This window comes from Halobellus sp. (genome assembly GCF_042218505.1).
Classification (GTDB): Archaea; Halobacteriota; Halobacteria; order Halobacteriales; family Haloferacaceae; genus Haloquadratum.
Map to the genome: position 1 here is coordinate 1 of NZ_JBDGQZ010000002.1, position 55,374 is coordinate 55,374.

The 55,374-nt window shown below is 66.5% G+C and carries 60 protein-coding genes and 1 tRNA gene (1 of these 61 only partly in view); 31 read left to right on the top strand and 30 right to left on the bottom strand.

Annotation, left to right across the window (positions count from 1 at the left end; all coding sequences use genetic code 11):
* The 4 genes from ABEI27_RS00120 to ABEI27_RS00135 all read left to right on the top strand — a co-directional run.
* Window positions 1-1,255, top strand: a 1,255-nt coding sequence (locus ABEI27_RS00120) for an ABC transporter substrate-binding protein (RefSeq protein ID WP_375797385.1), incomplete at its 5' end; no start/stop codon positions are given.
* 10 nt (window positions 1,256-1,265) lie between these two features.
* A complete protein-coding gene (locus ABEI27_RS00125) occupies window positions 1,266-2,306 on the top strand; it encodes a carbohydrate ABC transporter permease (RefSeq protein ID WP_375797386.1) in 1,041 nt (346 codons plus the stop codon).
* Window positions 2,303-3,247: a carbohydrate ABC transporter permease gene (locus ABEI27_RS00130; RefSeq protein ID WP_375797387.1), complete on the top strand. Its 945-nt coding sequence runs from the start codon at window positions 2,303-2,305 to the stop codon at window positions 3,245-3,247. The genes ABEI27_RS00125 and ABEI27_RS00130 overlap by 4 nt, the downstream gene beginning before the upstream one ends.
* Before the next feature lie 93 nt (window positions 3,248-3,340).
* Window positions 3,341-4,489, top strand: coding sequence for an ABC transporter ATP-binding protein (locus tag ABEI27_RS00135; protein ID WP_375797388.1), 1,149 nt, complete (start codon window positions 3,341-3,343; stop codon window positions 4,487-4,489).
* A 12-nt stretch (window positions 4,490-4,501) separates the two neighbouring features.
* Here ABEI27_RS00135 and ABEI27_RS00140 read toward each other — a convergent pair whose 3' ends face one another.
* From ABEI27_RS00140 to ABEI27_RS00150, 3 genes are all read right to left on the bottom strand, one after another.
* The gene (locus ABEI27_RS00140) at window positions 4,502-5,188 is read right to left on the bottom strand and encodes a DUF4013 domain-containing protein (protein WP_375797389.1); all 687 of its coding nucleotides are present in this window, start codon (window positions 5,186-5,188) and stop codon (window positions 4,502-4,504) included.
* 142 nt (window positions 5,189-5,330) lie between these two features.
* On the bottom strand, window positions 5,331-6,314 hold the full coding sequence (locus ABEI27_RS00145) for an aldo/keto reductase (RefSeq protein WP_375797390.1): 984 nt from the start codon (window positions 6,312-6,314) through the stop codon (window positions 5,331-5,333).
* 78 nt (window positions 6,315-6,392) lie between these two features.
* Entirely contained in the window at window positions 6,393-7,370 is a 978-nt protein-coding gene (locus ABEI27_RS00150; protein ID WP_375797391.1) for a Gfo/Idh/MocA family protein, read from the bottom strand.
* A 218-nt stretch (window positions 7,371-7,588) separates the two neighbouring features.
* Between ABEI27_RS00150 and ABEI27_RS00155 the strand changes: the two genes are divergently transcribed.
* The 12 genes from ABEI27_RS00155 to ABEI27_RS00210 all read left to right on the top strand — a co-directional run bounded on the left by ABEI27_RS00155 (window position 7,589) and on the right by ABEI27_RS00210 (window position 20,352).
* Window positions 7,589-9,943 carry a type II/IV secretion system ATPase subunit gene (locus ABEI27_RS00155; RefSeq protein WP_375797392.1) on the top strand — a complete coding sequence of 785 codons (2,355 nt, stop codon included), beginning with the start codon at window positions 7,589-7,591 and terminating at the stop codon, window positions 9,941-9,943.
* A gap of 98 nt (window positions 9,944-10,041) precedes the next feature.
* Window positions 10,042-11,961, top strand: a complete 1,920-nt coding sequence (locus tag ABEI27_RS00160; RefSeq protein WP_375797456.1) for a type II secretion system F family protein — start codon at window positions 10,042-10,044, stop codon at window positions 11,959-11,961.
* Entirely contained in the window at window positions 11,958-12,707 is a 750-nt protein-coding gene (locus ABEI27_RS00165) for a flagellin-like protein (protein WP_375797393.1), read from the top strand. Before ABEI27_RS00160 ends, ABEI27_RS00165 begins: the two co-directional genes overlap by 4 nt.
* Window positions 12,704-13,270: a hypothetical protein gene (locus ABEI27_RS00170; protein ID WP_375797394.1), complete on the top strand. Its 567-nt coding sequence runs from the start codon at window positions 12,704-12,706 to the stop codon at window positions 13,268-13,270. Before ABEI27_RS00165 ends, ABEI27_RS00170 begins: the two co-directional genes overlap by 4 nt.
* Window positions 13,267-14,004 carry a hypothetical protein gene (locus ABEI27_RS00175; protein WP_375797395.1) on the top strand — a complete coding sequence of 246 codons (738 nt, stop codon included), beginning with the start codon at window positions 13,267-13,269 and terminating at the stop codon, window positions 14,002-14,004. Before ABEI27_RS00170 ends, ABEI27_RS00175 begins: the two co-directional genes overlap by 4 nt.
* Window positions 13,997-14,410 carry a hypothetical protein gene (locus ABEI27_RS00180; protein WP_375797396.1) on the top strand — a complete coding sequence of 138 codons (414 nt, stop codon included), beginning with the start codon at window positions 13,997-13,999 and terminating at the stop codon, window positions 14,408-14,410. Before ABEI27_RS00175 ends, ABEI27_RS00180 begins: the two co-directional genes overlap by 8 nt.
* The gene (locus ABEI27_RS00185; RefSeq protein WP_375797397.1) at window positions 14,407-14,949 is read left to right on the top strand and encodes a hypothetical protein; all 543 of its coding nucleotides are present in this window, start codon (window positions 14,407-14,409) and stop codon (window positions 14,947-14,949) included. Before ABEI27_RS00180 ends, ABEI27_RS00185 begins: the two co-directional genes overlap by 4 nt.
* A gap of 168 nt (window positions 14,950-15,117) precedes the next feature.
* Window positions 15,118-16,860 (top strand): histidine kinase N-terminal 7TM domain-containing protein, encoded by a 1,743-nt coding sequence (locus ABEI27_RS00190; RefSeq protein ID WP_375797398.1) that lies wholly within the window; start codon window positions 15,118-15,120, stop codon window positions 16,858-16,860.
* 63 nt (window positions 16,861-16,923) lie between these two features.
* Complete coding sequence (locus tag ABEI27_RS00195; protein ID WP_375797399.1) at window positions 16,924-17,862, top strand: DUF4129 domain-containing protein; 939 nt, start codon at window positions 16,924-16,926, stop codon at window positions 17,860-17,862.
* A complete protein-coding gene (locus ABEI27_RS00200; RefSeq protein WP_375797400.1) occupies window positions 17,859-18,551 on the top strand; it encodes a hypothetical protein in 693 nt (230 codons plus the stop codon). The genes ABEI27_RS00195 and ABEI27_RS00200 overlap by 4 nt, the downstream gene beginning before the upstream one ends.
* Window positions 18,551-19,822 carry a DUF58 domain-containing protein gene (locus tag ABEI27_RS00205; protein ID WP_375797401.1) on the top strand — a complete coding sequence of 424 codons (1,272 nt, stop codon included), beginning with the start codon at window positions 18,551-18,553 and terminating at the stop codon, window positions 19,820-19,822. Before ABEI27_RS00200 ends, ABEI27_RS00205 begins: the two co-directional genes overlap by 1 nt.
* A complete protein-coding gene (locus ABEI27_RS00210) occupies window positions 19,819-20,352 on the top strand; it encodes a hypothetical protein (protein WP_375797402.1) in 534 nt (177 codons plus the stop codon). The genes ABEI27_RS00205 and ABEI27_RS00210 overlap by 4 nt, the downstream gene beginning before the upstream one ends.
* Before the next feature lie 37 nt (window positions 20,353-20,389).
* On the opposite strand, the gene ABEI27_RS00215 is transcribed toward ABEI27_RS00210, so the two are convergent.
* Window positions 20,390-21,355: an AAA family ATPase gene (locus ABEI27_RS00215; protein ID WP_375797403.1), complete on the bottom strand. Its 966-nt coding sequence runs from the start codon at window positions 21,353-21,355 to the stop codon at window positions 20,390-20,392.
* A 112-nt stretch (window positions 21,356-21,467) separates the two neighbouring features.
* Between ABEI27_RS00215 and ABEI27_RS00220 the strand changes: the two genes are divergently transcribed.
* Window positions 21,468-21,552: transfer RNA gene (locus ABEI27_RS00220), tRNA-Ser, on the top strand.
* A gap of 336 nt (window positions 21,553-21,888) precedes the next feature.
* Window positions 21,889-22,056 carry a hypothetical protein gene (locus tag ABEI27_RS00225; protein WP_375797404.1) on the top strand — a complete coding sequence of 56 codons (168 nt, stop codon included), beginning with the start codon at window positions 21,889-21,891 and terminating at the stop codon, window positions 22,054-22,056.
* Window positions 22,057-22,094: 38 nt separating this feature from the next.
* Here the strand turns inward: ABEI27_RS00225 and ABEI27_RS00230 are convergent, their stop codons facing one another.
* From ABEI27_RS00230 to ABEI27_RS00240, 3 genes are all read right to left on the bottom strand, one after another.
* Window positions 22,095-22,418, bottom strand: coding sequence for a hypothetical protein (locus ABEI27_RS00230; protein WP_375797405.1), 324 nt, complete (start codon window positions 22,416-22,418; stop codon window positions 22,095-22,097).
* A 73-nt stretch (window positions 22,419-22,491) separates the two neighbouring features.
* A complete protein-coding gene (locus tag ABEI27_RS00235) occupies window positions 22,492-24,060 on the bottom strand; it encodes a (R)-citramalate synthase (RefSeq protein WP_375797406.1) in 1,569 nt (522 codons plus the stop codon).
* 79 nt (window positions 24,061-24,139) lie between these two features.
* Window positions 24,140-24,487 (bottom strand): DUF192 domain-containing protein, encoded by a 348-nt coding sequence (locus ABEI27_RS00240; RefSeq protein ID WP_375797407.1) that lies wholly within the window; start codon window positions 24,485-24,487, stop codon window positions 24,140-24,142.
* Between the two features lie 118 nt (window positions 24,488-24,605).
* Between ABEI27_RS00240 and ABEI27_RS00245 the strand changes: the two genes are divergently transcribed.
* The gene (locus ABEI27_RS00245) at window positions 24,606-25,148 is read left to right on the top strand and encodes a hypothetical protein (protein WP_375797408.1); all 543 of its coding nucleotides are present in this window, start codon (window positions 24,606-24,608) and stop codon (window positions 25,146-25,148) included.
* A 64-nt stretch (window positions 25,149-25,212) separates the two neighbouring features.
* On the opposite strand, the gene ABEI27_RS00250 is transcribed toward ABEI27_RS00245, so the two are convergent.
* The gene (locus tag ABEI27_RS00250) at window positions 25,213-25,647 is read right to left on the bottom strand and encodes a universal stress protein (RefSeq protein ID WP_375797409.1); all 435 of its coding nucleotides are present in this window, start codon (window positions 25,645-25,647) and stop codon (window positions 25,213-25,215) included.
* A gap of 196 nt (window positions 25,648-25,843) precedes the next feature.
* Between ABEI27_RS00250 and ABEI27_RS00255 the strand changes: the two genes are divergently transcribed.
* Complete coding sequence (locus tag ABEI27_RS00255; RefSeq protein ID WP_375797410.1) at window positions 25,844-26,392, top strand: GMP synthase subunit A; 549 nt, start codon at window positions 25,844-25,846, stop codon at window positions 26,390-26,392.
* A 37-nt stretch (window positions 26,393-26,429) separates the two neighbouring features.
* Entirely contained in the window at window positions 26,430-28,334 is a 1,905-nt protein-coding gene (locus ABEI27_RS00260; RefSeq protein ID WP_375797411.1) for a DUF2070 family protein, read from the top strand.
* Window positions 28,335-28,370: 36 nt separating this feature from the next.
* Here ABEI27_RS00260 and ABEI27_RS00265 read toward each other — a convergent pair whose 3' ends face one another.
* The 13 genes from ABEI27_RS00265 to ABEI27_RS00325 all read right to left on the bottom strand — a co-directional run bounded on the left by ABEI27_RS00265 (window position 28,371) and on the right by ABEI27_RS00325 (window position 37,462).
* Complete coding sequence (locus tag ABEI27_RS00265; RefSeq protein ID WP_375797412.1) at window positions 28,371-28,616, bottom strand: DUF3194 domain-containing protein; 246 nt, start codon at window positions 28,614-28,616, stop codon at window positions 28,371-28,373.
* A 4-nt stretch (window positions 28,617-28,620) separates the two neighbouring features.
* On the bottom strand, window positions 28,621-29,010 hold the full coding sequence (locus ABEI27_RS00270; protein WP_375797413.1) for a prefoldin subunit beta: 390 nt from the start codon (window positions 29,008-29,010) through the stop codon (window positions 28,621-28,623).
* 123 nt (window positions 29,011-29,133) lie between these two features.
* Complete coding sequence (locus ABEI27_RS00275) at window positions 29,134-29,454, bottom strand: KEOPS complex subunit Pcc1 (protein ID WP_375797414.1); 321 nt, start codon at window positions 29,452-29,454, stop codon at window positions 29,134-29,136.
* Between the two features lie 20 nt (window positions 29,455-29,474).
* Window positions 29,475-29,609 carry a DNA-directed RNA polymerase subunit P gene (locus ABEI27_RS00280; RefSeq protein ID WP_089764242.1) on the bottom strand — a complete coding sequence of 45 codons (135 nt, stop codon included), beginning with the start codon at window positions 29,607-29,609 and terminating at the stop codon, window positions 29,475-29,477.
* Window positions 29,610-29,645: 36 nt separating this feature from the next.
* Window positions 29,646-29,915: a 50S ribosomal protein L37ae gene (locus tag ABEI27_RS00285; RefSeq protein WP_375797415.1), complete on the bottom strand. Its 270-nt coding sequence runs from the start codon at window positions 29,913-29,915 to the stop codon at window positions 29,646-29,648.
* 102 nt (window positions 29,916-30,017) lie between these two features.
* A complete protein-coding gene (locus tag ABEI27_RS00290) occupies window positions 30,018-31,346 on the bottom strand; it encodes a cobyrinate a,c-diamide synthase (RefSeq protein WP_375797416.1) in 1,329 nt (442 codons plus the stop codon).
* Between the two features lie 30 nt (window positions 31,347-31,376).
* A complete protein-coding gene (locus tag ABEI27_RS00295; protein ID WP_375797457.1) occupies window positions 31,377-32,126 on the bottom strand; it encodes an adenosylcobinamide amidohydrolase in 750 nt (249 codons plus the stop codon).
* Between the two features lie 44 nt (window positions 32,127-32,170).
* On the bottom strand, window positions 32,171-33,181 hold the full coding sequence (locus tag ABEI27_RS00300; RefSeq protein WP_375797417.1) for a threonine-phosphate decarboxylase: 1,011 nt from the start codon (window positions 33,179-33,181) through the stop codon (window positions 32,171-32,173).
* On the bottom strand, window positions 33,171-34,313 hold the full coding sequence (locus ABEI27_RS00305; RefSeq protein ID WP_375797418.1) for a nicotinate-nucleotide--dimethylbenzimidazole phosphoribosyltransferase: 1,143 nt from the start codon (window positions 34,311-34,313) through the stop codon (window positions 33,171-33,173). The genes ABEI27_RS00300 and ABEI27_RS00305 overlap by 11 nt, the downstream gene beginning before the upstream one ends.
* A complete protein-coding gene (locus ABEI27_RS00310) occupies window positions 34,310-35,017 on the bottom strand; it encodes an NTP transferase domain-containing protein (protein WP_375797419.1) in 708 nt (235 codons plus the stop codon). The genes ABEI27_RS00305 and ABEI27_RS00310 overlap by 4 nt, the downstream gene beginning before the upstream one ends.
* Window positions 35,002-35,766, bottom strand: a complete 765-nt coding sequence (gene cobS / locus ABEI27_RS00315) for an adenosylcobinamide-GDP ribazoletransferase (RefSeq protein ID WP_375797420.1) — start codon at window positions 35,764-35,766, stop codon at window positions 35,002-35,004. Before cobS ends, ABEI27_RS00310 begins: the two co-directional genes overlap by 16 nt.
* Window positions 35,757-36,812: an adenosylcobinamide-phosphate synthase CbiB gene (gene cbiB, locus ABEI27_RS00320; RefSeq protein WP_375797421.1), complete on the bottom strand. Its 1,056-nt coding sequence runs from the start codon at window positions 36,810-36,812 to the stop codon at window positions 35,757-35,759. The genes cobS and cbiB overlap by 10 nt, the downstream gene beginning before the upstream one ends.
* Window positions 36,803-37,462 carry an HAD family hydrolase gene (locus tag ABEI27_RS00325; protein ID WP_375797422.1) on the bottom strand — a complete coding sequence of 220 codons (660 nt, stop codon included), beginning with the start codon at window positions 37,460-37,462 and terminating at the stop codon, window positions 36,803-36,805. The genes cbiB and ABEI27_RS00325 overlap by 10 nt, the downstream gene beginning before the upstream one ends.
* Window positions 37,463-37,571: 109 nt before the next feature.
* Between ABEI27_RS00325 and ABEI27_RS00330 the strand changes: the two genes are divergently transcribed.
* From ABEI27_RS00330 to ftsZ, 3 genes are all read left to right on the top strand, one after another.
* Entirely contained in the window at window positions 37,572-38,138 is a 567-nt protein-coding gene (locus tag ABEI27_RS00330; protein WP_375797423.1) for a double zinc ribbon domain-containing protein, read from the top strand.
* 210 nt (window positions 38,139-38,348) lie between these two features.
* Complete coding sequence (locus tag ABEI27_RS00335; protein ID WP_089764219.1) at window positions 38,349-38,525, top strand: ribbon-helix-helix domain-containing protein; 177 nt, start codon at window positions 38,349-38,351, stop codon at window positions 38,523-38,525.
* Between the two features lie 3 nt (window positions 38,526-38,528).
* Entirely contained in the window at window positions 38,529-39,731 is a 1,203-nt protein-coding gene (ftsZ, locus tag ABEI27_RS00340) for a cell division protein FtsZ (protein ID WP_375797424.1), read from the top strand.
* Window positions 39,732-39,940: 209 nt separating this feature from the next.
* On the opposite strand, the gene ABEI27_RS00345 is transcribed toward ftsZ, so the two are convergent.
* A complete protein-coding gene (locus ABEI27_RS00345) occupies window positions 39,941-40,906 on the bottom strand; it encodes a tRNA 2-thiolation protein NcsA (RefSeq protein ID WP_375797425.1) in 966 nt (321 codons plus the stop codon).
* Window positions 40,907-41,251: 345 nt separating this feature from the next.
* Here ABEI27_RS00345 and ABEI27_RS00350 point away from each other — a divergent pair, with 345 nt between their 5' ends.
* Entirely contained in the window at window positions 41,252-41,896 is a 645-nt protein-coding gene (locus tag ABEI27_RS00350; RefSeq protein WP_375797426.1) for a hypothetical protein, read from the top strand.
* A gap of 15 nt (window positions 41,897-41,911) precedes the next feature.
* Here the strand turns inward: ABEI27_RS00350 and ABEI27_RS00355 are convergent, their stop codons facing one another.
* The 5 genes from ABEI27_RS00355 to ABEI27_RS00375 form a co-directional block, all read right to left on the bottom strand.
* On the bottom strand, window positions 41,912-42,715 hold the full coding sequence (locus tag ABEI27_RS00355) for a class I SAM-dependent methyltransferase (protein ID WP_375797427.1): 804 nt from the start codon (window positions 42,713-42,715) through the stop codon (window positions 41,912-41,914).
* A gap of 62 nt (window positions 42,716-42,777) precedes the next feature.
* A complete protein-coding gene (locus tag ABEI27_RS00360) occupies window positions 42,778-44,130 on the bottom strand; it encodes an endonuclease/exonuclease/phosphatase family protein (RefSeq protein ID WP_375797428.1) in 1,353 nt (450 codons plus the stop codon).
* A gap of 110 nt (window positions 44,131-44,240) precedes the next feature.
* Window positions 44,241-45,071 (bottom strand): deoxyribonuclease IV, encoded by an 831-nt coding sequence (locus ABEI27_RS00365; protein WP_375797429.1) that lies wholly within the window; start codon window positions 45,069-45,071, stop codon window positions 44,241-44,243.
* A 106-nt stretch (window positions 45,072-45,177) separates the two neighbouring features.
* Window positions 45,178-45,996 (bottom strand): biotin/lipoate A/B protein ligase family protein, encoded by an 819-nt coding sequence (locus tag ABEI27_RS00370; RefSeq protein WP_375797430.1) that lies wholly within the window; start codon window positions 45,994-45,996, stop codon window positions 45,178-45,180.
* Window positions 45,997-46,638: 642 nt separating this feature from the next.
* The gene (locus ABEI27_RS00375; RefSeq protein ID WP_375797431.1) at window positions 46,639-47,484 is read right to left on the bottom strand and encodes a fibronectin type III domain-containing protein; all 846 of its coding nucleotides are present in this window, start codon (window positions 47,482-47,484) and stop codon (window positions 46,639-46,641) included.
* A gap of 267 nt (window positions 47,485-47,751) precedes the next feature.
* Between ABEI27_RS00375 and ABEI27_RS00380 the strand changes: the two genes are divergently transcribed.
* The gene (locus tag ABEI27_RS00380) at window positions 47,752-48,660 is read left to right on the top strand and encodes a serine/threonine-protein kinase RIO2 (RefSeq protein WP_375797432.1); all 909 of its coding nucleotides are present in this window, start codon (window positions 47,752-47,754) and stop codon (window positions 48,658-48,660) included.
* An 89-nt stretch (window positions 48,661-48,749) separates the two neighbouring features.
* Here the strand turns inward: ABEI27_RS00380 and ABEI27_RS00385 are convergent, their stop codons facing one another.
* Window positions 48,750-49,946, bottom strand: coding sequence for an NAD(P)/FAD-dependent oxidoreductase (locus ABEI27_RS00385; protein WP_375797433.1), 1,197 nt, complete (start codon window positions 49,944-49,946; stop codon window positions 48,750-48,752).
* A gap of 166 nt (window positions 49,947-50,112) precedes the next feature.
* On the opposite strand from ABEI27_RS00385, the gene ABEI27_RS00390 reads away from it, so the two are divergent.
* Together ABEI27_RS00390 and ABEI27_RS00395 are read left to right on the top strand one after the other, a co-directional pair.
* Entirely contained in the window at window positions 50,113-50,586 is a 474-nt protein-coding gene (locus ABEI27_RS00390; protein ID WP_375797434.1) for a DUF5793 family protein, read from the top strand.
* A gap of 84 nt (window positions 50,587-50,670) precedes the next feature.
* Window positions 50,671-51,297, top strand: a complete 627-nt coding sequence (locus tag ABEI27_RS00395) for a uracil-DNA glycosylase family protein (RefSeq protein WP_375797435.1) — start codon at window positions 50,671-50,673, stop codon at window positions 51,295-51,297.
* Window positions 51,298-51,688: 391 nt separating this feature from the next.
* On the opposite strand, the gene ABEI27_RS00400 is transcribed toward ABEI27_RS00395, so the two are convergent.
* Window positions 51,689-52,786, bottom strand: coding sequence for a J domain-containing protein (locus ABEI27_RS00400; RefSeq protein ID WP_375797436.1), 1,098 nt, complete (start codon window positions 52,784-52,786; stop codon window positions 51,689-51,691).
* Between the two features lie 114 nt (window positions 52,787-52,900).
* On the opposite strand from ABEI27_RS00400, the gene ABEI27_RS00405 reads away from it, so the two are divergent.
* Window positions 52,901-53,890 (top strand): MBL fold metallo-hydrolase, encoded by a 990-nt coding sequence (locus ABEI27_RS00405; protein ID WP_375797437.1) that lies wholly within the window; start codon window positions 52,901-52,903, stop codon window positions 53,888-53,890.
* Between the two features lie 26 nt (window positions 53,891-53,916).
* A complete protein-coding gene (locus tag ABEI27_RS00410) occupies window positions 53,917-54,201 on the top strand; it encodes a DNA-directed RNA polymerase subunit L (protein ID WP_375797438.1) in 285 nt (94 codons plus the stop codon).
* A 29-nt stretch (window positions 54,202-54,230) separates the two neighbouring features.
* On the opposite strand, the gene hisF is transcribed toward ABEI27_RS00410, so the two are convergent.
* Window positions 54,231-55,046 (bottom strand): imidazole glycerol phosphate synthase subunit HisF, encoded by an 816-nt coding sequence (gene hisF, locus ABEI27_RS00415; RefSeq protein ID WP_375797439.1) that lies wholly within the window; start codon window positions 55,044-55,046, stop codon window positions 54,231-54,233.
* A 106-nt stretch (window positions 55,047-55,152) separates the two neighbouring features.
* Here hisF and ABEI27_RS00420 point away from each other — a divergent pair, with 106 nt between their 5' ends.
* Window positions 55,153-55,374 carry the 5' portion of a hypothetical protein gene (locus ABEI27_RS00420; protein ID WP_375797440.1) on the top strand. It continues 126 nt past the right edge of the window, so the window shows 222 of its 348 coding nt (coding positions 1-222); the start codon lies at window positions 55,153-55,155; its stop codon lies beyond the right edge, outside the window.

The following is a 55,374-nucleotide window of genomic DNA, read 5'->3' on the forward strand; positions in this document are numbered from 1 at the left end:
GGGTTGTAGTGGTAATAGTGGCGGCGGTGGCGGCGACGGAACCACCCAAAGCACCGCAACTGAAACAGGCAGCGGCGGTGGCAGCGGTCCCGTCGAAGTCCTCCACGGATGGACCGGTGGCGACGGTGCCCGCGCAGCCGAGGCACTAACCGCCGCGTTCGAGGAAGCGCACCCCGACGTCGGCCTGGATATGAATCCCATCGGTGGCGGTGGAAACCAGAACCTCGACGCGGTCGTCGCAAACCGACTGCAGAGCAACGATCCGCCGGGGTCCTTCGCCAACTGGCCCGGCCCGAACCTCCTCCGCTACGAGGGCGTCCTCGGTAACCTCGACAACGTCTGGGCGGATAACAACTTCGAGGAGGTGATGGTCGACGAGGCCATCGAACTCCACAAACAGAACGGCAGTTACCGTGCCGTCCCGCTCGGCTCGCACCGCCTGAACTGTCTGTTCTACAACGTCTCGGTCGTCGAGAACGCGGGAATCGACGTCGAGTCGCTGAACAGTCCCTCCGCACTCATCGACGCGTTCGATACGGTCGCCAGCGAGACCGACGCAGTCCCGATGACCCACGCGATGAGCGGGACGTGGACGACGACGCAGCTATGGGCCGCCGTGATGCTCGGCGTCAACGGCTTCCAGTCGTATATGGACTTCGTCGGGGGCAACGGCTCCGAAAGCGACGTTCGCGCGGCGTTCGAGACGACCGCGGAGATGCTGGAGAATTACATCTCTGACGACGCGGCGTCGCTGAACCTGACGGCGTCGAACCAGAACATCATCAAGGGGAACGCGGCGTTCATCCACCAGGGCAACTGGGCAGCGGGCGCCTACCGTAACACCGACGACTTCAGTTACAACGAGGACTGGGGCTTCAAGACCTTCCCCGGGACGGAAGGAATGTACACGCTCCACTTCGACTCGTTCCTCTACCCGTCGAACAACCCGACGCCCGAGGCCTCGAAGACCTGGGAGTCGTTCGTCGGGAGCCCCGAAGCGCAAATCGCGTTCAACCAGTTCAAGGGCTCGATTCCGACACGAACCGACGTGAGTATGGACCAGTTCGGTCCCTTCCTCCAGGAAACCGCAGAAGACTTTGCGAACGCCGAGAACCGGCCGCCGACGCTTCAGCACGGGCTTGCGGTCCCCTCGGAGACGATGACCCAACTCAACGAGGTCATCTCCTCGGAGTTCACCGGCCCCTACAACGTCGACGCAGCAACCCAGGGCTTCCTGGACGCGGTCTCGAACTGACCCTCGCCGTATGCTGGATTTTTATCGTCGGTTGTACCACGCGCTCAGTCGGTCGTCGTGGGACGAGGAGACGGCACGTGCGGATGGCGGCGTCGTGAGCGACGGCTCCGTTACGGACTCGCCAGCGTCGGAATCGGGTCCGCTCGAACGTCTCAGTTCAGCGGCGGATCGTCGGCTCGGAAGCGACTTCATCGAGTCCGCACCGTTCTGGCTTCCGCCGTTCCTGTTGATGTCGCTGTTCGTTTACGGGGCGATCATCTGGAACCTCCTGATCTCGCTGACCGACTACCAGGGCTTCGCCAACGCCCCTGACTACTCGGATCTCGACTTCGAGATGTACGCCCGGGCGCTCGCGGATCCGGGATTCGTCGACGCCGCCGTCAACACCTTCATTCTGCTCATTGCGTTCACCGTGGCAACGCTCGCGGTCGGACTCGTGCTGGCGATCCTCATCGACAGGGGAATCCGGTTCGAGAACTCGTTCCGGACGATCTATCTCCTGCCGATGAGCCTCTCGTTCGTGGTCACCGCGCAGTTCTGGCTGTGGATGTACAACTTCAATAACGGCATCGTTAACCGCGTCATCGGGGTGTTGGGCGTGGGCCCGATCAGTTGGCTGGGCAACCAGGGTATCGTTCTGTGGGCCGTCATCTTTGCGCTGATGTGGCAGTTCTCGGGATACGCGATGGTCGTGTATCTCGCCGGCCTCCGGGCGATCCCGACCGAACACTACGAGGCGGCGAAGGTCGACGGCGCGTCGACGCTCAAAATGTACTGGCGGGTGATCATCCCGCAGTTGAAAGGCGCGACAATCAGCGCTGCAGTCGTCCTGATGGTGTTCGCGATGAAGGCCTTCGACTTCCTCTACTCGCTGGTCGGGGGCTACCGGCCGCCGAACGGCGCGGACATCCTGGCGACGAAGATGGTCCGTGAAGCGTACGCGAACCTCAACTGGGCGTACGGGGCGGCGATTGCCATCGTGCTCTTCGCGATGGCACTCTCGGTCATCGGCCCGTATCTCGTCTACGAATATCGGAGGAACAACCTATGAGCGATCGCAATGCACGAACTGACGGCAGCGGCGCAACGGTGACGGGACGAGTGCGACGGAACGTCGCGACACTGACGCTCGAAGACGTCGGTCTGTACGTCGCGTTGCTCCTGATGGTCGGGTTCTATCTCATCCCCATCGAATCGGGACTCGTCACGTCGATCAAAACCGGGACCGCCATCATCGAGACGGCGCCGTTCGCGCCGCCGGGACCGACGGGGTTCACCCTGCAGAAGTGGCAGACGGCCATCGACGCCCTGGTTCGCGGGATGGGCAACAGCCTGCTGTACGCCGTCCCCGCGACGGTCATCTCCGCGACCGTCGGCAGTCTGACCGCGTACGGGCTGACGATCCCGGACTGGAAGATCTCGTACAAGGCTCCGCTACTCGCGATCATCATCTCGGGCATCTTCATTCCCTATCAGGCCGTGTTGGTGCCGCTGACGCAGTTCTGGTCGCAGTGGGTTCAACTCACCCAGCATCTCTCGTTCGTCTGGGCGCTCGGCGTCCCCGACGACTACGCTGGGATCATCGAACTGGTGATCACGCACGTTGCGTACGGGATCCCGATCTGTACGCTCCTGTTCCGGACGTACTACAAGAACCTGAGCGAGGAGATGATCGAGTCGGCGCGCCTCGACGGGGCCTCGCTCCGTCGGGTCTATCAGCGCATCGTCCTCCCGCTGTCGGGGCCGATGTTCGCGGTCGTTCTCATCTACCAGTTCACACAAATCTGGAACGACCTCCTGTTCACGCTGGTGCTGGTCTCGACGGAATCGAGTCCGGCTGCGCCAGTCGTGTTGATCCTCGCCGGCCTCGGAACGTCGATGGAGGGGCAAGACTTCGCGCTCCGGATGGCGGGCGCGTTCTTCGCGGCGCTGCCCACCCTGGCGGTCTACATCTTCTTCGGCGACGAATTCGCCGAGGGGGTGGCGGCGTGAGCCGTCCCTCGGGGCTCGGCCGCGGCGCAGGCTCTCCCGCGAAAGAGACAGTTGCGTGGCACCTGAACGATCCGACGGTTACAACTCACAGATATGGCAACGCTTGAACTCGATTCGGTGACGAAAATCTTCCAGGACGGCAACGACGAAATCCGCGCCGTCGACGGCGTGTCGGCGTCGATCGACGACGGGGAGTTCATCGTCGTCGTCGGCCCCTCGGGCTGTGGGAAGTCGACGATGCTGCGGATGATCGCGGGACTCGAGACGATCACCTCGGGCACCGTCTCGCTTGCAGACCGCGTCATCAACGACGTGAAATCACAGGACAGGGACATCGCGATGGTGTTCCAGTCCTATGCGCTGTACCCGCATATGACCGTTCGCGAGAATATGTCCTTCGGGCTGGAGGAGTCGACCGACCTCCCGGACGACCAGATTCAACAGATGGTCTCGGAGACGGGAGAGTTGCTCGGGATCTCGACGCTGCTCGACCGGAAGCCGAGCGAACTCTCGGGCGGCCAACAGCAGCGCGTCGCACTCGGCCGTGCCATCGTGCGCGACCCCGAGGTGTTCCTGATGGACGAGCCGCTGTCGAACCTCGACGCGAAACTCCGCGCACAGATGCGGACCGAACTCCAGCGGCTCCAGGACGACCTGGGCGTGACGACGGTCTACGTGACGCACGATCAGACCGAGGCGATGACGATGGGCGACCGCATCGTCATCCTCAACGACGGCAAACTCCAGCAGATCAGCACGCCGCTGGAGTGCTATCACGAGCCGGCGAACCAGTTCGTCGCGGGCTTCCTCGGTGAACCGTCGATGAACTTCTTCGACGTGACGCTGGAGAACGGCGTCCTACGCGGCGATGCGATCGAGTACCCAATCAGTTCCGAGACGGAAGCCGATCTGGGTGCCACGACCGACCTCGTCTTCGGGATCCGTCCCGAGGACATCACGCTCGTCGAGCGCGCGACCGACGCGCACGAGTTCGAGACGGTCGTCGACGTCGTCGAGCCGATGGGCGACGAGAACACCGTCTACCTCCAGTTCGGTGCGACGACGAACGAGGAGGCCGAGACGCTGGTCGCGTCGACGGACGGCTTCACTCGCGTCACCGCGGATGACACGGTCGTCGCACGGATCCCCGAAGAGGCGATCCACCTCTTCGATCGGGCATCGGGCGAGGCGCTTCACAACCGCTCGCTGCAAGCGGACATCGAAACCGTCGAACTCGACTGATCCGCTGGCTTTTCACCGCTCCCAGTACCGGCTTCGCTCGACGCCCTCGGCGACGAGCGCAGCGGCGGCGACGTGCGCGTACGCGAACCAAGCGAGCGCCACGAGCGCCGCGACACTCCGCGTGGCCGTCGTCGCCAGCACGCTCCAGGAGAACACGACGAGGACCGTCGCGCCGACCCACGCGAGGAAGTACGCGCTGGACGCGGTCCCGCGGAACGCCTCGCGCTGCAGACCGGCACGGAGTCCGTCTTCGACGCCCGTGACGGCCGCTGCCGGCAACAGATACGCGCAAACGATGGTGATGATCAGCGCGGTGGTCGCGAGCGCCGCCGTCGTTATGCCCCCGACGACCGCTGGAACAGTCCCACTGCCGGTAACGTAGCCGACGGCGACGATCGTGAGCACGGGTACGAGGAGGTAGCCTATGGAGACGCCGAGTAGCCGAGTTGCGCGTCGTAGCGTCTCTCTCGTCGGCATATCGGGGAACCCATTTCCGGAGAGCACGTCGCTAATAAATCCGAGAAACACGAGAATCGGCGTGATGACGAGCAGGAGGGGCACCAGCGCGGCCCAGTCAGGCCACAGTCGGGCGGCAGCCCGGAGCAACGCCCCCGCGAGCAGGAGGGCTAGCAGGCATTTGGCGGTACCGTCCAGCCGCGACCGGTCCGAAACCGGGTAGCGGAGGGCCTCGAAGAACACCTCACTTCACCTGGCGTCGGCCGGAGACAGGATCTTCGGGCGGCTGTCGGTCGTTCGGGACACATCCCAGTCACTCGGGTCGGCCCGCAAAACGGTGTCGGTACCGCTCGCTATTCCGGGTGATCGTGGGTCCGTAGGCCGCTCACCAGCGCTGGTGGACGTGCTCGCGGACATACTCGTCGTATACCTCTCGAACGGCCGCGTGGCGCTCCGCCGACAACCGGGGCAGATCCGCGGCGGCGACGTTGTCCCGGATGTGCGCCGGACTCGAGGAGCCGGGAATGACCGTGGTCACGGCGTCGTGATCGAGAATCCAGCGGAGTGCGAACTGCGCCAGCGACTGCCCCTCGGGGACGATGGGTTCGATCGCATCGACGGCCTCCAGTCCCCGCTCGAACGGGACGCCGGCGAACGTCTCGCCGACGTCGAAGGCGTCGCCCTCGCGATTGAACTTCCGGTGGTCGTTGTCCGGAAACTCCGTCTCCGGTGAGAGCGCCCCGGTCAGAAGCCCGGACGCCAGCGGCACGCGGACGATGACGCCGACGTTTCTGTTCGCGGCCTCCCGGAAGAACAGGTCCCGCGGGCGCTGGCGGAAGGGGTTGAAGATGATCTGCACCGTCTCGACTCCGGGGTACTCGACGGCCTTCAGCCCCTGTTCGACGCGCTCGACGCTGACGCCGTAGTCGTCGATCCGCCCCTCCTCACGGAGCGTTTCGAGCGCCTCGAACGTCGATGGCTGGTAGTAGACGTTCGTCGGCGGACAGTGTAGTTGGACGAGATCGAGCGATTCCACGTCGAGTCGGTCCCGAGAGTCGTCGACGAACTCCCGGAGGTGGGCTTCGTCGTACCCGTCGGCCGTGTGTGGGTCGAGCATCCGGCCGGCCTTCGTCGCGACGAACGGGTCCTCATCTCGCTCCGCCAGCACTTCTCGGATGAGGCGTTCGCTGCGGCCGCTGCCGTACACGTCGGCCGTGTCGAGGAAGTTGACGCCAGCGTCGAGCGCGGCGTTGATGGAGTCGCGCGCCTCCGCCTCCGCAACGTCGCCCCAGTCGCCGCCCAGTTCCCACGTTCCGAGTCCGACTTCGGTGATGTCGGCGTCCGTCCTACCGAGTGGTCGTGTTTCCATATTCTGATATGGCAATCGGAGTTGCCTAACGTTTCGGAAATCGTCGTCGGCGCTCGATGGTGTCGCGTCGCGCCGTACTCACTCGACGTCGACCGGCTCGCCGCGGCTCGTGCTCTCGTACAGTGCGTCGATGACACGCATATTTGCAACTGCCTCTGCGCCGCCGGTCTGCGGTTTCGCCCCCGACTCGACGCACTCGGCGAACGCCTCGACCTCGGCGCGGTACTGGTCGAGCGGCTCGAACCGCTCGTGACCGTGTCGCCCGTCGATCTCGTACTCCAGCGTCGCCGGTTCGTCGGCGGGCACGTTGAACGCCGGATCCAGCTCGACCCATCCGTTCTCGGCCTCGACGCGGCACCGCTGGACCTCCGGCGCGTCGAACGCGCCGTCGACGTGTGCCATCCGTCCGTCCTCGTACTCCAAGATCCCCATCAGCGTGGTGTCGACGCCGGCGTCGCGGGAGTCGTGCTCGTAGGCGTAGACGCGGTCCGGTTCACCGAGGAACAGCCGCGCCGCCGAGACCGAATAGCACCCGACATCCATCAGCGCGCCGCCGGCGAGATTAGGATCGAGGCGGACGTCGTCAGGGTCCTCCATCAGGGGGAATTTGAACGAGGCGTTCACCGAGTGGATCCCGTCCAGTTCCTCGCGAACCAGCTCGACGGCTCGCTCGATCCGCGGGTGATATCGGTACATAAACGCCTCCATCAGGGTCACGCCCGCGTCTCGACAGTGCTGTACCACCGACTCCGCCTCCGCCGCGTCGGCCGCGAGCGGCTTCTCACAGAGCACGTCGAGTCCCTCGTCGGCTGCGCGCTTCGTCCACTCGGCGTGGAGCCCGTTCGGCAGGGGATTGTAGACCGCGTCGATCTCATCGTCGCCCAGCAGTTCCTCGTAAGAGCCGTACGATCGCGGGATCCCGAACTCCGCTGCCACCTCGGTGGCCCGCGACTCGTCTCTGGAGGCGATGGCTCCGACCGAGTGCTCGGACTGCTGAACCGCCGGGAGGAGTGCCTTCCGCGCGATATCTGCGGTTCCGATGATACCGAAGCGCATACCTGTCGGTCTCGAGCCATCGAAATAAACCCCGCGTGAACGACCGGTATCGCCGCCGATCTCCGCGAAGTGGTGGTACTGGCCGCCGCCGACGCTGCGTTCCGGTCGTCCGAACACGCCCGGCCCCGACGTTTTCTTTCGATGGTTTTCGCGTGAACTTATATACGAAGACGAAAGATCCGGCGTATGCATTGCAGACATCCCACCGCGGTGGGGGAATGACTCCGGCAGACAGATCGGTGCCCGCAGGCACCGACACACCGGCAGTGCCGGCCCCCGAACCGCCGGACAGCCGTGCGGCGTGGTACGCGCGCGACGTCCGGTCGCAGTACGAGGTCGCTCCGGGTGTCGTCACGACGATCCGCGACGCCCCCGGCGGCGTCGGTTTCGCGTACCACCTGCGAGAACCGTCGCTACGCGCGGAGTCAGCACGCGCGCTCGACGAGATCCGCGAGTACTTCTCGGGCGTGGAGGTCCGCCGGCCGCTCACCAGACAGGGGACTGCAGAGCGCGCGGCAGCGGGCTTGCCGCCGAAATACCGACGGGTACTTGATCGACTACTCGACGTGTCGCCGTCCGCACGCCGGCGGATCGACTACTATGCGATCTGCGAACTCCGGCTGCTCGGGGCGCTCACGCCGATCGCGCTCGACGACCGCGTTGACGTCGTGGACCTCGACGGCGAGACGGACGGCGCGCTGGTCGTCCACACCGAGAACTACGCGCCCGCCGCGACCGAGTTCCGCGCGGACGCGCCTTTCGCCAGCCGCGTCGCCGGCGAACGACTCCGCCGCTACACCGTTTCCTTCGCCGGCTTCGATGTCGAGGTCGTGGTCCACCGCGACCGACTTCTCGGCGACGACCGCTTCGAGGCCAAGTACGCCGTCCTCGAACCGGACCTGTTACCGGGCGATGAGGCATTGGTCGCCGAGTGCAAAGAGCGCATCTGGGAAGCCAACGTCGAGGAAGTGGTCGAGGACCGTACGGCGTTCATCCGCGATCGCGCCCGGCAGTTTCTCTCTCGACGACTTACGGCTCGCAACACCCGCGCGTGGCTCGCGGCGACGCGCTACCGCGCCCGGAGCGCGCTCGCCGCATACGGCCTCTGCGTGCCCCCCGTCGATCGGCGCTACGCCCAGGACCGCCTCGACGACCTAATCTACTACGTGCTACGCGATTACGTCGGCGAGGGCGTTCTCACCGTCCCGATCCGCGACCCGCACCTGGAGGACGTCGAGGCAAACCGCGTCGGGGAGCGGGTGAAGGTCGTTCCACGCGCGGACGTCGTCCGCGCCGGCGAGCGCGTGCCGACCAACCTCTCGTTCACCGACGAGAACAGTTTCGTCAACGTAGTCACCCAGTTGGCCGCCGCCGACGGGGTCGAACTCAGCGCGAGCCAACCCTCCGCGAAGGTGAACCTCCGCCCCGCCGGCGTCGCGCCCGACACTACGGGGCACGGCGAGACGATTCGTTGTGCCGTTGCGCTCCCGGTTATCTCCGAGGACGGGCCTCACGTCTCGATCCGCAAGCAGGCAGCGTCGCCGCTGACGCCGATCGAACTCGTCGGCTTCGGTTCGATCCCGACCGAACTGGTGACGCTGCTGTGGCTCTGTTACGAACACCACCGGGTCGTGCTCTTTTCGGGACCGACTGGCGCGGGCAAGACCACGCTGATGAACGCCCATATGCCGTTCATCCCCTACGACCACCGTCCGATCAGCATCGACGAGGGGTCCCGCGAGGTGTATCTCCCGCACGAGACCGGCGTCTCGCTGACTACGCGCGACCACGAGAACGCGTACAAACGCGTCTCGATGGCCGACCTGATGACTGAAGCCAACTATCTCAATCCCGACGTCGAGGTGATCGCTGAAGTCAACACGCCGGAATCGTTCGAGACGTTCGCGGAGGTGCTGAACACGGGGCACGGCGTGGTCGGCACCACCCACGCCGAAGACATCGAGACGCTCGTAAACCGGGTGATCGAGCAGGGGCTGCCGGGCTATCTGCTCCGCGAACTCGACGTCGTCGTCTTCCCCAGACGGGTCGACGGCGAGCGCTACGTCGGCTCGGTGGTCGAACTGCTCTCCGCCGACGCGGCCGAATCGCTGCCGGCGTCAGCGCGGACCGGCGTCGTCGAGAAAGAGGGAACGACACTACATTACAACACGCTGCTGTGGCGCGAGACCGACGGCACGTTCGGGATGGCGTACGATCATCCCACACTCGGCGGCGACGACGCCGCGACCGCCGGGGAGACGCACCGCCGCGCGCTCAGGCTCTTTCACCGACTCGCCGCCGCGACCGACCGCGACGTCGCGGACGTCGAACGCGAGTTTCGGCGCAAGCAGGAGTACGTCGAGTATCTCCGGCGGGAGAGCGTGACAGACGTGGACCGTCTGTTCGGCTTCCTGTCCGACCTGCGGACCGACGAAGCGGCGACCGTCGAACGCGTGCGGCGACAGCGCGCGCACGAGTCTGCGGACGTGAGCGAATCCGGGGCCAACGGCGACGCCGACCACGCTCGCGAAGCGGACCCCGACGGTGATCGTCCGAGCGAGGCTGGGCCGTGACTGGACCGACCGCCGACGCCCGATCCGACGGGGGTAGTGCGAACGACGACACCCGCCTGCGTGGCGCGACCACCGCGAGCGACGACCGTCGCCGCGTGCTGGGCGTTGCGACCGACTCGTCACTCGGTGCGTTCGACCGCGCGGCCTACGCGCTCTTCGCCGGGCGGGCCGACACGCGCCGTCACGAGCGCGACCGACGCGCGTATCGCGGGACCAATCTGCCAGTCGCCTTCGACGTCTATCTCGCCCGCGTCTACGCCCTCTCGTGGTTCGTCGGGATCGGACTCGCCGCGGTTGTGATCGTGTCAGTCCTCGCGCTCCCCCCGACTGTGATCGAGTCAGCCGGAACGGCGCTGCTCACCCGCCTTGGCCGCATTGGCGACGGCGGCCTGGCGACCACGCTCCCCGGCGGGATCCGGGCCACGAGTCGGACGCCAGTGGTGCTTGCGGCCGTCGCTGGACTCGCTACTGCCGGGAGCGTCCATCTCGGCACCGTCTACGGCGGCGGCCGATACCTCCGGTGGCTCGCGGCCGCCCGTCGCGCCGACATCACGCGGACGCTCCCCAGCGCGGTTCGGTATCTGAACGTCCTCGCCTCGGGAAGCGACGGTCGACGAGCGATGCTCGGACGCGTCGCCGGCACCGACGCGTACGGCGAGACGGCCGTTGCACTCCGGAAGGCCCTCAACACCGCGGCGATGACGGGGAACGTCGACGAGGGACTCCGACGAGTCGCCCGCGACACCCCGGCGCAGGACACGCTCGCACCGTTCCTGCTGAAATTTCGTGAGCACGCCGATCAGGGGCCCGACGCACTCGCGGAGTACTTGGCGATGGAGAGTCGGATGCTTCGCCACCAGCAGGACCGGGACCGCAGTCAGGCCCAAGGCTTTCTGGAACTCCTCGCCGAACTGTTCGTCGTCCTCCTCGTCCTTCCGGCGCTCCTGGTCATCGTGCTCACCGTGATGAGCATCGTTTCGCCGACTCTCTCGGCGACCGTCGAGACGCCGCTCGGAGCGGTCTCGCTTCGGGCCCTGGCGGTCTACGGGAGCGCCGCGTTCGTGTTACTCGTCGGCGCCGGAACCGCCGTGCTCGTCACGCGGCTGAGGCCACCTGACCAGAGCGTCGACTATCCACAGCCAGCGGGGGCGATCGAGGCGCTTCGCTCGGCGACGACGAATCCAGCGAGTGCGACTGTCGCCTTCGCACCGATCGGGATCGCGGCGTGCGTCGCCTCGCTGTTGCTTGGTGTCGGAGTCGTCGTCTCCCTTCTGGTCGGCTACGTCGGCTTCGCCATCCCGGTCGGACTCGTCGCGGTCCGGCGCTCACGCCTCGACGACGGGAAGGACCACGAACTCAAAGACTTCGTCCACGCCGTCTCGGGGCACGTCGCCCTCGGCCGTCCGTTCTCGGAGGCGGTCGAACACGTCGCCCGCGACGTCGACCTCGGACCGCTCGACGGGGACGTCGCCGACCTCGCGATGAACCTCCGGCTCACGACGCCGCTCGACGACGCAGAGACGGATCTGCGAACCGCCGCGCTCGATCGGTTCGTCGCCCGGGTCGGCACGCCGATGGCCGAGCAGACGGTCGGCCTGGTGATCGGCGCACTCGACGCCGGCAGCGACACGGGCGTCGTCTTCGAGACGCTCCAGGGCGAGGTCGGCCGGCTCTATCACGAGAAGCGTGCCCTCCGCGCCGCAATGCTCGTGTACGTGGCCGTCGGCTGGACGACAGCGCTCCTGATCGTGGGGATCAGCGTTGCCACGGGCCTCACCGTCTTCACCGGCTTCGATCGGCTGTCGACGATGTCGTCGCTCTCCGGTCTCGCAGTGGATCCCGCCGCGGTCGACCTCGCGCGAGACCAGTTCCGCCTCTACGTGACCACGCAGGCGACGATGATCGGCGCGGGATGGTTCGCCGGCGTCGCCAGTCGAGGCCGGTACGAAGCGCTGCTGCACTCGGGCTGTCTGGTCGCGCTCTGCCACGTCGTCTTCACCGGGACGGGGCTGATATGACGGGAGCGTCGGGCGCGGGGGCCGCCTCCGGTGAGCGCGCACAGACCGCCGTCGTCGGCGTCGCGATCCTGCTTGGACTCACCGTCGTCGCAATCGGCGGGTTGACCGCGACGACCGGGTCGATCGTCGAGGACGGCGCAGCCAGCGCGGCGGCGACTCGCGTAGCCAGCGACCTCGAGACCGCACTCGGACCGAGTCCGGGGCCGCGAGCGACGACCGTGGCGCTGGCCGCGGGATCCGTCCGCGTCGTCAACCGATCAGTGTGGGTGCTCGACGCGGACGGCGTCGTCTGGGCGGGACACGCGGGTGCGATCGTCTACGACGACGATGGCCACCGCGTCACGGGCTTCGCCGGCGCCGTCGTCCGGAGCGACGACCGTGGAGACCGCGTCGTCGCGCCGAGTCGGATCGCCCCGGCGAACGGGACGCTCTACCTCGGCGTTCCAGTGCTGAACGCCAGCGGCGCTGACGGCGTCGCGACCGGTGGACACCGACTCAGCGTGACGCTTCGCACGGACGCCCGGACCGAGCGGATCGACCTCCCGCGCTCGACCTACCGCGTCGCCGTCGAGACTGCGACGCCGGCGGCGTGGGAACGTCATCTACGTGAGCGCGGCGCGACGGCGACGACTCGCCGTGATATCGACGGCGACGGCGTCACTGCCGTCGTCGCAGCGTTCCCGAGTCAGCGGACGGCGCACCTGGTCGTTCGGGACGTCCGTCTCGCTGTTGAGGTGGGACAGTGAACCCGTCCGCTCGGGTCCGGCGGGTGCTCGGCGGCGCGTCCGACGCCGATCGGGGCCTCTCTCCGGTCGTGGGGAAAACGCTCGAACTCGGAATCGGCGTCCTGTTCGTTGCACTTCTCACAGCGACGTTCTTCGGCGGCCTCGTCCCGGAGTACCGTTCGACCGTCGGCGCAGAACTTGGCGACCGGGCGCTCGTCGCCGCCGGAGACCGACTGGAGACGACGGTTCCCAGCGAGCGCTTCGGTCGCGTCGACCGCCGCGTCCGTGTCCGTTTCCCGCGGACGATTCGGGGCGACACGTATCGGATCGTCGCGGCACGTGACTCGGGTGATCCGGTGCTCCGACTTGTCCACCCGCATCCGTCGATCGGTGGTCGGCTCCGACTTACAATCCCGCACAGGGCGTCGATCAGTGGCTCGTGGACGAGTTCGTCGCCCTCGCGAGTAATCATATCCGTGACTGACGAGTCGTTGACAATACGCCTCCTCGATGGCGGCGCTGACGTCGGGACCGACGCCTCTGCTTCCGTTTCAGCACGGAATCGCTCCGAGTGGTCACCGTGACTGGCCCCCGGGCGGTGGTTGCTGCGGACCGCGCGCAGGCCAACCTGATCGGCTTCGCCGTGGCAGCGATTGTCGTGACTACGGTCGCCGTCGGTGGGGTGGCAATCGCGAACGACGCCGTCGCCGACGCCGACCGGCGCCCGTTCGCAACGCACGCGGCCGAACGGTTGTCGGCTCACCTCGTCGCCGGAGACGCCCCGCACACGCGCGGCCCCAGCGTCCTCCGGGCGAGGGCTACGGCGAACCTGACGCCCGCCGCGCTCGACGCGGCGGTCCCGTCGCTCCGGAACCGATCCTTCCGGGTCGCTCTCGGAACCGAGACGCTCGCCGCACGCGGGCGACTGTCTGACCCCGTCGCCAGTCGGCCCGCGGACAGGCGGACCGCCCGCATCAGTAGACGGGTCCGAACCGAACGGGCCGTCCACCGAACGAACCGGATCGACCTCGCCGACCGGCACGAAACCGTGCTCGCGGATCACACCGGTCAGATGACGGTGACAGTCGACTCCGCGCACGGACAGTCGGTGGTGACGCTCCGGGCGGGCGGCCGGACCGTTCTCCACGACCCAGGCGGACTGGACGGCCGGTACGTCACGTCGGTCCCGCAGACGCGCCCGCTCGACATCGCGTTCACCACCCGTGGACGGCCCGTCACCGACGGGGCGACCGCGACGGTCACGTGGACGGAACCGACCGCGCGGACCGAGTCGCTGGTGGTGGTCGTCGGTGACTGAGCGATCCGATCGCGGGCAACTCGCCACGTCGCTCGTCGAGGCGACGGTGGGCGCACTCCTGCTTCTCTCGGTCGTGGCCGGATTCATCTGGATCCCCGCCGGGGACGTTCCCGACGGGACACTGGATCGGCACGCGGCGGATGCGCTCGCCGTACTCGACGCGGAGCCACCGGCGGGGACCGGTCGCAGTCGGCTGTCCGCAGCGTGTCGGTCTCCGGCCGCGTTCGCGACAGAGCAGTCTGAACTCGCCACTCGCCTCGATGCGGCGCTCCCCGCTGCGGCGTTCGGGCGACTGGAGACCCCGCACGGAACCGTCGGTCCCGCGCCGCCGACAGACGTGGCCGTTGGACGTGCGACGCGCTCGACGGGTCGATGCCTCGCCTCGCTCCGGGTGTGGGTTCCGTGATCTTGCGGCCGGACGATCGCGGGCAGGTCGTCCTTGTCGCTGCCGCAGTCGTCGCCGTCGCGCTCCTCGCAATGACGGCCGCGTTCGCTCAATTCGGCTACGACGCCGACCGTCGGGCCGCGGCCGAGGGTGACGTCGCATCGCTGTCGGCGGTCGACCGGAGCCTGACCGTCTCCTTCCGCGCTGCCACGCTCGATGCGACTGCGGGAGACCACACCGTCGCGTGGCGGGACCGACGCGCAGTGGGAACGCGGATCCGCGCGTCGATGCTCGCCGACATCGACCGACTCGAACGCTCCCACGCTGAGCGTGGCCGGTCACTTTCTGCCACGTTCGCTGCAGCGGAAGCGACTCGCTGGGCGCAGACGCGCTGCCCCTCGGGCCGCGGTCGAACCTTCGGCGCGTGCCGCGCCATCGACGGTGTTGTCGTCCAAGAGCGGGCCGGTCGAACGACGCCTGTCGCCGCGGTCGTTCGCGTTCGGATCGTCTCGCCGACCGAGTCCTCGACGGCTGTTTTCGTCGTGCGTGCTGTTTCCTGATCTCTTCCATTACCTGACACACTGCGTACGGTCAGAAAAAGTCAAATTAAGAACAATATCTACGTCGAATCGGAGACGTGCTTTGGGAGTACATCGATTCGGAATATTTCGAACGACTGGTGGTTTGATGTGTTCGGCTCTCTTGGAGTCTATGTAATTATATATCGTATGCCGTGGGAACTCACTGCGCTCTCTGCGCTGGGATTTGTCGCCGCCGCCGTCCATACGGTGCTCGTCGCCATCGGCTGGCGATGTCGCGAGTCCCGGTGCGGAATCGAAATCGCCGCGCTTCATCTCGTGGTTGGGTTGTCTGCATTGGCGTACGCGATTCTCCTGGGATCAGACTCGGTCGCGGCCCAGCGGCAGTGGTGGCAACTCACGTTCGCGCTATCCAGCGCCGTCCCGATGCTGTGGTTACTTCTCGTGGTGCAGTACGTGAGTCGCTCGCAGTGGCTGACGCGGACACGCGCAGCGCTCCTCGCGGTGGAACCTATGATCGTTATCCTCGCGACGTTGACGAGCGGTTCGACCAACCTCGTCTGGAGCACTTCGACCGAGTCGGTCGCGACTACTGGGGCGCTCCCCATCTCGTTCGGCCCGCTCTACTACGCCCACATCGTGATCGCCTACACCGCTGTCGTCGTCGGGATGGGGCTGATCATCCTCCTCGGCATCCGGATGTCGCTACTCTACTGGAAGCAGGTCGCAGTACTGACAATCGCCCCGCTTCCGCCGTTCGTTTCACATATGGCGTTCCTGTTCGGTATGAGTCCCATTCCGGGCGTCAATCTGACCGCGTTCGCGTTCACAGTCACCGGGATTCTTCTGGTCGCCGGGCTCTATCACTACGACCTCCTCGAACGGATGCCGGTCGCGCGCCGCCGGGCCTTCGAGGCGATGGGCGACGGACTGATAGTGTTGAGCTCCGACCGCGTCGTCGTCGACGCCGACGAGACGGCCAGCCGGGTGCTCGATTCGGCACCCGAGTCGGGGATGCCCGTCAGCGAACTCTTCTCGGACCACGGGTTCGAGCAGTTGCACGGGACCACCGTCACCGACGCCAACAACCTGGCGTACGACGTCCGCGTTTCGAAGCTCACCGACGGGCGCGGCGAGGAGGTCGGGTACGCGCTGGCGCTCCGTGACGTGACCGGGCGACACCGCTACGAACAGCGTCTCGAGGTCGCCAACCGGATCCTCCGGCACAACCTCCGGAACGATATGAACGTGGTCCGGGGCTACGCCGACGTCGTTGCGACCGGCTCCACCACCAACGTGGAAGATGCCGCAGAGTCGATTCTCGATCGGACCGACGACCTCCTCACGGTCAGCGACAAGGCTCGGAAAGTCTCGCAGCTCAACGATACGCACTCGAAGAGCCCCGCCGCGCACGATGTCAGTGAGATCGTTGCGAGCACCGTCCGCAACGCCCGCCGCGCGTACCCGGACGCCGGCTTCGCCTGCCGTGGCCGTGCCCACGCGAAAGCCGAACTCACTGACGCGACGGCGATCAAGACGGCGATCGAGGAACTGATCGAACTGCTCGTTGCGGAGGCCGAGGGGAGCTGTGACGACCTCGCGTTCTGGATCAACGTCACGGCAGACAACTCAGCGGAGACGGTCACCGTCCGGATCGAATCGAACGGGCCGGCCATCCCTGCTGTCGACCGGGAGGCGCTCAACGTCGGCTCTGAGACGCCGCTCCAGCACGCGGAGGGGCTCGGGCTCTGGCTCGCGTACTGGTGCGTGATCGAGAACGGCGGCTCGCTTCGCTTCGACGACACGGACGAATCGAGCAACGACGAATCCGCACGTGGCATCGATGCAGACGGGGACGACCGGTCGTTCGACGCCCCACAGTCGCTGCGGACTGTCGCCGTCATCCGGCTCCCGCGGTCGGAGGCGGACTGACTCCGGCCCTGGATCCTGCGCCGAACAGTTTTAGCACCGTGCGCCCTCAAGTGCGAGCAATTCGTGGACAGAACGACCGCCCGCCGGGTTGCTGTCGCCCTTCTGGCCGTTGTCGCACTCGCAGCGGCGGCCGCGACAATCGAGACCACCGTAACGGGTGGGACCGGCGGCGGCTTCGGATTCGGATCGAGCGATGGCGGGGGGAGCAATCCGGCGCCCATATTCGGCTTCCCAGCGAGCGACAGCGCGTTCGGCGGCGTGGCGATCTGCGTTCGCTTTCTCGCCCGGCCGCTCGTCGTCACCGGACTCATAGCCGTCGCGGTCGCGGGCCACTACGCCGTCTACCGCGAGACGGAGTCGTCCGGCGCCGTTGCCGCCACGGCCGTTGGTGTCGGCCTCCCGCTGGCGCTGTTGTGGGGGGTGCTCGTGGCCTGCCAGTTCGGGCCCAGGCCGCTCTTCCGGTTCGGCTTCTACGGCACCGGCAGCGGGCTCCCGTTGCCAGCCGGTGGCGGGGACGTCGGTCTTGGCGGGAGCGACGGTGGTACGGTCGCTATGCCGACCGCGGTCTTCGGACTGACCTTGGTCGTCGCACTCGTCGTCGCTCTCGTCCTCTTTCTCGCGTCGACGGGGGACGCGATGACAGAAGACGACGAGGCAGACGAATCGGAATCGGCGTCGCCTGCGGACGTTCGCGAGGTGGGACGGGCCGCAGGAGCGGCGGCTGACCGTCTCGAAGCCGACGCCGACGTCGGCAACGAGGTCTACCGCGCGTGGGTGGAAATGACCGCCCACCTCGACGTGGAGCGACCGGCTTCGAGCACACCCGGCGAGTTCGCGGCCGTGGCGGTCGACGCTGGGATGGACCGCGACGACGTCGACGAACTCACCCACCTGTTCGAGACGGTCCGCTACGGTGACGAGGGTGTCACCGAGGCGCGCGCCGAGCGAGCCGTCGCGGCGCTCAGGCGCATCGAGTCGGCGTACGCCGGTGATGGCTCGTGAACGAGTCGGACGGCCTGACTGCCCTCGGCGGACTGGGTGTGCTTCTCGGAATTGCCGGCTTCGCGGGATTCGTCATCCCGGGGCTGAACGCCTCGTTCGTTTTCGTCGCGCTGGTCGGCGTCCTCGCCGGCGTCCAGGGCGCGAGATACCTCATCCGCCGCTCGGGCCTCGATTACACCGCGACCGATCCCGACGATCCGGAGCGGCGGTATGAGGTCCCGGCTCCGGGCGACGAGATCCGCGGTCACGACGGCTACACGGGTGGTCGCGGACACACCGGGACACGAAGGCCCCGGTCGAGAACGGGCCGCCGGCGTCGGAGGCGACTCCCGCGGACTCTTCGGCGACGAATCGAAGAGGCGACAACCGAGACCATTCGGCTCCGCGAGCACTGCGCTGCGGCGGAAGCCGAGCGCCGCATCGAGGCGGGGACCTGGACGGACGATCCGATCGCGGCGCGGTATCTTGGGGCCGACGTCCCGCTGCCGCTGTCGACCCGAGTCCGGCGGTTCCTCGCGCGCCAACAGCGGCAAGCACGGGCCGCCAGTGCGCTCGACGCGCTGGAGGCGCTCCGGGACGGACCGGGGGGAACCGACAAAACGGATTCGGAGACCGCCGAAACAGATGCTGACGCCGACACCGACGCCGAAGCCGACAGGTCCCGCTCGGCCGCGGAGGGGCGACCCTGATGTGCCGAATCGACACCAACCGCTGGGTCGGCATCGACGGCGCGGCGCTGGTGGCAGGCGCGGCGGGGGTGCTCTTTCAGCGACCCGGACTCCTGCTCGTGGCCGGCCTCGGCGTCGTCTACACGGCCTACGCGTGGTTCGGCGACGCGCCGCAGCCCCAGCTCGCGGTCGAGCGTCGGATCGTCGACGCCGCACCCGATCCCGAGGCCGAGGTTGACGTGACGGTCGAGGTCCGAAACGTCGGCTCGCAGACGCTGACCGACCTCCGACTCGTCGACGGTGTGCCGCCGGCCCTCGCCGTGACTGACGGTTCGCCCCGGCACGGCACTGCCCTCCGCCCCGGGGCCGGGACGACGTTTTCGTACACCGTCGAGGCCGTCCGCGGCGACCACGACTGGGGATCGCTCACCGCGATCACGCGGTCCCCGAGCGGGAGCCGAGAGCGGTCGACCGACGTCGAACCGACGGAACCGACCTCGCTGTCGTGTACGCCGACGCTGGAGGCCATCGACACGCTGCCGCTCCGTGGGCTGACGACGCCGTACGCGGGCCGAGTCTCGACAGACGTTACCGGGTCGGGACTGGAGTTCTCCTCGACTCGCGCGTACCGTCGCGGAGATCCGCTGTCGCGGATCGACTGGAACCGGTACGCCAGAACCGGCGAACTCTCGACGATCGAGTTCCGCCAGGAGCGCGCCGCTGCAGTCGTCCTGCTCGTCGATGCCCGCCAGACGGCGTACGTCGCACCGGATCGGGAACATCGTAACGCCGTCGAGCGGAGCGTCGACGCGGCCGCTCAGGCGTTCGCGTCGCTACTCGACGCCGGTGACCGCGTCGGGCTCGCCGCGCTGTCGCCGCAGGAGTGCTGGCTCGCGCCGGGGGCCGGGCGGGACCACCGGAATCGGGGGCGTGAATTGCTCGCCTCGCACCCGGCGCTCGCGCCGACGCCGCCGGAACAGCCATACTTGTCACCGTCGGCGATCAAGCGATTCCGCCGCCGACTCCCCGAGGACGCACAGGTGCTCTTTTTCTCCCCGCTGATCGACGAGACGGCCGTCGAAGTCGCCCGTGGCCTCGACGCGCGTGGCCATCCAGTCACTGTCGTCTCGCCGGACGCCACTGCGCGGGACACGGTCGGTCGCCGGCTGGCGCGACTCGAACGGGAGAACCGCCTGACCCGCCTCCGGCGCGCGGGACTCCGCGTCGTCGACTGGGGAGCAGAACCGCTCGGCGCACGCGTCGCCCGCGCCGAACGGCGGTGGTCGGGGTGACGGAGGCGGACAGGGGAGCGTCGGGTGAGTCGGAACTGGGCGCGACAGCGCGCCCGCCGACGCTCGCGGCGTCGCTGGCGCTGCTCGCCGGGTTTATCTCGATACTCGCGCTTGGACTGGCTTCGCTCGGCGCGCTCGTGGCGGGGACGGCCGGTGCCGTGCTCCTGGCCGGGGGACTGTACGCCGCCTCCCGTCGCGTCGTGGGGTTTGCGGGCGGTGCCTTCCTCCTCGGGATTCTCCTCGCGGGCGCCCGTGGCGCGGCGGCGGAACCACTCCTGATCGCCTCGCTCGGGGCCGTTCTCGCGTGGGACCTCGGAGCGTTCGCCGTCGGCGTCGGCGAGCAACTCGGCCGCGAGGCCGACACTGCACGGCTGACGGTCGCCCACGCTGCGACCGGCCTCGTCGTCGGGGCCGTCGGTGCCGGCGTGCTCTACGGCGTCTTCCGCAGCACGCAAGGTGGCCAACCCGTCTCAGCCGTGGCGTTGCTCCTCGCTGGCGTCGTCACTCTCGTCGCAGCACTCCGTCGCTGACTGGCGGAGCGTCGGCATCACGACCGCCCGTCCCGCCTCACGCCGGTTCGCCGCCCTCGACAGTCGGCACGTCGACCCGATCGAGCACGTCCGTGACGACGTCGGCAGACGCGACGTCGTCGACTCGCGCGTCCGGTGTTAGGACGACGCGGTGCGCGAGCACCGGATCGGCGACGCGCTTCAGGTCGTCGGGTGTGACGAACGAACGCCCTTCGAGAATCGCCTGCGCGCGGACCGCCTCGAGCAGGCGCTGGGTCCCCCGCGGTGAGACGCCGACCTCGACGTGTCGGTGCTCCCGCGTGGCGCGCGCCACCCTGGCGACGTACCCGAGAAGGTCGTCGTCGACTCGCACGGACTCGGGCGCGCGGCGGAGTTCGCGGACGGCGTCTTGATCGAGCACTGTCCCGACACTCGGCGACCGTGCATTCCGGTCGACGCGGCGGCGCAGTAGTTCGACCTCGCCCGCTTCGTCGGGGTAGCCGATCCCCGTCTGAACGACGAAGCGGTCGACCTGCGCCTCCGGTAGCGGAAACGTCCCCTCGCTCTCGACGGGATTCTGCGTCGCAATGACGAAGAAGGGATCCGGGAGTTCGTGCGTCTCCCCGTCGACGGTCACCTGCTGCTCCTCCATCGCCTCCAGCAGCGCGGCCTGCGTCTTCGGCGGCGCGCGGTTGATCTCGTCGGCGAGAACGACGTTCGCGAAGACCGGCCCCTCGCTGAATTCGAAGGTTCGCTCGCGCTCGTCGAACACGTTCGTCCCCGTCACGTCCGCGGGGAGCAGGTCGGGGGTGAACTGGACGCGCGAGAAGGAGAGGCCGAGCGCCCGTGCGACGCTGCGTGCGGTGAGGGTCTTGCCGGTGCCGGGGACGTCTTCCAGCAGGACGTGGCCGCGAGCGAGGACCCCGAGGAGGACGCGTTCGAGGAAGCGCTCGTCGGCGATAACGGCCGTCGAGACTTCGGCGCGGACAGACTCGCAGGCGGCGGTCGCGTCGTCAGGATCCATACGGACCGCTGTTCCGTCATAGACTTATATCGTTGCATCCGACGACTCCGAGTTCGGCGGCTTCGCCGAAATCGAAACCGATTAAACGCGTCACCGATCATTCCCGACTGAAGCCGAGGTAGCCTAGCCTGGCCAAGGCGGTAGATTCGAAATCTACTGTCCATTCGGACACGTGAGTTCAAATCTCACCCTCGGCGCTTCTCAGCGACCCACTCCCCAGAGCGGCGCGCCTGTCGCGCCGCGGAACGCGGTGGCCGTGGTGTTGCAGACACGTGCGAGTTGAACCCGACGAGTCGCAGTCCGCGCTGTGAACAGCGGGAGCGAGCAGGAACGTCTCGGCTCGGTTCAAATCTCACCCCCGGCGCTTCTCAGTGACCTACCCGCTAAAGCGGTGCGCTTGTCGCCTTTCGGCAGCGTCACTGGCAACTTATTAGGCCCAGTTTTCCTCTCTTGGGTCACTCGCCGCCGTCTCCCGGTTTTACTTTCACTCCGCTAGGCTGAGTTACATACCGGTTCCTGCCCTCGTATTGTGTATGCACGCAACGGCCATCGACGAACCGACGGCGGAACCCCAAAGCGAAAGACGACGGATCGACGTCACCGACATCGAGACAGCGCAGGTCGCCGCTTACGCCGCGACGTGTGAGTCTGTTCGATTCGAGCGGCGCGGCGGCTGGACGTACCTCGTCGAAGAGCGGTAGGAACAATTCGATTCGCGATTGCGTTCTTTGTAACCCGCTCACAGTTCGGCGAGCGGGTCGCCGTCGAGACCTGCCTGCTCGCCGGCCTCCGACGTCCGCTCACCCACCGGATCAGCAGTTCTGGGTCCGTGGCGTCGCGTGCGCCGACCGATCAGATACGCGTCGACGTCCGATCGGTCGTTGGGATTGGCCGTCCGAACCCACACGGTCGTCTCGCCCTGCGCAGTCAGTCCCGCGGCCCATGTCTCGGCGTCCGCACGGCTGTCGAAGCGATGGCGACTCCCCGACCGCTGGACGAGTTGTCCGGCCGCGGCGTTCGTCCGCCGCGCCGACGGCTTCACGTCGACGACGTACTCGCTCACACCTGCGGCTACGGGACGCGGTTACTTCATCGTGCGGTCCCGAAGTCGCCGCGAAGCGAGAACGCTGGCCGCGTCAGTCGCCCGCCAGCGTCTCCTCCGGATCGGCCCCGGTGCCGGCCACGTCGACTGACAGAAGCCGGTCGAGCGCCTCGACCATCGCATCGACGCTACAGCGGGTGATATCGGAGTCCGAGGTCGCGACGGTGACCGTCCGATCGCCCTTCGACATCTCCACTTCGACGGTGACGACGGCGTCGGTGCCGCCGGTGATGGCGTCGACGTGGTACGACTCCAACTGGGCGTTGGCCTCGGAGCCGAGTGCGGCCCGGACGGCCTCGACGGCGGCGTCGACGGGACCGCTCCCGGTCCCGGACGCGACGCGCTCCTCGTCGCCGACACGCAACCGAACCGACGCGGTCGGCGTCCCGCCGCCGGAGGCAGCGGTAAGATCCAGGAGTTCGACGTGACGGTCTCGCTCGCGGCCCTGGACGTCCTCGGCGATTGCGAGCAGGTCGGCGTCGGTGACGCGCTTGTCACGGTCGCCGAGGCGCTTGACGCGCTCGACGACGGCCGCGAGTTCCTCTTCGCTCACGTCGACGTCGTGTTCTTCGAGGGCGGCGCGGACGCCGGCGCGACCGGCGTGCTTCCCGAGGACGAGCCGTCGCTCCCGACCCACCATTTCCGGCGGGTAGGGCTCGTACATCGTGTCGTCCTTGAGCGTACCGTCGGTGTGGATGCCGCTCTCGTGGGTGAACGCGTTCTCGCCCACGACCGCCTTGTTCGGCGGCAGCGGGACGCCCGTCGAGTGGGAGACCTGCTGGGCGAGGTCGTACACCTGTTCGAGGTCCATCGTCTCAACCCCGTATCCGTGCGCCAGCGCGATCGCGACCTCCTCCAGGGCGACGTTGCCGGAACGCTCGCCGATGCCGTTAATCGTCCCGTGAACGAGGTCCGCGCCGGCCGCGAGGCTGGCCCAGACGTTCGTCATTCCCAGTCCGAGGTCGTCGTGGGTGTGCGTCGACACCGGGCCGAGATCGGCCAGCCGAGAGACGTACTCGAAACTCGTCTCCGGCGTGGCGTGGCCGACGGTATCGGCGTAACACGACCGGTCTGCGCCGGCGTCGAGTGCCTCGCGCATCAGGCGTTCGAGGAAGTCCAGATCGGCACGAGACCCGTCTTCGCCGATGACCTCGACCCAGAGGTCGTGGTCCTTGGCGTACGCGACGAGGTCGCCGGTGTTTTCGACCACCTCGTCGTGGGTCGTGCCGACCTTCCGCTCGACGTGCTTGTCGCTGGCGGGAACGACGATCGTCACCCCGTCGACGTCGCAATCGAGCGCGAGGTCGATGTCGTTCTGGACGCCGCGGGCGAAACTCGTCACTGTCGCATCGAGGTCGAGCGCAGTCACCTGCCGGATGGTCTCGCGCTCGCCCTCACCGGTGCAGGCGCTCCCGGCCTCGATGAACTCGATTCCGGAACGGTCGAGCGACCGCGCGATGTCGGCCTTCTCGTCCGGCGTGAGCGAGACACCCGGGGCTTGTTCGCCGTCTCGGAGCGTCGTGTCTAATAGCTGTACGGAGTCGCCAGAATCCACGGTGGATGCGAGGGGGTTGTCGGGGTTACCCCCGAATAAATCGACCACGAGTCATATGCTCACACGGAGTGTGTTCACGCAACCACTTAAACTGACGCTTCTCGACAAGACGTCCCACTCGACTCGCTTATCCGACGACGTGGACGGTATCGCCGGGTTCGACACCGTTTGCAGCCCCCGCTGGAAGCTCGACCACCGTATCGGCCGTCGCGGCTCCGATGCCGCGCCAGGCCCGCAGTCGTTTCTTCGCGACTACCTCGCTGCTGACGAGCCACAGTGCATCCAGGTCGAACGGGACGAAGATCATATGCAGGTCGCGGCTGTCGGGCTCGTCGAACTGGAACACCATCGCGTAGTCCTCGGGGATCGACCGCCGGAACATCAGACCGCGCGCCCGCGTAAGGAACGTATCTACTACCTCGACGTCGGTCGCGAGCGTCTGGCGTTCGCCCCCACTACGGTGCTCGACTCGCACAGGCTCCGGTCTGCGGCCGGGTTGATAAATCGCTCGACTGGTGTGGGGCGGTTCCACCCGAAGCCCGATTCCAGGCGAACCGGCGGATTCAATTCCCCGGAAGCCGGACTCGTCGTGTATGCGGGAGACGCCAACTGGAACGCCGGTCGGGGTCGACGACCCCTACGACCACGCCGGCGTCTGTGATCATCTCACTGACGACGGCCGGTGTCGCTTCGCGCTGACCCGCGCTGGCGACGACCCCGAATTCGCGGCCGCGCGCCGCCGCGCAGACTACGAGTGCGTTGCGGCCGACGAAGACTGGGCGTTCCACGACTGTCCGCACTACCGGTCGACGACAGACGGCCACGAGTGCGTCCGCTGCGGACTGGAGTCGGTACGGATTGCCCACGACGACTCGCGGCCCCTACTCGAGGAGCATCATCTCTCCTACGGGAGCGCGAGCGATCAGGGGGCGGACGGGGATCCGAGCCACGAGATCACGGTCGCGCTCTGCCGGTGGTGTCACGCGAAGATCCACGGGTCGTTCGCCCGGATCGACGACGACGCCGAACCCACCCCGGACGCGTTCGCCGCCCGCGAGGAGCGCCGGGCGAAAGAACAGTCCGAGTTCGGTTTCACCACTGCGCGGGAGCGTCGCGACGACGAAACCGAGAAGTAGCCGTCACCGCGCTGGCACGGCCGTCGCCGGGAAGACTCACCGTCCGCCGATTCGACGCCGAGCCTCACGGAACGAGCACGACGGGGACGCCTCGCTCCTCTAAGACCCGTTCGATGGTGCTTCCGGTGAACGCCGCGTCGTCGAACGACGCCTCCTCGTACCCCACCACCACCGTGTCGACATCGTCGGCCTCTACGATGCCGAGGATCTCCTGCCGGAGCGATGCCATCGAGCTGATTTCAGTCACCGAGTGCTGGCGGATCTCCGCATCGACGCCCTGTTCGGCCGCCAGCGATCGAATGTCTGCCACGCCGAGATTCTCCTGGAGACTGATCGTCTCCGCAGAGAGTTCGACTGCCGTCACCCTGAGGTCGTCCTGATCGCCGAATACCTCGAACGCGTACCGGACCGCTCGTTCGCTCGTCGGCGATACACCGAACGTGCTCTGTGGCACCCGGCTTTCCACGGGAACGATGTCGAATGGTAGTAGCAGGTGCATAGGCGACTGTATGGACCGGATACTGTTAGAACCTGACACAGTTCTCCGATTGTGAGAATCGGCCGCCTCGTCGAGTCCCCTCAAGCGTCCGACAGTGGCGAACTAGTCTCGCGTCGTCGCCCGCACAGATCCAGGCACCCCGTTCGCGCGTAGACCGGGCGCTTTTTGACCTTGTTCGGTCTACTTCCGACAACTGATGACTCGCATCGTCGTTATCGACAACCACGGTCAGTTCACGCACCTCGAGCGACGCGCGCTCCGGGATCTCGGCGTCGACGTCGAAATCGTCGACAACCAGACGCCGCCCGAAGAGATCGACGCCGACGGCCTCGTCCTCTCCGGCGGTCCGGATATCGACGACATCGGCAACTGTCCGGTGTATCTCGATCTCGAAGTCCCCATCTTCGGTATCTGCCTCGGAATGCAGGTCCTCGCGGACGAACTCGGCGGTACGGTCGGCTCCGGTGACTACGGCGGCTACGCGGACGTCGACGTCGACATCCTCGACGGCGACGACCCGCTCATCGGATCGCTCGCGCCGAAAACCCGCGTGTGGGCGAGCCACGCCGACGAGGTCAAGAACGTCCCGGAGGGCTTCTCGCACACGGCGACGTCCGATGTCTGCGACGTTGAGGCGATGAGCGATCCCGACCGCGACCTCTACGGTGTGCAGTGGCATCCGGAGGTAGCCCACACCGAGCGCGGCGAGGAGGTGTTCCGAAACTTCATCGACGTTTGCGAGTAACCCGGACGCTGTGGACCGCCGCCGGTTCCATTCTCCTATGACAACCACACAAAGCGATCTTGCTGGCCTGTCTCGCTTCATCTTCCGCGCGCCGAGTTGGTACACCAGTCTCGCCTTCGCTATTCTCATCGCTGCCGTCGCCGGGGTCGCCGCTTTCGACTCCGGCGCGTACGCCCGCACCTGGCGCGGCCTGTTCTTCGTCGGCCGCGACGCGTGGGAGGGGATCTTTTTCATCGGGATCCCGACGGTCGTCGCCGCGTTCGGGACGAGCGGGGTGGACCGCCTCGTCGGCGGCACACTCACGCCAAGCCGCTCGTCGCTTCTCGCGCTGATCTCGGAGATTATCGTCGTCACGATCGTCACCGCTGCGGCGATCTTCTCGGTGTTCACCGGCCTCGAACAACGGTTCGTCTTCGACGCCCTTGTCGTCGCACTCGCGTCGGTGTTCGCCTTCCGGCTTCTCGTCGTGATGGCGGTCTCGCGGTCCTCCTTGCTGGTCGCGTCGATTCCGGCGAGTCTCCAGACTGTCGCCGCCGCCGTGCTCCTGTTCATCTACAGTGGAACGCTCCGTTTTCTCGAGGTCGGCGGGCCGCTTCTCGACGTCTACCTGACGCCATACCTGGCGCGGTCGGCAGACGCACCGGCGGAGTTCTCCGCGATTTCCGCACAGCACTTCGTCCTTCTCGGGATCACCTGTGGACTCTACGCGCTGGCGGTCTACGCGTTCATTGTCGCCGTCGATCGGCCGTGGCGACGGAGCCTCGGCGTCTCGGTGCTCGATTTTCTCCGTGGATTCGTCGGCCACGTCGCTGAGGACTCCCGTGAACTCGAGAAGTTCTTCCAGCAACTGGGCGAGGAGGCGCTGGTCCCGGTGTCAGTACTCTCGTTCCGCACCGACGACAGCGAGAAAGCCCGGTTCGTTCTCCCGATGATTCACCCGGGTCCGATGGGCGAGATCGGCGGCGGGAACTTCCCCGAGCGCGTTGCGCGCGACTGCTCGGCGCTCGTCTTTCCGCCCCACGCCACCGCCGGCCACGACTTCAATCTCGTGACCGAGCGTGAAGTCGATACCATCCTCGACGCCGCACAGACGGCGGCCGACCGGGTCTCCTACGACACGGCGGCGACGCGGAGCGTTCGCGTCCGGTCGGGAGAGAACTCGATGCTGGGACAGGCGTTCGGTGACGACGCCCTTCTGGTCTCGACGTACGCGCCCGGCTTCGCCGACGACGTCGAGTACGGGGTCGGACTCTCCGCGGCGGCCGAGGCCCGAACGAGCGGCCTCGACGACGTCGTCCTCGTCGATGCTCACAACTCCAACGACGGCCTGAACGGCCCGGATCTGGGCCACGTCACGCCCGGCTCACAGCGCGCGTTCGATATGATCGGCGCGGCTGGCATCACAGGCCAGCGGCTCTCGACGGCCGACCGCGGCGACATCGAACTCGGCGTCGCCTGGGACGAGACGCCGTGGGAGCCGGCGGATGGGATCGGCCCGCTCGGAATTCGCGTCGCCGTCACGGCTGTCGACGGGCAAGAGACGGCCTACGTGCTGATTGATGGCAACAATATGGAACCCGGGCTCCGCGGCAAACTCCGCGACGCGATCGTCGCCGACGGATCCCTCGACGAAGCGGAAGTGATGACGACCGACACGCACATCGTCAACTCTGTCGAGGCGGACAATCAAGTCGGCGCGGCCATCGACCCGGCGGAACTCAAGCGGCTGATCAGCGACCTCGTCGCAGCGGCCCGTGACGACCGCGAGCCCGTCGAGGCTGGGGTGGCCGTCGAGCGTGCAGCGGTGACGGTCTTCGGCAACGATCGCACTGAGACGCTCGCCAGCCACGCGAACGCCGTCGTCGCGCTGGGCGGTGCGTTCGCTGTCTCGGTGATCCTCGCGGCGGTGGCCGTCAGCATCCTGATCTTCTTATTTGCGTGAGAAACGAGTCCGCACTGCGCCGGCCGGGTGCCGGTGTCAGCCGCCGTCTTCGAACAGTTCGTCGACAGCGTCGCGCGCCGTCCGCGCGGCCTCGTCGGCGACGGCGTCCGCATCCGCCTCGGCGTGGTCGGGGGCATTGACATAGACGTCGACGTCGAGGACGTCGTCCTCGAACGTCACGGTCACGTCGAAGTCGGTGAGTTCCGACTGCTTGTAGTGGGCGAGAATCACGCCCTCTGCGGCCTCAGCGGCCGTCTGGACGACCGTTTCGTCGGTCGGCATCGGTTTACGCGCCGCCGGCGCCGCCGGGGCCCATCGGCCCGCCGCCCGCGCCACCCTGGAGCATCTGCTGGAGCTCCTGCTGGAGGCTCTCGAACTGCTCTTCGACGCGCTCTTCCTGTTTCGTCAGTTGCTCGACGCGGATCTCGAGACTGTCGACTGTGTCCTCGAGTTCCTCGTGGGCCTCGTCGTACTCGGTCTCGACGAGCAGTTCGCCGACCTCGCGGTACATCGTGGTGTCCTCGTCGATCTCTTCGAGGGCGTCGAGTGCCGTCTTCGACTCGGTGAGCGTGGACTCGGCCTGCTCCTTCTGGGCGGCCACCTTCTGGGCGGTGTCCTGGAGGTCCTGCAGCTCTTCGAGTTTCTCTTGCGCTTCCGGCGGCAGATTACCCTGCATATCCGTGGCGACGGGATGCGTACTGAAAAAGGCCCGTATTCGTCCCTCGCAGACGTGGCGACGGCATCGCCCCAGCTACCCGTTGTCTCCGTCGAATGCGCTCTCAGCCGACGCTGCGCCCGCTCACGTGTCGCCGCTTGCTGGCACGTCTTCGGCCCTGCGCGATGCGGCGTCGTGGGCCACCTGCTCTGCGACGTCGACGAGTCGCAGCCACGTGTTCAGCCCTGCGCGGAGCGCGACGAGATCGGTCGCCTCGACGTCGAGCGTCACGCGTTCGCCGTCACGGTCGAGTTCGGCTCCAGAGCGGTCGTCGTCGATCTCGCCGACTTCGACGCCCGCGCTCTCGGCGACGACACGAGCGCGTCGCTGACTCGGGTAGGTAAAATCGATTGCTGCCGCGTGAACGACGTCGTCGCCGTCTGCGGGTGACTCTGGCGCTGCCATCGGCGGGGACGGAGCCAGCGTTACTCGACCGGGACTTCCTTGACGTCCGGTGCGCGCTCCTTCAGGAGGACGCGATGTCCGCAGTAAGGACAGCGCACACCGCCGTACTCGTCCAGTTCGACGTCGCGCTTACACCGGGAACACTTGTAGCTCATCTGTATCGTAGTCGGGCCTGTTGGCTGGTACGCACGTTACTCTTCGTCGCTGGAGAGTGCGGCGCGGATGGAGCGACGGACCTGTGTGCCGCCCGGGGTCTGCGGGCGGTACGTCCCGCCGGTGAAGACCTCGCCGGTCTCTTCGTTCTTCCAGATTCCGGGCTCCAGACGGGTGACGTCGTCCTCGTCGACCGTCGCGTTCCGCATCTCCGCCTCGATCTCCTTCACGCGTCGGCGAGCGACCCGCCCGTACCGCGCTCCGAAGCGACCGGAACTACCGGTCGTTCGCGCCTTATTGTCGGCCATAGTACCGCGTTCTACCCCGGGCGGCGGCATAAACCCTGCGAGACGCAACCGTCGCGGCCGAGAGTGACGGTGCCGTTGACGCAGACCGATTCGACCGACCCGTCACACCGTTTCGAGCAGGTAGTCGAATACGCCCGATCCGGGGTGAAAGTGCGTGTAGGTACCCAGCGTTCGATACTCGACGAGGCCGTCGTTCGCCCCGTCGATCCCCGCCCCGCGAACCATCTCGAAGGCGTAGCGCGCGTCGGATTCGGCCGTCGCCGAGGAGTAGTGGAACTCGTGCCCGCGGCGCGTTTCGCCCGCGGGTGCGACGAGCGTGTCGCGTGTGGCACGAATACCGACGTGGTCCAGGCCGCCAGGGGCGTCCGTCATCCGCGTCTCGACGGGCAGGATGCCCGCCATTTCGTGCTCGCCGTCCTCGGTGACGAGCGACTCTCCGAGGACCATCATTCCGCCGCATTCCCCGAAGACCGGCACGTCCTCGGCGGCGAGTTCACCCAGTTCGTCGAGCGTCGGCGACGCCGCGAGCGTCGCCGCGTGCCGTTCGGGATAGCCGCCCGGGAGATAGACGGCGTCGCACTCGGGGACGGCATCGCCGGCGACCGGCGAGAACTGCTCGATGACGGCGCGATCGGCCAAGCGATCTCTAGTACTCGGATACATAAACCGGAAGGCGTCGTCGGCCGCGATCGCGACGCGGACGCCCGTTTCGTCGGCGGCACGGAGCGATGGGGTCGTGTCGAACGCCGGCGGCCGTGCGATGTCGAGCACGCGCTCCGTCTCGATGTTCCGCGCCGCGGCGTCGAGCGGGTCGTCGTCTATGGGGGCTTCGTCGCCTGCGTGAAGCCCGATATGGCGCTCGGGAACCTCCAGGCCGTCGAGCGGCGGAATCCGTCCGACGTATCTGAGTTCCGCAATGGCATTGCGGATCCCACACTCGTGACGACCGCTGTGCGCACGCGAGGCGAGGAGGCCGACGACGTCAACGTCGTGATCGACGTGCGCGGCATACCGCTGGAATCCGAGTCCGGTCGCAGCGACGCTCTCCATCCCCCCGCTGGCGTCGACGATCAGGATCACCGGGAGGCCGAGCGCCGACGCCACGGCCGCAGTACTCACATCGCTGTCGTAGAGGCCCATCATTCCTTCGACGACGCAGACGTCACCCTCGTCGGCCCCGCGGGCGTAGGCCTGTCGGAGCCCTCTCTCCCCCGAGAGCCACGGATCGAGCGTTCGCGAGGGACGACCGAGTGCCGCGGCGTGGTGGCTCGGGTCGATGAAGTCCGGACCGGCTTTGGCCGCGACCGGTGTCTTCCCCGCACGCTCCAACGCACGACAGACAGCTATGGTCGCGATGGTCTTGCCAACGCCCGATGACGTCCCCGCGATGACGACGCCAGGGAGGTCCGAGGGAACCGATTCGGTCGGCATTGTCGGTTTTCTATCGTACGCGAGTATAAGCTATCCGTCCGAGTTATCGCTGTCGATAGTCGAGACCGCGGCGCGGGCATCGGTCACGACGCCGTACGTTGCTTCCGCGACCGACGTCGGGGGACGATCGGTCCCGTATCGCGACCGAAGTGCCGCCAGCAACGCGTCACGAACACAGGCTCGCGCCGCCGCGCCGACGGCCGTCGCACTCCCGGAGAACGCGGCCGAGTCGCCGGCAGGATCGCAGGCGACCACCACAGCATCTGAGGTGGTCCCGGGGAAGCCCGTCTGAGTCAAGAGCGTTGCCGTCTTCGCCTCGGCCGCGACGGCGACGAGGTTCGCGAGTGCGCCCGGAGCGAGGGATCTGGTCGTGCCGACGACGACGTTGACGGTACCGACGTGCTGTGAATCGTCGCTGCTCCCGACTGAACCGTCGCCCCCCTCGTCACCGACCCATCGCTCACCGGGGACCGGGAGCGCCGCCGGGTTGCTCAGACCGGCCGTCGCGACTGCCTCGACCGACCCGAGGCGAGCACGATGGGCGTGACACATCGAGATCCCGGTCAGCAGGGCCGGCCCGGGATCGGCGTCGTCGAATCCGGCGTCCAGACGGCGGCGCTCGATGTAGTTCGCGATATCGACGTCGTCCCACCCCTCCGGGACCGAGCAGAGATACCCGGCGTCGGCGTGGGACTCGCCTCCATCGTAGCCGGTCGAGAGCCACCGCGTCCCCGGCCGACGGAGCCGACAGACCTCCTCCGTAACCGTCGCGTCGAACACCGGTTCGCGCTCGCCGCCGCGCTTCGGATCGGGCCCGGAATCACTCATCGGTCGTCCAGGAGCGCTGCGAGCAGCCGGTCGTTCTCGTGCGGTCGGCGCACGGCCACGCGAACGTGGGAGTCCAGTCGCGCAAATGTCCGTGCATCGCGGATCGCGATTCCGGCGTCCCGAGCGCGGCTGAGTACGCCGTCGACTGACGCGTTACCGACGTCTAGCAGCAGGAACGGCGCGTCCGAAGGGAAGACGTGGTACGCACCCGCAAACGCCTCACGTAGCCGCTCACGCTCTGTTGCGACCCGTTCTCGCGTCCGCTCGACGAACTCGGTCTGTCGGAGGCAGTACCGTCCGACCGCCGCGGCCGGCGTCGAGAGACTCCACGCCTGACGGGCCGCGCGGATCCGCTCGCCCAGGTCGCCCGTCGCAACGGCGAACCCGGCCCGGATCCCCGGCAGTCCGAACATCTTGGTCAGCGAGCGGGCGACGACCGTGCCAGGCTCGCCCGCGAGGCTCGGCGCGTCGGTGAAGTCCAGAAACGCCTCGTCCACGACGAGCGGCGTCTCGGCCGCACGGCAGTCCGCGAGCGCATCTCGAAGCCGCCCCGGGTCGGGACGGCCGCCCGTGGGATTGTTTGGCGTGCAGACGACCACCGCGGCGTAGTCGTCCGGATCGACATCGAGGATCGCGTCGTGAGGGATCCCGACCGGTTCGCCGCCCTGAAGACGGATCTCGCGGGCGTACTCCCCGAAACTCGGCTCGGGAACGGCGACAGCGTCGTCCGGACCGACGGTGACGCCGAACGCCAACCGGAGCGCGGGGAGGCCGCCGGCGGTCGGCACGACAGCCGCCGGGTCGCACCCGACGTAGCCGGCCGCCGCCACGCGGTACTCCGGATGGTCGTCGGCGTATCGCGTCGACGCGTCGAGCGCAGCCTCGTAGACATCGGCGACGCCCTCGGGCCGCACGGGGTTCGTGTTCGCGCTGAAGTCGACGAGATCGGGGTCGTCGCTGCCCCCGTGAGGTACGCGCTCGACGTCGGCGACGGCGTCAGGGTCCACGATCGACCCCTCCGTCGCCGCCGGGTCCTCCGCGCCGGTCGTTGCTGTGACCACTGTCGTCGCCTTCACCACGGTCGCCCTTCACGTCATAGTCGTCCCTCGCTCGACGGCCCTTACTCTCGTCACCACCGGCGACTACCCGATCGAGCAGCCCGAGCGTCGCGTCGGTCACTTCGTCGAGCCGGTCGGCCTCGTCCGCGAGCCGAAGTGCGCCGCCCATCACTGCGCCCTCCTTGGCGACGCCGTCGGCGAAGGCTGCGAGTGGACCGGCGTCGTCGGCGTCGAAGCCGGGGTCGGAGACGACGAGGTCGAGGTCGAACGCCGCCGCGGCCTCGCGGAGGCCGGAGACGTCGTCGGCCAGGTACCGTGTCGTCGCGAGCGTCGCCCGTCGCGGGACCCCCGCGTGGCGAACGAGCGCGGCGACCGCGAGCAACTGGGTCCCGCCGCCGAGCACCACCTCTGTCCCCGATTCGAGCGCGCCAGCGACGAGGCCCGCGGCGACCGCCAGCACGGGATCGCCGACGAATCGAACCGCCTGTTCTGGATTGTGGGCCGCCTGCCCGGGTTCGAAACTCGAGGCCTCGAACGCCTCCCGGACGACGCGTCGCTTCAAGTCGATCGGGTTCTCCGGCAGCGACGACGACGGATCGATCCGCGCCTCGCCGAGTGCTTTGAGGACTGCCATCGCGGTGGTCGTCCCGCCCGGGATAGTCTCACCGACGACGATCCGCTCGTCCGGCAGTCCACGGCCGAGCTCTCGCGCCGCGGTGAACGCCCCGGGAGCGGTCTGGACCGGGTCGGGTTCACGGATGTCGTTGCCGGGCCTAGCGCCGACAGTCACGGTCGGTGCCCCGGTCGGCCGTGCGAGTCCGCCGTCGATGACCGTCACGTCGAATCCCACTCGCTCCCGGACGGTTCGCGTGACGAGCGCGGGCGTCGGACACCCGTTCGGACTCACCGGGACCGCGGGGGCGCGGACGACCTCGCCGTAGGTCAGGAGTTCGGCGTCTGCGCCGGGGGTGTGCAGGCGGGCGTCGCGGGACGCGCCGGCGGCGCTGATCCCGTCGATTTCGGCCGTGCGAGTCGACCCCGCGACGAGGATCACGCGCGGGTGCTCTGTCGCTCGGGTCATTCGCACAGCGCCTCCGCGAGCGAGACGTCTCCGGGTCGGTTCACGTTGACCGCCAGGCGGGCATCGTACGTCAACGCCACGGTGTCGTCGTCGCCGACGACCACGTTCAGCCCCGTCGGCGCGATTGTACGCCCCGCCAACTCGAAGGTCGTATCGACGGACGCCCCCAGGCGCTGCTTCAGCACCGCCGGTACACAGACCGTGAGCGACGTTACCTCCACATCTTCAGCGCCCGCGTCTGCACGGCCGCTCGTGGCCCCCGCTCTCGTGAGTGCGTCGTCGACGTGCTCGGGAGCCAGGAGCGGGAGATCGGCGGGGACCGTGAGCGCCGGGCGTCCAACCGACGTCAGCGCCGACCTGAGATCGGAGACGTACCCCTCTCCCGGCGTTTCGACGACTGACGCGGGCAGATCGGCGACCCGTTCGGCCGTTGCGGGTGCCTGCGGCGAGACGACGGCGTGGATCGTCCCGTCGAGACTGCTCGCAGTCAGCGCGTCGACCACGCGGGCCAGCATCGATCGGCCGCAGATCTCGACGAGTGGTTTCTCGACGTCGGGCGGCGTCGCGTTGGCATCGCTCGCGCCGTTGGGTGGCGTCCCATCGGTATCGCCTGCGCCGTTGAGCGGTGTCGCGTCGGAACCGGCCGAGCTGTCGGCCTTCCGGAGCCGAGTTCCGCGACCGCCGCACATCACCAGAGCGTCCACACGATCACCCCCGTGTGCACCCCTGCGACGCGACCGAGTTCGTTCGCCGCTCCGAGGACGTCGCCGTTGATCCCGCCCAGCGCGCCCACCGCCCACCGGCCGACGAGCCACGCGACGGCAACCGGTACCAGCAGCGCGGCGGCCGGGGCCGCGTACGCCGTCCCCAGCGCGCTTCCGATCACGAGTGCGGGAAGCGCGGCAATCGTCACAGGCAGGAGCGCGGTCGGGGTCGCGTGCTCACTGAGCGCGGACCCGAGTCCCTCGTGGACCGCATCACCCGTACAGACTAACATTGCCATCCCGCTCTTTGTGCCCACTTCGACTGCGAGCGCCAGGGCGAACGCGTTCCTGGGCCTCGTCCCGGCCACGCCGAGCGCCCCCAGTCCGAGCGTGACAAGTACGAGCGCGACGGCGAGCGCGCCCCCGACGCCAGTCTGTGAGTCTTTCAGCACCTCGCGACGACGCGCCGCGTCGGCGCCGCCGTGGACCGCGGCCGCGTCGCCGAGGTCGGCCAGGCCGTCGGCGTGCGTCACGCCCGTCAGGAGCACGAGCGTGGTGAGGTACAGAGCCGCCGCGCTCGGCACGGGCAGCGGAACGAGGAGCGGTAGCGCCGCCACCGCACCGACGACGTAGCCCGCGAGTGTGATCGCGACTGGCGTGCGTCGGAAGGCTTCCCAGGCGGCCTCGTCGCCGCCGACGGGGAGTCGCGTGAGGAAGCCCAGCGCCCCGCGGAGTGCGCTCACCACCACGCCACCACCCCCGCGAGCGCGACCGCGAGCAGGCCGGCGCGCTGTGTCAGACGGATCCCCCGGGTTGCCGCCGCGACGTCCGGAAGAGGTGATTTGTCCCCGGTGCTGTCTCCCGTCTTCGTGCTGTCGGACGCGTCTGACGACGCGGCGGCTCCGGGTTCGAGGTCGTACGTGCCGCGCTTCCGCAACCGTACCGACAGCGCCGCCGCCATCGTCGCCATCGGCCAGCCGGAGTTGGGGGACGGGGGCTGCCGTGCGAGCGCTCTCGTTTCCGAGCGAATCGGAAGCGACGGCGACCCCCCGGCGACCGCGAGTAGCAGCGCCGTCGCCCGCGCGGGCAGCCACATTACGATGTCGTCGAGGCGGGCCGAAGCCCAGCCGACCGGCTTCGAGCGGTAGCCCAGCATCGAGTCGAGCGTGTTGACGCCTTTCACCCACGCGGCCGCCCCGGCAGCCGCCGAGAGCGGGACCGACGTCGAGACGGCGTTGCTTCCAGCAGCGACGGCCCCGGCACCCGTGAGGGCCCCCGCACTGGCCGCGACGAGTGTGAAGGCGGCGAGCGGTGCCACCAACCCGTCCGCGAGGTTCTCGGCGAGGCTCTCCACTGCGGCCGAGCGGACGTGCGGCGCGTCGAGACCTGCCGCGTCGCGGCCGGCGAGCGCTCGGAGTTCGTATCGCGCGCGGTCGAGGTCCGCCTCAGTCGCGTCGATCACGTCCCGGGCGCTCGTCAGCAGGAGCCGGAGGCTCGTCGTCGAGAACAGCGTAAGCCCAGCCAGAGCGGCACCGATCCAAGGACTGATATGACTCCCAGCAGCGACGACCCCGGCGGCAACGCCCGCGAAGCAGAGCGGGAGAACGAGCGCGACGAGCGCGCCGGCAGGCCGCTTGCGGCCCGCCCGTTCGTTGGAACCGCTTGTGATTGCGCGCTCGATCCGACCGACGAGCCATCCGAACAGCGCGACCGGGTGAACGCGCGTCGGTGGCTCGCCGAAGGCGACGTCGAAACCGAACGCGACGGCGACAGCAGTCGCCGCGGTCACCGGCACGGCGACCCCTCCGCCAGCGATGCGGGCTGGTCACCGGCCCGGAGTCGATCGGCGAACGAGTTCAGTCCGACCTCGTCGACGTCGAGAAACGCCCCGCCCACTGCCTCGACGCCACTGTCGGTCGCGTCGTCGTCGCCGACGTGCACCAGCGCTTCGGCGTCAACGCCCAGTTCCCCGGCGACGGTCTCGAAGGCCTTTGGGTGGGGTTTGCGCCACCCGCAGCCGATGCTCGTCACAGTCGCGTCGAACGCCGATCGATCCAGCGTCGAGCGAATCAACGTTCGTGGGACCAGTTCAGGCACCGAACAGTTCGAGAGCAGGCCGACAGGTCCGCGCGCCGCAGCGGCCGACACCGCGGCATCGGCACCCGGTCGGGTTCGCACCTCGGGATCGAACGCGGCGACAACGGCGCGTCGGACAGTGCTCGCGGGCGCGTCAACGCCACCGGCGCGGAGCGCGGCGGCGACGTGCGCCGGCAGCGGGACCTCTGCCCCCGACGGGGCCTCGATATGTTGCTCGGTGTACCGCTCGCTCCAGTTGTCGGGGACGGCGACTCCACGATCACGGAGGGTCGTCGCCACTGACACTTCGGGATCCTCGGAGCGATCGACCGCCACCAGCGTGCCAAAGAGATCGAACGTAACTGCCACTACGATTGCATCGACGAAAGTAGACTTGAATTTGCCGGCGTCCGCGTGGCGACAGACATCCGTCAGACACGAAGGAAGATTCAAATACCATGTCACATATGTAGAATCGATGAGCAAGATCACGTTCCGTGAGGACGACGACCTCGTCGAGCGGTTGGAGGCGCTGGAAGCCTCCAAGAGCGAGGCGATGCGCGACGCCCTGCGCACATACCTCGACGGCGCGGACTGTGAAGCGTCTGCGGACGCCGCAACTGCGTCTGACAGCGTCGACGATGTCATCCGCGAACGCGTCGACGAACTCGTGACCGAACGGTTCGACGAACTCGTCGGACGCGAGCGTCCGCGCCCTGCCCGCGATCTGAACGTCAACGTCACCGTTGACGGCGCGCAAACATCCGAAACGTCCGAAAACGACGTCGTTGAGGCCGGTGAGGCGGCCTCCGCTGAACGTAAGACACGCGAGGAATTCGATGCAGACACGCGCGAAGGACGCGAGAAAACGTGCGATAAATGTGGTGAAAACGTGGGCTCTGACCACGTTTACTGCCCGAACTGCGGCGAGAAGGCTACCCACCGTGTGTTCTGCGAATGCGGTGACGAACTCCGATCCGACTGGGCATTCTGCCCCAGCTGCGGCCGGCGGACCTCCGCTGCCGACGTGCTCGAACGAACGTAAACACGCTGAAACGCCTGTATACGCGCGTTTCGCGGCTTTGTCTTACGATTACCGACACATTTATGATGTATCAGTCTGTGGTATCTCCCGCGTAAGACGGTCGTCTTACAGAACCGATGGAAGCGGGCGAGACGCCCTCTGACTTCCGTTTTCGGGAATGTAAGACGTTCGCACGGGGTGTGCGCGCCGTCTTACCGGGGGAATGCAACAATGGAGCGTGTGACACTACGAATTCCGAAGCAGCAGATCGAGGAGGTCGAACAGATGGTCGAGACCGGAGAGTTCCCGAACCGGTCCGAAGCCATTCGGTCGGCCGTCCGCGAGATGCTCAACGAACAGCAGCCGGAGAACCGCGACTCGCCAACAAAACACTGGGCCAAGGTGTAAACGATGCAGGACATTGTCAGAGAGGCGATGGAACGCGACGAGCAAGAGCGCGACACCACCGATAGCCCAGACGGTGACGAGTTCGGGAGTCCCCGCATCGTCATCGTCGGTTGTGGCGGTGCTGGAAACAACACGGTGAATCGCCTCTACAACATCGGCGTCGATGGCGCTGACACGGTAGCGATCAACACCGACAAACAGCACCTCAAGATGGTCGAGGCGGACACGAAGATCCTCGTCGGTAAGTCCCTGACGCAGGGGCTCGGCGCTGGCGGCGACCCCTCGATGGGCGAGCGAGCCACCGAGATGGCTCAGGGCACGATCAAGGAAGTCCTCGGCGAGGCCGATCTGGTTTTCGTCACCGCGGGGATGGGCGGCGGTACCGGCACCGGTGCGGCCCCCGTCGTCTCGAAGATCGCCAAAGAGCAGGGTGCGATCGTCGTCGGGATGGTTTCGACCCCGTTCAACGTCGAGCGTGCACGCACGGTCAAAGCCGAGGAAGGACTCGAAAAACTTCGCAACGAAGCCGACTCGATCATCGTCCTCGACAATAATCGCCTGCTCGATTACGTCCCCAATCTCCCGATCGGAAAGGCGTTCTCGGTGATGGACCAGATCATCGCCGAGACCGTGAAGGGGATCTCCGAGACTATCACCCAGCCCTCGCTTATTAATCTGGACTACGCGGATATGTCCACGATTATGGACCAGGGCGGTGTCGCGGTGATGCTCGTCGGGCAGACGCAAGATAAGAACAAGACCCAGGAAGTCGTCAACGATGCGATGAACCACCCGCTGCTCGACGTCGATTACCGCGGCGCCTCCGGCGGCCTGGTTCACATCACCGGCGGCCCCGACCTCACACTGAAAGAGGCCGAGGGCATCGCCAACAACATTACCGAGCGCCTCGAAGCGCGCGCGAACGTCATCTGGGGCGCCCGCATCCGCGACGAATACAAGGGGAAAGTACGCGTGATGGCGATTATGACCGGCGTTCAGTCCGCACAGGTGCTCGGCCCGTCAACGCAGAAGCAGGCCGATCGCTCGAGAGAAAGCCTCGAAGCTTCGGAGTTCGACGCGAACGAGGACGCCGAGTTCGCGCAGGGAGGCACCTCCTCCGGATCGACTGCGACCGGCGGCTCCTGGCAGTCCGACGGTGGCAAAGAACAGCGTGAGACGCAACACGGCGTCGACGTCATTCGATAATCGCGCACTCGACAGACCGGGCAGCACCGTATTGACCGCCGGTGTGTTTCCTGCAGTCTTCAGTCATTCGCGTTTCGTCCACGATTTTTTGTTCGTCGCTCGATACAGTCGCGGCTGACTTCACCAGTCACCCGATTGTCGTCCGGTCCGACGAGACGCCTACAGGAGGGTTCGCAAACGGTACTGTAGCGCACCCGGCCGCAGGGCGACTATGCCGCTTCCAGTGACTCCAGGAGCCGGCACTTCCGACAGACGTCTCTCGTCGTCTGCGATCCGCAGCGATCGCACTCGGCGAGTTCCGGCGTCGACGCCCCGCGGTAGCGATCGGCCGCCATCGAAGCGAGTTCCTCGTACCCCGACATAATCGAGTGTCTCGTTCCGGGGTGGGCCTCTTCGAGCGAGAGCAGCAGATCCTGTATCTCGCTGCGGAACGCCTCCGAGGAGTGGGGGCACTCGGTAATGTGCGCCGGCAGGTCTTTCAGGTGCGCGTACAGCGCGATCTCCTTCTCAGGGACGTCGCGGAGGGGCTTCGCCCGGGGGACGAACTGCTCGGAGTCGTGGCGCTCGTCGAACGGGCCGAGGCTCGCGTCGAAGTGCTTGGCCATCTGCTCGACGTTGCCTTCGAGGATGTTCATCAACGCGGTCTGTGCCTCGTCGTCGAGGTTGTGACCGGTGAGCATAATGTCGGCGTCGAACGCCGCAGCGTACGACTCGAGGAGGTCGCGCCGGAACACCCCGCAGTACGCGCAGGCAGCCATCCCCTCGGGGTCGTCCTCGACGACGTCGTCCATCCGGACGCCGAATTCGTCCTCGTACGAGACAAGTTCGTGCCGGAGGTCGAGGTCGGCCGCGAGTTCGACGCAGGCGTCGACACTCTCGTCGCGGTATCCCTCGATTCCCTCGTGGATGGTCAGCGCGATGATCTCGATCCGGGGGTCGCGGCCGAACGTCTCGTCGAGGATGTGCGCGAGCACGACGCTGTCTTTCCCGCCGGAGAGTCCGATGACCCAGCGCTCGGGGTCGTCCGGCGAGGCGTCTCTCGGGACGAGGCTGTCGCGACGGATCCGACGACGGACGCGCTTCTCGATCGAGGCACAGAGGTGCTCGCCGCAGAGGTGCGCTCCGGAGTAGCCCGCGTGCATCACGGCGTCGCGGCCGCACTTGTCGCACTCCATCGGTCCGCCGTTGGCGACGGGAGCGCATACCGGTTTCGTCTCGGGATGTCGCTGACTGCAACGGCTCTCGTCGATGGCCGTCGTCACGAGCCGAATGGGGTACGCGTGTCGAAGGGAGAGGGGGATGGGGGGAAGGCACTCGAGGGTCGCGTTACCCCGAAGTGGTCACCGTACGATGACCGATCGACACCCTAGAGTGCCACGGGTTAGTACGGCGACCGTAGTAAAAATACCTCCGGAAGTACGGTGAACGCTCTCACAGTCGCCGTCGTCTGGCGGATTCGCCCTCGACTAACACGTTGCTGTCGTCGAAACACATTCGGTGATCCCTCTCCCATCCCGTGTATGGAACGAGACCGCGCGCTGGCACGGATCGAAGCCGTGCTCGACGCCGTCGAGGACGAACCGATGCCGGTCCCCGTTCGAGAGGTCTGGGTCTACGGCGACGTCGCGCTCGGCCTCGACCCGATCGAGCGCCTCGACATCTACGTCACGAAGGATCTCCTTCTCCGAGGTGACGCCGACGCCGAGACGCGCTTCGAGGCCGAACACGGTGTGAAGGGTATCGGACGGAGCGTCTCCGCGGCGTGGGCCGAGGCGTATCCGGACCGCGTCCAAACGAACGCTAGCGGGCACGCAGCACCCGAAAAGTGCCTCGCCGCGCACCTGCTCGACGGCGACGAGCCAGTCCACCTCGAAGTCTGCAACGCGTCCTTCGAGGACAACGTCCGACAACGCCTGAAGAGCGCGATCGATCGCGAGGCCTACGAGCAGATCCTCGACCCGCGCGGCGTCTGTCTCTACGCCGAAGCACAGCGATCGACGTCAGCGCTCCAGAAACTGCGGGATGGGGAACTCGTCTTCCCGACGCTCCCGGAGTCGCTATCGATGCTCGGACTCGCCGACGACACCGCCGCCGAGGCCGCCGCCGCCGTCAGGGAGTACCGGGCGTCGCAGTCTGGGACCACCGTTCGCGGCGACGTCGTCTGAGTCGGGTTCCGTTTGTTAGCGCGACACGCGACCCACGACCACATCGAACGGCACCACTTCGGCGCGTCGATACGTCTCTTTCCTCATCGCATCGACGACCGCTCGCCCCATCTCGCGCCACTCCCGCCGGAGAGTATCGTACTCCTCGGGCGTGAGCACGCGACGGAGTTCCGTCTCGTGATCCGCCAGCCCCGCCCCGTTGGCCTTCCGCGCGGCGGCCGACAGCGCCGACTCGTCGTAAGGGGGTTCGACGATCTTCCGGTGATAGTACCGCCGCGTCTCGATCGACTCCAGCCCCGCCGTCCGGAACGCCGACAGCAGGCGATCGCCCATCGCGACATCGGTCTCGACGCCCTCGATGTAGGCCTCCCGGACCTGCCGCTCCAGCGTGACTTCCGCCTCGACCGTCGAATCGACCCCTACGTCAGCGTTGTCGGGTTCGATGGCGGCCACGGCGTCGGTCGAGAGCGATCCGAAGGCCTGGAGTGCCACCGTCGGGTCGGGGAGGTTGACTATGAGCGCCTGACAGACCACCAGATCGAAGGAATCGTCGGCAAACGGCGGCCGGACCGCATCGCCGGCGACGACGGCGAGGTCTGTCTCCTCCCGAGCGACTGACAGCAGTTCTGGATCAGCGTCGAGACACACCACCGCCGCCGGCGACTCGGCGGCCACCACACGGGCGAGTTCTCCAGTACCCGTACCCGCGTCGAGAATCCGCTCTCGGTCGCCGAGCGAGAGCGGAGCGAGCGCTGCGCGGGAGTCCACCCACATCCCCTTGCGAGTCCGACGCAGGTACTCCGGCGAGAATCGTCGCACGAACGGGCGTTCTCCCGGCGCGCTCAAAAGCAGGTCGATCTACCACTTCCCCTGTCCCTACTTCAGTCGCGGCCCAGCCGACGGATCGACGCGACACTGAGACCAACGACAGCCACCAGCGCGGACAGCGGGCCGAAGCCGGGCGTGCCGGTCGCGGTGGTCGTCCCCGGATCCGCATCGGTCGTCGAGTCACCAGTCGCTCCGCCGACTGTGGCCCCGCCGTCGTCACCCGTGGCGATCCCTCGGGTTCCGCCCGTGTCCTCATCGGTCACCGGCGACTCGGACGGGTCCGCCGTCGAGGGTGTCGCCGGGGCCGACGTCACGCCGACCAGCACCCCGGCGTGATCCGAGGGGAACAGCCCCGACCCGTCGCTCGCGCTCTCGGTCGGTTCGACGGCGAACCGCTCGGCACTCGTCGCTCGGACCCCACGGACGAGGACGTGATCGATACGCTGGGTAAGACCATCCTCGTCGGGCGGGCGGAGTGACGACGGCCGACAGCACGTGCCACCCGTGACTCCCGCCGCGCGGGCCGCGTCGGTGAGCGTCCCGGTCAGAACCCCGTACGCACCCGCGTCGGTGCTCTCATTTCCGTCAGGTGTGGCTGTCGGGACGGCCGCGTCCGGGGGATCGTTGAGATCGCCCAGAACGACCAGCGGTCCAGACAGCGACTCGACTGTCTCGGCGAGTTCCCGCGCCTGTTCCGTCCGGACGCTCTTCAGACCCGACGCGAGGTGCGTACTCAGAACCGTCACCGACGCGCCTTCGAATCGGAGGTCGGCCCGTGCGTACCCGCGCTCGATCTCGACCGTTCGATCGCCGCCGATCGGCAGCGTCACCGACGCGTCGTAGGTCGCGGCCGCAGCTGACTCGACCTCGACGTCGGCGTCGCCCCGAACGAGCAAGGCGTCGCGGTCGGTGAGTCTGACGTCGATCCGGTTGCCGTCGGCCCGCGCCGGGAGTTCCAGATCTACGTTCGTCGTCGTCGCGATCAGGCGGTAGGGGGTCCCCCGGTCAGCGAGCGCTTCGCGGAGAATCGCGAGAAAGTCGAAGACGACCGACTCGGCGTCGGGGTCGGTGGGAGCACCGCCGGAGCGTGGCCCGCGGCGGACGACTGCGGCCTCCTGCACTCCGAGGATAGTCGGCGACGCCCGCGCGAGTTCGTCAGCGAGGGCGGCCAGTCTCGCGTGCGGTTCGCTCGCGCGAACGGTGTTGTAGAGGGACCCAACCCGTTCTGGGATCGACGCGTCGCTGTCGTCGCTGGCGATCGAGAGGAAGCCCGCGCCTAGCCCGAGGTTCTGCGTCGCGACCGTCGTCGTGAGCGCCGTCCCGTCGGCATCGCGCTCGGGTATCGCCGTCGCGGCCGCCGTCCCGACGCCACGAAGCGACGCCCCAGCGCCGAGCGCTCCGAGCACGCTGGCACTTCCGCGCACGACATCCCGGCGCGACGGTCGCGCACGAACTGGGAAATCACACTCGTCCACGTTGTGGGACGCTATCTGCCGGACGTTGAAGAACGCGCTGCTTACGACTCGCGGAGGTCGCGAACGCGGTCGATGTTCCAGGCGAACCCTTTGCCGTCCTCGCGTGGCGTCTCAAGCACGAGCGGGACCTCCCGGATCGCCTCGTGGTTCACGAACGCGGTCATCCCCGCCTCGCCGATCAACCCCTCGCCGATGTGGGCGTGTTCGTCCTTGTTGGTCCCGCACTCGTGCTTCGAGTCGTTGAGATGGACGCACGCGAGGTTCTCGACGCCGACTTCGGAGTCGAGCGCCTCGATTGTCTCTTCGACCCCTTCGGCGGTCGAGAGATCGTAGCCCGCCGCGAAGGCGTGGGCCGTGTCGAGACAGATTTCGAGGTCCTGCGCGCTCTCCTCGAGGACGTAGCCGAGGTGGGCGAAGTCGTCGCCCATCTTCGTTCCCGATCCGGCGTCGGATTCGACGAGAACCGTGACACCGTCGGGCACGTCGAGTTCGTCCAGCGCCGAGACCGCGTTATCGAGGCCCTGCTGTTCGCCCGCGCCGGTGTGAGCGCCCAGGTGGACGTTCACGTAATGAATGCCGAGTTGGGCGGCCGCATCGACCTCGCGCTGCATCGAGTCGATCGATTTCGCACGCAGATCGTCCTTCGGCGTACAGAGGTTCACGAGATACGACGAGTGGATGACCCACGGGCCGAGGTCGTGCTCAGTCGAGCGCTCGCGGAAGGCCGCCGCATCGTCGTCGTCGATATCGGGATTCTGCCAGACCTGCGGCGAGTGTGTGAAGATCTGTCCGCAGTTGCCACCGTCGTCGAGTTGCCGATCGACGGCGTTCGCGACGCCCCCGGCGATCGACTCGTGTGCTCCTACACGCATACCGGTCGGTGGCACGCCGGGAGTAAAGCGACTTCGGGTTGCGGTGACGGTCGCTTCTCGCACCGGACGGGCTCTCGATCTGGCCCGGACGACCCAGCCGACCCTTTCAGTCGGTTCGGCGCTGAATCCACGCTTCGCTTCGGTACTTCTCCGCTGCGCGCTCACGCGCCCGGGCGAGTTCGTCGTCCGTCCACGATCCTTCCGCGGCGTCCGCCCACGTTGCGAGCGCGTCCTCGACCGCTTCGACGAACTCGGCGCGGGAGATATCGGTCAGTTCGTCGACGCCGACGACGCGGTCGCGGAACCGATCGTGATCGACGTCGTGACCGGTGAACGTCGCGAGGTGCTCGATTGCCTTCACGGCGTACGTGAGCGACCCGTGCTGGACGACCGCGTCCTGCTGCCGATACTGGGCGTTGCCGCTGATTTTTCGACCCTCGGCGACGATGTCGTGGGCGGGGTGGAGTTCCCGGAGATAACACGCGGGCGACCAGATCTCCGCCACCGGTTCCGAGACGTAGTCGGCGTCGATACCGACTGCGCCGAACGCGTCGAGAACCGGTTCGCACAGGAGGTGATACGCGTCGAGCAGGTCCCCGGGCAGTTCGCGTTTCGGCGCGGCAATCGAGTAGGAGACGTCGCCGTCGACGTCGTGGTAGATCCCGCCGCCGCCGGTCTGTCGTCGCGTCACCGACACTCCCGCTTCCTCACAGTGGTCCCAGTCGACGGTGTCGGGATCCTGTCTGTATCCGAGCGAGAGCGTGCTGGGGTCCCATCGGTAGACGCGGACCGTCCGCGGGCCCCCGTCGGCAGCGGTTTCGGCGGCCACCTCGTCGAGTGCCATCTGCATCGGCCCGTCGCGGGCCTCCTCGCGGATGAGTCGCCACTCCCTGTCGGCCAGTGGTCCACCGCTATCGTCGCCCATACCGCAAGGCTACGACTGCCGCGGCAAAGCGGTTTCGTCGTCGCCTCGCGACTCGAACGGATCGCGGTCGCAATCTTGGCCCCGATTGGCGAGGGACGACTGGGTGCTATGCTGGCAGATGTCGCCCTTCCCTACTTATCGCCGACGCTGTTGGCAGGTCTCGGAAAACGGCTGGACGAACTCGGGCTAACGGAACCCGATGACTCAGAGGGCGCGGATAGTTGATCGGATCCGTATGTGAGCGCCACCAGCAACTGAATCTAAATCACGAACTCGATAACCGCGATGACCGATTCTACTCAGTCATCGGTAGGGTGTGAACGGAATTCGTACAACTCCCCGATCAGGTAGCATACCACGCCAGCACCGAACGTCCCGAGAATCGCAAACGCTATTATACCAGTTCATTGTCAGAGCGATAATAACGAGACTGGTTAGTCGTTTGTATGATGTTCGCACGGCCCCTGTTCGAGTCGGTCACGGGGAGAGTCACACTGAACATCGTACTGACGACGTGCTTGGTGTTGGAACTGTCTGTGTTGTCGGCGCTAAACCCGTCTACCTCGGTGGTTGAACTCGACGAGCGATCCCGAGGCGTCTCAATCGGCAGCAACCTCACAATGTGGGCTCGGGGAACCGGTCTCAGTTACCGGGGACCAGTCGATTGAGCATCGAACCACTGCTGTTTGTTGAGACCGAGACGGTGGCGCCGGTCTCGGTATCGCCGTCCAACGCTCGGGCAGTTGCCCTGTACTCGTAGTCTGTGGAACCGGACAAGTTGGTGATGTCAACGCTGAATGATCCCGTTGACGTGAGAATCTGCATCGTTGTCGCATTCCACGAACTGGCACCGACCTCCCGCCACTCGAATTGGCAGTCTACCGATGGTGCGTCGCCGGTGTCGTCTAAAGAACCGTTGAGACTGACCGTGGAATCAGTCACGTTGGTTGGTGGCCCCGTGCTGACCGCCGGCGGGGTATCCGTCGTGGTGAACGTCACCGTGCTACCTTGGCCCGCGTTACCATTACCGTCCTGGGCGATTGTCTTGTAAACATAATCTATGCCGTCCTCAAGCCCGCTGAGTTCCGCGCTGAATGAACCTGTGCTGGACAGAGACCGCTTCGCCGTGGTGTTCCACGAACTGGTGCCAACTTGCCGCCATCTGAAGTAGCAATCTACGGAACTCTTACCATCGATATTGTCTAAGGAGCCATTCAATACCGCAGACGTACTCCCGGTGCTCGTGGCATCCGTAGTGGAAACAACGAGACTGTTCCCGCTGGTTCCTCCTCCGTATGCCCCTGCTCCATAACCGCCTCCGCCGTAGCCACTGCTCCGTGCCTGAACGGCATCACTCGTGGTGGTCACTGCGCTGATCGACCCGATGGCTATCCCAACGGTTTTCAGATAGTCTCTACGACCGATAGTAGAATGTTCTTCTTCCCCAGCAGGGGGTTCATTCTCAGATATAATATCTTGCTCTTGCATAAACGAGTGAGTTACTAGAAGCACATAAGCGCTCGCACGGGTTATCATACTTAATACTGATATCCAAAGATGCATAACTCGGGTAGAGCCGGTGAATTAAATCGCGCGGTCAAGTCTTGTCGTCAGCATCCGAGGCGGGCCGACGCCAAGCCAGTGTGTGAAACGAAGCGGAATTTCCGCGAACAGGGATTCTATATCGCAATATACACTATACGCACTCGCGGATCGACTCGCGAGTCTTTTACACGTCGCTTTCCACCGTTCGGTATGGTGCGGAACGTCGCCGGCGTGATGACAGAACTCGAACCCGAGGACTTCTATCTCCTCTCCGGCGTCGAGCAGGGGATGCGTTTCTCCGAGTGGGTGAACCGCGGGAAGCTCCCGGATCTCTCGAATCTCACCGCGGAGGAGGTCGAATACCGACTGGACCGCTGTGCCACCCGGGGCCTCATCGAACGAAAAACCATTCAGTACGAGGGCTACACGCTGACGGCTGAGGGTTACGACGCGCTCGCGTTGCGGACGTTCTCCGAACGGGACACCGTCGAGGGCGTCGGCGCGCCGTTGGGTGTCGGCAAGGAGAGTGACGTCCTCGAAGTGCAGTCGTACCGACCGCTGGCGCTGAAGTTCCACCGCGAGGGCTACACGGACTTCCGCGAGGTGATGCGTGAGCGGGACTACACCTCGGACAATCAACACGTCTCGTGGCTCTACACCGCCCGAAAAGCCGCAGAGCGCGAGTACGAGGCGCTTGAATCCCTCTATCCGGACGTCTCGGTGCCCCGTCCGATCGATCACAATCGGCACGCAATCGTGATGGCGAAGTTCGAGGGGATCGAACTGGACCGCGCGAAACTCCCGGACGAACAGGTCACTGGCGTCCTCGATCTCATCCTTCAGGAGATTGCGACCGCTTACGACCTCGGCTTCGTTCACGCCGACATGAGCGAGTACAACGTCGCGATCAGCGAGTCAGGGGTGACGGTCTTCGACTGGCCGCAGTCGGTCCCGACCGATCACGAGAACGCCCGCGAACTCTTAGATCGCGACGTCGAGAACCTCCTCTCGTACTTCAATCGAAAGTACCCGCGAAACCTCCCGGACGTCAACGTCGAAAGCGTCAACGACAGCGTCGCGGCCGGCGAGTTCGAGTCCGTTCGGAATCACGCTTCGTGAGTCGCTGACGACGGTTTCTGTGTGAGTTCTATCGTTCGAGACCGCACTGAGTCTCACCGAAATAAATCGTATACAGCGATATCGAACGGTCAATCCGCGGGGTGCGGTCCCCGAGTGTACTCCCAGGAGTCGGTATAGGCGTCCACGAGTCGCTGGCGCATTCCGGCGTCGGCTAACAGCCGAGACGCCGTCACCGGGTGTCGGACGAGGCGGGCGGTGACGCGTCCCGGCGAGCGCGTGATGTCGTCGACGGTCAGGCCGTCGAGTGCCTCGGCCACCCTGGCGAGGAGTCGCGGATCACCGTGTTCGACCCAGGCTCCCCGCATCGCGTGGGCCAGTCGATACTCAGACTGCATCAGTTCGTAGAGGCGGTCAGGATAGGTCTCAGGGCAGTCCTCGAGGATCGCCTCGGCTGCGAGATACGACGAACGGATCGCCTGGCAGATGCCCTCGCCCTGATACCGATTGGCGATTCCGGCCGCGTCGCCGACGAGAACGACGTTCTCTCCCGCGCGATAGGTCGCCGCTGGGTGGAGACTCGGCCCGCGCGGGATGGTGTAGACGTTCGTCTCCGAGCGGTCGGGAACGGGGAGCCCGTTCCGGCGGCAGGCCCCCGCGAGCGCGGCGTAGTAATCGTTTGGACGCTCCTCGCCCGCCCAGCCGATGCCGACGTTCGCCCGCGTCTCGGACTTCGGAAAGACCCACGCGTACCCGACGTACCCCTCGAAGAAGATCCGTGGAACCGACGTGATCGAGCTGAACTCGCCACCGACATCGGCGTTCACGGCGACGATCTCACCCGTGTACGCGTCCAGATCGCCGAACGCTCGCATCGACAGCGCCGGTTGTCCGGTGGCATCGATCACGTAGTCGTGTGACCGACACAGTTCACGGAACCGGTCCGGCCCGACGGCTGCGTTCTCTCTGACGTCTACGCCGTCGGCGGCGACCGTCTCGGCCCACGTCCGCTCGACGACGTTCCGGTCGGTGATGTACCCCGGCGGGCACCGGATCCGCGACATCCCAAGTGGCGGGTCGGCCGGGCCGTGTTCCTTCCCCTCGAACAGCCGTAACTCGAAGGCGTCGATGTCGTTCAGAAACCCGTTCTCGGGCGTCTCCGCCAGTGGAATCAACGACGCGTCGGTGATCGCCTCCCCACAGTTGACGCGCTTGTCGTCGTAGGATTGCCGTTCGAAGAGCGTCACGTCGGCCGCCGGCGCGAGTCGGTCCGCAGCAGCGAGTCCTGCAACCGCACCGCCCACAACTGCGATCGATCGCTTGATCATATCTGAATAGAGGGGATGGAGCAAAATATCCTATCGGGGTCAGTGATGCACACCTGTGGTCCAGTCCATCGCCGCCAGACGGACCGAGAGTCGATCGGACAGCCAGGCTCTCGCCTGACGCGGGCGTTACGTTCATACCCGATGACGTTCAAGATGCAGGTACGGAATGAGGCGGGACTACTTCGAGTTGGACGTTGAAAACATCTCCTGGGTTGACGACGATGGCGACCCGAGTAAGCCCTTGGTCCGGATCGCCTTCCACGGACCGAGCGAGGAACTGGACCGACGGCTCTCGGACCCCAGCGGAGCGTATCTCGACGCGAGCGAGACAGACGTCGCATTCAGACTGCAAAACTCGCTGGACGAACCGGACGCGACGGGCGTCGTCAGTGTCACGAATCGTATCACTGGCGATTTCGTCCTCGAACTCAACGAAGAGGCCGACGACGTACTCACGTTCATCCGCGCCGCTCGCGAGTACGGTCAGGGCGCCGAGGTGAACGACGGACGCTATCGCGTTGAAGTCACGATGGACGGCGACGAGGTTGTCACCTACGAGAAACAGACCTTCCTGGTCTACGACGCCGACGGCAATCTCCTTCGATCGCACAGTCTGATTCCCTCCGGCGTCGAACTCTGATGCCGGAACGTCGCGACGAGCCGCAATCCTGCGTTCGAGCGTCAAATCGATTCAGTTTTTTCGACTCGCTGTTAGCGTTCATTTGTGAAGAACGTCACAGACCGGACGAGTAACCCCTTCGATATGCGGCCCCCATGTGACCACTTCGTCCCCGGGTACGGCGACGCAAACGCGGACTTTCACGTCGTCGGTGACCGCCCGGAACAGCACGGCGGTCTCGACACCGGCGTTCCGTTCACCAACGGCGCGGGCCGCCGACTCCAGAAGACCCTGGCCGAAGCCGGTCTTCTGGAGTCGGTCGGCGAGCAGCCGATACCACAGCAAACGTTTCTCTCGTACCTGTATATGTGCGCCGGCGACGGCGAACCGTCGCAGTCGTCCTACGACGACCTCGAGCGGTTCTTCGACGCCGAACTCCGGGCGATTGCGGCGCACGTCCTTCTCCCGGTCGGGGAGCGGGCGACGCGACACGTCCTCGAAACCTACACTGCACAGGCGCGGAAGACACCCATCGAGATGGATGCGCTCCACGGCACGGAGGTCCGAGGCAGCGGCTTCCTGGTCGTCCCGATCGAAGAGCCCGCAGCGTGGAACGAAACGCATCCCGACCGTCTCGTCGATGGCCTCGCGGCGCTCACGTCGACCGATTACCGCCGCGAGGCCGACCTCGGACGGTTTGGAGCGGGGAACGACCCCTACCTGGTCCGGTGATTCGCCCTTCCTTGTCCGGCGATCTACCCCGAACCGTCGGCAGTGTCTCTCCCACATTATTTTTTGTTTATTTTACGGCATTCGCCCGATACGTGTCAGGAACGTGCATAGATGAGGCGCAGAGAAACAAATTTTTCATTTACTGAACCTATATCCACTGAGTATTCCACTCTACGCAGTTGTTCGGTATGGGACGGACGATATTGGTCCAATCACAGCACTTTTCACTACAAACGCGGAAATCAGAACTGACGCGCGTGGTCGATACCGGGCGCGTCAGGTAAGGACCTGCGAGACTGGTGCTCTTCGCAGTGGCTTGGTCAGTCACGGACCGCACAACGCGGTCCCCTTCCTTTCACTTCCCGACGAGCGTGTCACTCGGTGCTGTTACTCACGTCACGTAGCGCCCCGCGTCGAGCGCGAAAAGCACTGTTCCGCCGACCGGGAGCACGACGACGAGCGCGAGAACTGCACCGGTGGGGAGAATCGTCAGCGGGCCGATCGCCAACCCGACCAACGGCGCGAGTCCGGCGAACACGTAGAGATACGCCGATCCCCGACCGACGGCGACGACGACGGCCACGAACGTGACCGCGAGCACGACTGCCCCGGTCGGAAACAACAGCGTCGTGCTCGCCGCACCTGAGACGGCGCGAAGGGCGAAGGTTCCGGGCGGCATCAGCGTCCCGACGGCGGTCAGCGCACTGTTCGGGTCGGTCACGAGCGCCGTGCGGAGCGTCGCGAGTACTCCCGCGTTCGCCGCGAGGTACTGCCAAAGTCCGGCGATGTAGACCGCTCCAGCCAGGACCACAGTAATCCAGGCGTACTGGAGTCGGGAGAGCCCCGTTCGCTCCGCCGCGACTGTCTCGCGACCCGTTCCGGCGTCGGCTGTAGACCTCCCGTTGTCGGTGGTCGACTGCGCGCGCCGACTGCTCCGGTCGCTTCGGTCACTCCGGGTGTTCCCGCTCTGGCCACCTGCCCGGTTCCGCGATTCTGTCTGCCGGCTTCCGGACGTGGTCTGTCCGTTCGTGTTCGTCCGCGACGACGGCTGCGTCCGATCACTCGTCGTCCGCCCTCTCGAGGTGGAACTGCGACTCGATTGCGAATGACTTCCCGACGATCTGCCAGTTCGACTCCCGCCGGTCCTCGTCGTCCGCTGCCGGTCGGTCGACGACCGATCGACGCCCCGTGTCGCTTCGCCGTCTTCCGCTTTGTCGTCCGCGGCGTCCGGGCCCGGCTGTCCGGCCGTCGGTAGTCCGCCGAGGCGCTCGCGGACGTACGTCTCGTGTCCCATCCGGTCGTACGCCGCCCGCTTTTTCTCCTCGCTGAGGACCTCGTGGGCCGCCTTGAGTGTCTTGAACTGCGCGGTGGCTCGCGCGTCGTCGTTGACGTCCGGATGATACCGACGGACGCGCTCCCGCCACGCTCGGTCAATCTCCTCGGGAGAGGCGTCCTCCGAGACACCGAGCAGTTCGTAGAAGTCTTCCATCCCCTTCGGACGCAGTTCGATATCAACCGAATTGAATGTACCGACGAGGCTCGCGGCCCACCCCGCCTCGCCGGGATGGCAATCCTCATATTCGTTCGCCCGGAGGCTGTGTGTATGGATTTCACACGCATCGCGCTCGGCAACTCCGTGTTCGAGGGCGAGAACAACGCCTACCTCCTCGAGGGAGCCCTGACGACCCTCGTCGACGTCGGCGCGTCGGCGGAGGGCGTCCGGAGCGACCTCGAAGACGGTCTCAGTTCGGCCGGCGTCGATGTGGCTGACATCGATCGAATCTTGCTGACGCACTGGCACTCGGATCACTGTGGTCTCGCGGGTGAAATTCAGGCAGAGTCGGGTGCGGACGTCTTCGCCCACGAGGTCGACGCCCCGCTAATCTCCGGCGAGAGGGCAACCACCGATTCGCTCGACGAACTCCGCGACCGTCGGTTCAGCGAGTGGGGCATTCCGCCGGACAAGCGCGAGGAACTCTTCGAGGTCCAGTCGGATTTCCAGGGGGTCGCCGGCGATCCTGCCGACGTACAGACGCTCGCCGACGGCGACCACGTCCGCGCGGGCGACGGCAAACTGACGGTGCTCTACCTCCCCGGACACGCAGCGGGCCACATCGCGTTCGCGTTCGAAACCGACGACGGGGAGTCGGCGGCGTTCGTCGGCGACGTCATCCTGCCGGAGTACACGCCGAACATCGGCGGCGCGGATCTACGCGTGGACGACCCGCTGGCGACGTACATCGACAGCCTCGGCCGCCTGGCGAGCCACGAACTCGATACCGCGTGGCCGGGCCACCGCGCCCCGATCGAAGACCCCGAAGCCCGGATCGAGGTCATTCGCGAGCACCACTACGACCGCACTCGCCGTGTCGTCGAGACGCTTCAGGAACACGGCCCCGCCGACGCCTGGACGGTCAGTGCCCACCTCTTCGGGGAACTCGAGCACATTCACATCCTCCACGGACCGGGCGAGGCGTACGCCCATCTGGATCATCTCGAACACGCCGGCGCAGTCGAACGCGGAGACTTCGAGTACCGACTGGTCGACGCCGACCCCGACGTCGATACTCTGTTCCCCAATACGAAATACTGAAACGCCGTCGCGGGGAAAGAACCGGTATGGAACTGCGGGTCATCGACAAGACCGACGAGGAACTCCGCATCGAGGTCGCCGGCGAGGATCACACCTTTATGAATGTGATCAAGGGCGCACTCCTGGAAACCGAGGGCGTCGCCGCCGCGACTTACGACGTGAACCCCGAGCAGTCGGGCGGACAGACCGAACCGATCCTCTCGATCAAGACCGAGGCGGGCATCGACCCGCTCGATGCGCTCGGCGACGCCTCTCAGCACGTGCAGACGACGGTCGAAGACTTCTCAGCGGCCTTCGAGGCCGCACAGTAGCGTCCGTTCGGGGACTGATCGCGCTCGCGCTATAGCCGGACCGGAACGCCGTGCTCGTCGAGGTACTGCTTCGTCTCTTCGATGCTGTACTCGTCGAAGTGGAAGATCGAGGCCGCCAGTCCGGCGTCCGCGCCCGCTTCGGTGAACACCTCGTACATATCTTCGGGGCCGCCACAGCCCGAGGAGGCGATGACGGGCGTTGAGACGGCATCACAGACGGCCTCGGTCAGTGGGATGTCGTACCCCTCTTTCGTGCCATCGGCGTCGATCGAGTTGACGAACAACTCGCCCGCGCCCCGCGATTCGGCCTCGTTGGCCCACTCAACGACGTCGACGCCGGTCCCCTCGCGGCCGCCTTTCACCGTGCACTCGAACCAGCAGGACTCGCCGTCGACCTCGGCGTAGTATTCGCCCTCCTCGTCGAAGCGCCGCTTGGCGTCCACGGAGATAACGATGCACTGCGATCCGAACGACCGTGCGCCCTCGTCGATCAGGTCCGGACTTTCGAGCGCCGCGGTGTTGATCGAGACCTTGTCCGCGCCGGCCCGCAGCGTCTCTTTGATGTCCTCGCGCGTCCGGATGCCGCCACCGACGGTCAACGGGATGAACACCTCGTCGGCGACCCGGGAGACGGTATCGAGCATCGTCTCCCGGCCGGCCGCAGAGGCCGTGATGTCGAGGAACACGAACTCGTCGGCCCCGGCCTCGTTGTACAACTTGGCCATCTCCACCGGATCGCCGGTGTACTTCAGATCCTCGAAGTTGACGCCGGTGTAGACTGCCGGATTCCCGTCGTCGTCGAGGTCGACGTCGATGCACGGGATGATCCGCTTCGTCAGAGTCATACAATACTGCCGGATACGCGGCCCGTGATCAAAAGGTGTCGGAAGGTCGGCCTCGAACGGGGAAAGCAGCGAACGACTCAACTCTGTCGAACCTCGTATATCGACTATGATCGATGAGGTCGACGACGCTGAGGAGACCGCGCCCTGCGATCGGTGCGGAATGTCGATTCAGGCCGACGCGACTCGGTGTCCGGTCTGCGGCTACCAGCCTGAGGGATACAGTCCTCGACTGATGCGGGTCGGAGAAGTGGTCTTTACGATCGTGATCGTCCTCTCGGTTCTCACACTGATCGGAGGAGTGACTCGATTCACGCTCTGGCTGCCGGCC

Excerpts from the sequence above, each read along its gene's own strand:
- ABEI27_RS00125 (WP_375797386.1), top strand. The coding sequence starts at position 1,266 with ATGCTGGATTTTTATCGTCGGTTGTACCACGCGCTCAGTCGGTCGTCG.
- ABEI27_RS00130 (WP_375797387.1), top strand. The coding sequence starts at position 2,303 with ATGAGCGATCGCAATGCACGAACTGACGGCAGCGGCGCAACGGTGACG.
- ABEI27_RS00135 (WP_375797388.1), top strand. The coding sequence starts at position 3,341 with ATGGCAACGCTTGAACTCGATTCGGTGACGAAAATCTTCCAGGACGGC.
- ABEI27_RS00145 (WP_375797390.1), bottom strand. The coding sequence starts at position 6,314 with ATGGAAACACGACCACTCGGTAGGACGGACGCCGACATCACCGAAGTC.
- ABEI27_RS00150 (WP_375797391.1), bottom strand. The coding sequence starts at position 7,370 with ATGCGCTTCGGTATCATCGGAACCGCAGATATCGCGCGGAAGGCACTC.
- ABEI27_RS00155 (WP_375797392.1), top strand. The coding sequence starts at position 7,589 with ATGACTCCGGCAGACAGATCGGTGCCCGCAGGCACCGACACACCGGCA.
- ABEI27_RS00165 (WP_375797393.1), top strand. The coding sequence starts at position 11,958 with ATGACGGGAGCGTCGGGCGCGGGGGCCGCCTCCGGTGAGCGCGCACAG.
- ABEI27_RS00190 (WP_375797398.1), top strand. The coding sequence starts at position 15,118 with ATGCCGTGGGAACTCACTGCGCTCTCTGCGCTGGGATTTGTCGCCGCC.
- ABEI27_RS00205 (WP_375797401.1), top strand. The coding sequence starts at position 18,551 with ATGTGCCGAATCGACACCAACCGCTGGGTCGGCATCGACGGCGCGGCG.
- ABEI27_RS00215 (WP_375797403.1), bottom strand. The coding sequence starts at position 21,355 with ATGGATCCTGACGACGCGACCGCCGCCTGCGAGTCTGTCCGCGCCGAA.
- ABEI27_RS00225 (WP_375797404.1), top strand. The coding sequence starts at position 21,889 with ATGCACGCAACGGCCATCGACGAACCGACGGCGGAACCCCAAAGCGAA.
- ABEI27_RS00245 (WP_375797408.1), top strand. The coding sequence starts at position 24,606 with ATGCGGGAGACGCCAACTGGAACGCCGGTCGGGGTCGACGACCCCTAC.
- ABEI27_RS00250 (WP_375797409.1), bottom strand. The coding sequence starts at position 25,647 with ATGCACCTGCTACTACCATTCGACATCGTTCCCGTGGAAAGCCGGGTG.
- ABEI27_RS00255 (WP_375797410.1), top strand. The coding sequence starts at position 25,844 with ATGACTCGCATCGTCGTTATCGACAACCACGGTCAGTTCACGCACCTC.
- ABEI27_RS00260 (WP_375797411.1), top strand. The coding sequence starts at position 26,430 with ATGACAACCACACAAAGCGATCTTGCTGGCCTGTCTCGCTTCATCTTC.
- ABEI27_RS00265 (WP_375797412.1), bottom strand. The coding sequence starts at position 28,616 with ATGCCGACCGACGAAACGGTCGTCCAGACGGCCGCTGAGGCCGCAGAG.
- ABEI27_RS00270 (WP_375797413.1), bottom strand. The coding sequence starts at position 29,010 with ATGCAGGGTAATCTGCCGCCGGAAGCGCAAGAGAAACTCGAAGAGCTG.
- ABEI27_RS00275 (WP_375797414.1), bottom strand. The coding sequence starts at position 29,454 with ATGGCAGCGCCAGAGTCACCCGCAGACGGCGACGACGTCGTTCACGCG.
- ABEI27_RS00280 (WP_089764242.1), bottom strand. The coding sequence starts at position 29,609 with ATGAGCTACAAGTGTTCCCGGTGTAAGCGCGACGTCGAACTGGACGAG.
- ABEI27_RS00285 (WP_375797415.1), bottom strand. The coding sequence starts at position 29,915 with ATGGCCGACAATAAGGCGCGAACGACCGGTAGTTCCGGTCGCTTCGGA.
- ABEI27_RS00290 (WP_375797416.1), bottom strand. The coding sequence starts at position 31,346 with ATGCCGACCGAATCGGTTCCCTCGGACCTCCCTGGCGTCGTCATCGCG.
- ABEI27_RS00305 (WP_375797418.1), bottom strand. The coding sequence starts at position 34,313 with ATGACCCGAGCGACAGAGCACCCGCGCGTGATCCTCGTCGCGGGGTCG.
- ABEI27_RS00330 (WP_375797423.1), top strand. The coding sequence starts at position 37,572 with ATGAGCAAGATCACGTTCCGTGAGGACGACGACCTCGTCGAGCGGTTG.
- ABEI27_RS00335 (WP_089764219.1), top strand. The coding sequence starts at position 38,349 with ATGGAGCGTGTGACACTACGAATTCCGAAGCAGCAGATCGAGGAGGTC.
- ftsZ (WP_375797424.1), top strand. The coding sequence starts at position 38,529 with ATGCAGGACATTGTCAGAGAGGCGATGGAACGCGACGAGCAAGAGCGC.
- ABEI27_RS00345 (WP_375797425.1), bottom strand. The coding sequence starts at position 40,906 with ATGGAGTGCGACAAGTGCGGCCGCGACGCCGTGATGCACGCGGGCTAC.
- ABEI27_RS00350 (WP_375797426.1), top strand. The coding sequence starts at position 41,252 with ATGGAACGAGACCGCGCGCTGGCACGGATCGAAGCCGTGCTCGACGCC.
- ABEI27_RS00365 (WP_375797429.1), bottom strand. The coding sequence starts at position 45,071 with ATGCGTGTAGGAGCACACGAGTCGATCGCCGGGGGCGTCGCGAACGCC.
- ABEI27_RS00370 (WP_375797430.1), bottom strand. The coding sequence starts at position 45,996 with ATGGGCGACGATAGCGGTGGACCACTGGCCGACAGGGAGTGGCGACTC.
- ABEI27_RS00375 (WP_375797431.1), bottom strand. The coding sequence starts at position 47,484 with ATGCAAGAGCAAGATATTATATCTGAGAATGAACCCCCTGCTGGGGAA.
- ABEI27_RS00380 (WP_375797432.1), top strand. The coding sequence starts at position 47,752 with ATGGTGCGGAACGTCGCCGGCGTGATGACAGAACTCGAACCCGAGGAC.
- ABEI27_RS00385 (WP_375797433.1), bottom strand. The coding sequence starts at position 49,946 with ATGATCAAGCGATCGATCGCAGTTGTGGGCGGTGCGGTTGCAGGACTC.
- ABEI27_RS00390 (WP_375797434.1), top strand. The coding sequence starts at position 50,113 with ATGAGGCGGGACTACTTCGAGTTGGACGTTGAAAACATCTCCTGGGTT.
- ABEI27_RS00400 (WP_375797436.1), bottom strand. The coding sequence starts at position 52,786 with ATGGAAGACTTCTACGAACTGCTCGGTGTCTCGGAGGACGCCTCTCCC.
- ABEI27_RS00405 (WP_375797437.1), top strand. The coding sequence starts at position 52,901 with ATGGATTTCACACGCATCGCGCTCGGCAACTCCGTGTTCGAGGGCGAG.
- ABEI27_RS00410 (WP_375797438.1), top strand. The coding sequence starts at position 53,917 with ATGGAACTGCGGGTCATCGACAAGACCGACGAGGAACTCCGCATCGAG.
- hisF (WP_375797439.1), bottom strand. The coding sequence starts at position 55,046 with ATGACTCTGACGAAGCGGATCATCCCGTGCATCGACGTCGACCTCGAC.